Genomic DNA, 54,646 nt, shown 5'->3' with positions numbered 1-54,646 from the left:
CTGATGGTGGAGCACTTCGCGGACGGCGACCTGTTCGACCGCACGGTGGAGCCGGGCTGGGCGCCCATGTCCGCCTCGGGGCTGGCGCAGTGGGGCCCGCCGGTCACCCGCGACTTCCTCGGCACGAACCCCTCCCCCCGCCTACTGCGCACCGTCATGACCGCGCTGCGCGAAGACAACGAGATCGACCCGGCCCGGCTGCTGGGACTGATGAAGGCGATGAGAGCGTGAGCGTCAACGTACTGCGAACCGACGGCGCCTGGTGGGTCGAGCGCGATGGGCTCGCCCACCCCGTCGACACGGCCGCGGAGACCACCGCGGAGCTGCTGGCGGACCGGGCGGCGGTCATGAAGACCTCCGCGGCGGAGGGGGTGCCGGTCGAGGAGCTCGCGCTGCTGTCGCCGGTGACCACGCCCTGCCGGGTCGTGTGCCAGATGGTGAACTACCGCTCCCATGCCCGGGACTCCGGGTTCGATCCGGACGGCGTGCCGATCACGTTCTTCCGCAAGGCGTCCGGCTCGGTGTGCGGGCCGAACGACCCGATCGTGAAGCCGCGCCACGTGCGGCTGCTCGACTACGAGATCGAGCTCGGCCTGGTCATGGGCGCCCCGCTGCCGATCGGCGCGAACGTGAGCGACGCCGACCTGCCGGGATACGTGGCCGGGCTGGTGGTGGCCGACGACGTGTCGGCCAGGGACGTGCAGCTGTCGAAGACGCAGTTCTACGAGAGCAAGTCCTATCCGACGTTCACGCCGCTCGGGCCGCGGCTGGTGCTGCTGGAGCCGGCCGAGTTCGCCCGGCTGGCGGACCTGCGACTGCGACTGTCGGTCAACCAGGTGCTGCGCCAGGACCGTACCGTCGCCGACATGATCGCCGGGCCGGCGGCGGCGCTGACGGCGCTGGCCCGGTTCCAGGAGCTGCGGCCCGGCGACGTGCTGCTGACCGGCACGCCCGGCGGGACGGCGCTGAAGGCGCCGCCGAAGCCGGTGGAGCTGATCGGCTCGCTGCTGCCGCCCGCGCTGAAGTGGAAGATCTTCTTCGACCGGCAGGCGAAGGTGCCCGCCTACCTGCGGGACGGCGACGTCGTGACGGCGCGGATCGCGACCGGCGACGGCGCCATCGATCTCGGCTGCCAGCGCACGCCGGTGGTGTACGCGTGAACGCCGTCCCCGTCCTCATCGCGGGCGCGGGGCCGACCGGGGTGACGGCGGCCACGCTGCTGGCCAGGTACGGCGTACGCAGCCTGGTCGTGGACCCGCACCCGGACGTGTACCCGCTGCCCCGGGCGGTCCACCTGGACGACGAGGTGATGCGCATCCTGCAGGCGCTCGGCGTGGCCGAGGAGTTCGCCGCCATCAGCCGGCCCGCGCCGGGCATGCGGCTGATGGACGGGGACCTGCGGACGATCGCCGAGTTCCGCCGCGACCTGGCTCCCGGTCCGTCCGGCTGGCCGCAGGCGAACATGTTCGACCAGCCGGACCTCGAAGCGCTGCTCCGCGCCAACCTGGCCCGCCATCCCGAGGCCGAGCTGCGGCCGGGCGTCGAGGTCGTCGGCATCGACCAGGACGGGCGCGGACCTGTCCGGGTGCTGGTCCGTGACGTCGCCACGGGGCGGCGGGAGGAGATGCGGGCGCACGCGGTGCTCGGGTGCGACGGCGCCGGCGGGGTCACGCGCGGATTCGTGGGGGCGCGCATGCGGGATCTGCGCTTCGCGGAGCGGTGGCTGGTGCTGGACGTGCGGAGCGCCAAGCCGCTGGATGTGTGGGACGGCATCCACCAGGTGTGCGATCCGGTACGTCCGGCGACGTTCATGCGCATCGGGCCCGACCGCTACCGGTGGGAGTTCCGGGTGCGGGCCGGCGAGACGGAGGCCGGGCTGACGGGCCGTGACACGCTGATGCGGCTGATCTCTCCCTGGACTCGGGGGGTGCCCGCGGACGAGCTGCGCCTGCTGCGGTCGACCACCTACACCTTTCGCGCGCAGGTGGCCGATCGGTGGCGGTCCGGCCGGGTGTTCCTGCTCGGCGACGCGGCGCACCTGACACCGCCGTTCATCGGGCAGGGCATGGGGGCCGGGCTGCGGGACGCGGCCAACCTCGCGTGGAAGCTGGCGCTCGTGCTCTCGGAAGGGGGCGATGAGCGGCTGCTCGACACGTACCAGGCCGAGCGGGCTGCGCACGTCACGCACGTGATCAGGCTCGCGATCGCCGTCGGGCGGGCGATGGCGGGAGGGCGCGAGCGCGGTGCGGCCGTACGGCGGCTGCTGCTCGCCCAGGCTGCCCGGATTCCGGCGGTCCACCGCCGCACCGTGCACGGCACCTCGCCGGGGCTGCGCCGGGGAATGCTGGTGAGGCGCCGGTCGCCGTTGGGCGGCGGCCTGGCGGGAACCTTCGCCCCGCAGCCGTGGATCGAAGTCAACGGGCATCGCCGGCGGCTCGACGACGTGCTGGGCGATGGGTTCGCCGTCATCACCCTCGGACCGCTGGACGCCGAGCTGGCCGCCCTCGCCCGCCGCCTGCGCGCCACCGTCGTCCACGTCCGGCGCCCGCACAACGGCGCGCCACCCGGCAGCCGCGCCCCGCACCACGGCACCCCATCCGACGGGCGCGGCCTGTCGCTCGGCGAGGGAGCTGAGCGGCGCGATGGGGCGGTGGTCGTGGAGGACCGGGCGCTCGATGGGTGGCTGCGGGGCGCGGGGGCGGCGGCAGTGTTGCTCCGGCCCGACCGCATCGTGCTGGCCGCCGCGCCCTTCCCCAGCCGGCCAAGGCCGGTAGGTGCGGCGATCGTGCGGGACGCGGCCGCCTGGTTGCCCCTCCTGCCACCCACCCGCACGCCCCGCGTCCACGACGATCAGAAGGAGCCACATGAGTGACCTCGTGCTGATGCGCAAGGCCGGTCAGCACATCGCCGAGACCGCGGCCCCCGTGCTGGGATTCACGCTGGTGTACGCCACCACCAACCGCCTCCCCCTGGCCCTGACGGCCGGACTCGCCCTGGCCGCGGTGGCTGCGGTCTACCGGTTCAGCCAGGCCCGCAGTCTCCTGCCGGCGGCCGGCGGGTTCGCCCTGACCGCGGGGGCGGCGGCCATCACCGCCCTGTCCGGGGAGGCCGCCGACTTCTTCCTCCCCGTGCTGATTCTTCGCGCCACGGTCGTCCTGCTCACTCCGATCATGCTGCTGCTCCGCTGGCCGCCGGTCGGCCTGGCGGCCGGAGTGCTCCTGGGCCGGGGTCTCGCCTGGCGGCGCTGCCCGGCGAGGCTGCGGGCGTACACGGTCGCCAATCTCGTCTGGGTCGTGGCCGAAGGCGCCCTCGTGGCCAACCAGGTCCGGCTCTACCTCGCCGACCGGGCCATGGCCATGGGCGCGTTCAAGCTTCTGGTCGAGGTGCCGGTTCATGTGCTGCTGGCGGTCCTGATGTGGGTGATCTACCGCCGCCTGACCCGCCGCCCCTGTGACTGCCACCAAGTCCGCGAAAACCACCAAGGAGAACGACCATGACGACCACCGTGACGTTGACCGGCACCGGCGTGCCGATCCCCTCGCCCGGCCGCGCGGGCGCGGGCGTCCTGGTCCGGTACGGCCGGATCGCCCTGCAGTTCGACGCCGGCCGGGCCACCGTGCTGCGCCTGACCGAGGCCGGCACCGGCCTGCACGAGCTGAGCGCGCTGTTCGTCACCCACGTGCACAGCGACCACGTGATCGGGCTGCCCGACCTGGTCATGGGGCGGTGGATCCAGGACCACGTGTGGAGAACCGGCCCACTGGACATCCACCTGCCCGCGGGCGAGGCCGTGGGTTTCGCCGAGCGCATGCTGGACCCGTACAAATCCGACATCGCGCTGCGCATGGAGCATGTCCAGTCCGTACCGCCCGAGCTGCGCCTGCATCCGTTCGCCTGCTCCGCGCGGCCGCGCGAGGTGTGGTCGCGGGACGGCGTCACGGTGGAGGCGGTGGCCGTGCACCACGAGCCGGTGCCCGACGCGGTGGCCTACCGCGTGCGCACTCCCGACGGGACCGTGGTGATCTCCGGCGACACGCGCGTGTGCGAGGAGGTGGAGGAGCTCAGCCGGGGCGCGGACGTGCTGGTCCACGAGGCGTGCCGGACGACGGCGCTGCACGCGGCCGTGGCCGGGACGCCGTTCGAGAAGATCTTCTCCTACCATGCGGACACGGTGGCGCTGGGCGGGCTGGCCGAGCGGGCCGGCGTGGCGCATCTCGTGCTCACGCATCTGATCCCGGCCCCCGAAGACGAGGACGGTGAAGCGGAGTTCGCATCGGACGTGCGTTCGGGTGGCTATCGGGGGCGGATCACCGTGGGCCGGGATCTGATGACGGCGACGATGGGCTGAACCGGCGCCGGCCATATTCACGTTCTGTGATAGGGGGTGACGCACAGGAGCATGCCACACTGTATTTGCGATCACCCCCCGTCTTCAGGAGACTCCGTGAAGAGGCCTGCGAAGAAGTCTTCGCCACTCGTGCTGGACCCCGTCCTGATCATCGGCACCACCCTGTCGGTCCTGCTCGGCGTGATCTTCTACGTCCGTGAGGACACCGCCCAGGGACTGGCGCTGCTGGCCGGGCTCATCGGCGGCGTCATCACGTTACAGGTGCAGACCCTGCTCAGAGAGAAGCGCAGGGTCGATCACGAGACCACCGTGGGCCAGCTCGTCTCCACGATCGAGAAGATCCCATGGCTGACGGAGCTGATGGTGCCCATCCTCCGTGCGGCCAAGCACGTGGAGCGCGAATACCCCGGCACCCCAGCCGTCGACGCCTGCCGGGCGGCGTTCGACGAATGCCTGCGCACGCTCACCGACCTGGAGCGGGGGCACTTCCGCACGCCCTACGGCGACAACGCGGTCTTCCAGCGCCTGATCGACCAGACGAAGCGCACCATGTGCGCCACCAGCGTGCCCTCGGTGGATCTCGGCTGGTGGCGCGAGCCGGTCGGCAGGCAATACTGGGAGGCCCAGCTCAATGCGCTGAAGCGCGGCGTGAAGATCCGCAGGGTGTTCATCTACCGCGAGTGGACCGACGAGCTCGACGAACTGGCGCGTGAGCAGATCGCCGCCGGGGTCCAGGTGCGCCGGGTGCATGTCGACCGGCTCCCCCCGGCCATGCGGGTGATCAGCGCCGTGTGGGACGGCTCGTGCGGCCACGAGCTCAGCTACACCGCCGCGGGCGAGGCCGTCTACGACACCTTCACGGTCTCCCCTCCTGATCTCGAACGGCTGATGACGCAGTTCGAGATGATCGAGAGGAACGCCGTGGAGCTGGATCAGCCGCGGACGCCGGACTCCGTCTCCTGAGCCCTTCGGCGGTCAGCATGGCGAGCGAAACCCACAGCAGCCCGAACGCCGCCCACCTGGCCGCCGGCATGACCTCACGGAACACCAGGACCCCGATCACGAACTGCACGACGGGCTCGATGAACTGCAGCATGCCGACCACGCTGAGCGGGATCCTCGTGGTCGCGGCGCTGAACAGCAGCATCGGCAGCATCATGACGAACCCGGAGCCGATGCCGAGGAGCGTGTTGGCCACGGACACGTGGCCGAAGGTGGCCTGGCCGGACGTCTGGATCACGACCGTGTAGACCACGGCGAAGGGAAACAGCACCGCCGTCTCCACCATCAACCCTTCGGCGGCTCCGGCCCCGACCCGCTTCTTGATCAGACCGTACGCGCCGAAGGTGGCCGCCAGGCCGAGCGCGATCCAGGGCAGCCCGCCGTACGCGACCGTGAGAACGGCCACGGCGGCGGCGCCCAGCCCGATCGCGGCCCACTGCCAGGCCCGCAACCGCTCGCCCAGGAGCGCCACCCCGAGCGCGACGCTGAGCAGCGGGGTGATGAAGTAGCCGAGCGAGGCGTCGACCACGTGGCCGCTCATCGTCGCCCAGATGAACAACCCCCAGTTGGCGGACGTCAGGACGCCGGCGAGGGCGAGCAGTGCCAGGTCGCGCGGACGGCGTAAGATCGCCGCCACCTGCCGGCGGCGGCCGATGGCCAGCACCAGGAGCCCGACCGCGACCGGCGACCAGAGCACGCGCAGCGCCAGGATCTCGACCGCGCCCGTGGGCTCGACCAGTGGCCAGTAAAGTGCCGACAATCCCCACAGCACGTACGCCGCCACGCCGAGCAGGACACCTTGCCGCGCAACGGACATCCATCCACAGTACGTGCTCGCCCTTCCCGTGATCGACCCGGTGCTCGGCCGGCCGCCCGGTCCCGGCGGCGGCAACGCGGCCGGGCGAAGGCCGGAATGTATGCGTGGCGTACCTGCCTGGTATGTGAATTGTCCCGTCCGTTTCTAACGTCTCCGGTGATCCCCAAAACGCCCAAAGAGAGGCGGTTCGCGTGAAAATCGGAAAGTTGAGCGACTGGCTGCTGGCCAAGGTGGTCCCGGAGCACTCGGCGCAGGCCGCGTGCCCGTGCTGGTACGAGGGCACCACGTGCCTGGTCCGCAAGTGCTGCACCTATGGCGCCTCCTGCGGTACCGGCGAGTCGTGCGGTCCCTGGCACTGCAACTGTTGCTGACGGCCACGTAGATGACCATGTTCGCGTGGACGGCCGGTCTCCTCGCGGTCGCCGGACTCCTGCTGGTCCTGCTGGTCCTGCGACGCCGGCTCGCCGTCGTCGTGGTGTCCGGCCTCAGCATGGAACCGACCTTCCACGCGGGCGACCGGCTCCTGGTCAGGCGGACGCGGCTGGCCCGGATCTCCGTCGGGGACGTCGTCGTCTTCGAGACGCCCGACTGGCTGGGCACCGGCGAGCCGCTTCCCCCCGAGCGGCGCTGGATGGTCAAGCGGGTGGTGGCGCTGCCCGGCGACCCGGTCCCGGACTCGGTCCGGGGCGTGGTGCCGGAGCCGCGGGTGGCGCCGGACCGTCTTGTCGTCCTCGGTGACAACCCGTCGGCCAGCTTCGACTCCCGGCAGTGCGGCTTCGTCGACGCCGGCACCCTGCTGGGAGTGGCGCTCCGCCGCATGTCCTGACCTAGTTGGAGGAAAGCTCCGTGGAGTACGTCGCCCTCGGCTGCCGCAGCCTGGTGGCCCTGCTGTTCCTTGTGTCGGCGGCGAGCAAGCTGCGCAGCAAGGGCGCGTACGCCGGCTTCCTGGCCGCCACCCGCAGGCTCGCGCCGTCGTGGCCGCCCTTTCGCGTGGCGGCCGCGGCCGTGGTGGCCGCCGAGCTCGCGATCGTGGTGCTCGTCGCCGTGCCCGGCACCGTACGAGCGGGATTCGCGCTGGCGCTGGGCCTGCTGGCGGCGTTCACCTGGGCGATCCTGGCCGCGCTGCGGCGGGCCGAGCGTGCCCCCTGCGCGTGCTTCGGCGCCTCCGACCGCCCGCTCGGCCACGGCCACGTGGCACGCAACCTCATCCTCATGGCCGTGTCCGCCCTCGGACTCCTCATGTACGCGCCCGTGACCGGCGACGTGGCGGCCATGCTGACCGCCGTCGCCACCGGAGCGGTCGCCGCCATCGTCGTGGCCCTCGGCGACGACCTGATCGACCTGTTCAGCCCGACTGCCTGACCTGGAGGTCAGCCATGCCCTATGTCGTCACGCTCGTCATCCTGCTGAGCGTGCTCTGCCTGCTGAACCTGGCGCTGACCGTCGGCGTGATCCGGCGGCTGCGCAAGCATTCCGAGGCCCTCGCCAGCCGCTCCGACGACGGGCACGGGCGGCAGGCGATCCTGCCCGAGGGCGCGGTGGCGCCGCCGTACGACACCGTGGCCACCGACGGATCCACCGTCTCCAGTGACCTGGTCACGCAGCCGGTCCTGGTGGGCGTCTTCTCTCCTGGCTGCGACGCCTGCCACAAGGCCCTGCCGGACTTCCTCGCCGCGGCCGAGCGCTTCCCCGGAGGTCCGGAGCACATCCTCGCCGTGATCGTCGATGAGAAGGGAGAGTCGGGACCGCTGCGGGCGGAGCTGGAGCCGGTGGCAAGGGTGGTGGTCGAGGACATGGGCGGCCCGGTCACGTCGGCGCTGCAGGTGCAGGCGTTCCCGGTCTTCGCGCTGGTGGGCGGCGGCGGCCGGATCATGGCCAGCGGGCTGCGGCTGAACCAGGTCTTTTCGCTCACCCGGGTATAGCCGCCGTGACGTCGAAGCCCACCTTCTCGGGGACCACCCCGGCGAAGACCATCTCAACGAGCGCCACCACGTCGGCAGGCACATCGTCGACAGGCGCCACCTCGACGGCCACCACACCAGCGGACGGCGCACCGGCGGACACCGCCTCCGCAGGCGCCGCCGGGCCACCGCGGCAGGGCGGCGCCGGCCCGGCGGCTGAGGACGTACGGATGAAGGCGAGTCCGGCGGCTCTCGCCTGCGCGCTCGGGCTGGCCTGGCAGGCGGGCCGGTGGCACGTGCTCGCGTACGCGGTCCTGGCCCTGCTCGAAGCGGCCGTGCCCGTGGCCACCGCCTGGCTGACCAAGTCGGCGCTGGACGTGATCGCGCACCGGACGTCCGGCCCGTCCGCGCTGGTGGCGGTGGGCGCGGGGCTGGCTGTGGCGGGCCTGGCGGCCGTCACGTTCCCGCACGTCTCCAGCTACCTGCGCCAGGAGCTCCAGCGCCGCACCGGGCGCCTGGCCCAGGACCGGCTCTTCGCCGGCGTGGAGCGTCTGGCCGGCCTGGCCAAGTTCGAGGACCCCGCGTTCTTGGACCGGATGAGCCTGGCCCACACGTCAGGAGGCGCCACGCCGAGCGCGGTGGTCTCCGGGACGCTGGCGATCTGCCGCGGGTTCGTCACGGTGCTGGGGTTCCTCGGCTCGCTCCTGATCGTCAACCCGCTGCTGGCCGGCGCGGTCCTGGTGGCGGCGCTCCCCGCGCTGGCCGCCGAGCTGCGCCTGTCGCGCCAGCGCGCGTCCATGATGTGGCGGGTCGGGCCGATGGAACGGCGGGAGCTGTTCTACCGGCAGCTCCTGACCAGCGTGCGCGCCGCCAAGGAGCTGCGCCTGTTCGGAGCCGGCCGGTATTTCCGGACCAGGATGAACGCCGAGCGGGTCGCGGCCGACTCCGAACGTCGCCACCTCGACCGCCGCGAGCTGGGCGTCGAAGGCGGGCTCGGACTGCTGTCCGGCCTGATCGCCGGGGCCGGGCTGATCTGGGCGCTGTTCGCCGCCATGGACGGCCGGCTGACCGCGGGCGACATCGCCCTGCTCGCCACCTCGATCGTCGGCGTGCAGTCGGCGCTCGCCGCGCTGGTCAACGAGGTGACGATGGCGCACCAGCAACTGCTCAACTTCGCCCACTTCCTGACCGTGACCAGCGCCGAGCCGGACCTGCCCGTGCCCGCGCGGCCGGTGGCGCCGCCCGTGCTGCGGCACGGCATCGAGTTCCGCGACGTGTGGTTCCGCTACTCCCCCGAACATCCGTGGTCACTGCGCGGCGTCAGCCTCACGATCCCGTACGGCTCCGCGGTCGCCCTGGTGGGCAAGAACGGCGCGGGCAAGAGCACCATCGTCAAGCTGTTGTGCAGGTTCTACGACCCGGACCGCGGATCGATCCTGTGGGACGGCGTCGACCTCCGCGACCTCGACCCCGCGGAGCTGCGGACCCGCATCGGCGCGGTGTTCCAGGACTACATGGAGTACGACCTGACCGCCGCCGAGAACATCGCGATCGGCGACCTGGCGGGCCGCGACAGGCTGACCGCCGCCGCCGGCCGGATCGAGGCCGCGGCACGGAAGGCGGGCGTCCACGACGCGGTCAGCGCCCTGCCGCGCGGCTACGACACGCTGCTGACGAGGATGTTCTTCGGGCCCGACCCGGAGGCGGGGGTGGTGTTGTCGGGCGGGCAGTGGCAGCGGCTCGCGCTGGCCCGGGCGGTGCTGGGCGAGGAGCGCGATCTGCTGATCCTGGACGAGCCGAGCTCGGGGCTCGACGCCGAGGCCGAGCACGAGATCCACAACCGCCTGCGCGAGCATCGGGCGGGACGCACCAGCCTGCTGATCTCGCATCGGCTGGGGGCGGTGCGGGAGGCGGACGTACTGGTGGTGCTCGACGCCGGGCAGGTGGCCGAGCAGGGGACGCACGACGAGCTGATCATGCTGGGCGGGCTCTACCAGAGACTCTTCGCCCTCCAGGCTCAGGGCTACCAGCCCGCCGACACCTGATGATGATCACCGGCGGCCGGTGAAGCGGAGCCGGACGGGGCGGCGGTGGCAGCGGGGCCGGCGGCCGTGCCAGCCCATCGCGGGACCGCTCAGGCGCGGATCCCGGTTCAGCATGAGCTGGTGCAGCTCGGCCAGCTCCGGCCCGGGCTCGATGCCGAGCTCGCGGTCGAGCGCCCGGCGCGCCTCGGCGTACACCGTCAGTGCGCCCGCCACGTCCCCGGTCCGGTACAGCGCCACCATGAGGTGCCCCCACAGGCGCTCTCTGGTGGGCCGCAGCGCCAGCGTCTCGCGGAGGCCGCCGATGATCTCGCTGTGCCTGCCGAGCGCCAGCCGGGCCCGCGCGCACTCCTCGATCGCCAGGTAGCGCTGCTCTTCCAGCGCGTCGAGCTGGGCGGCCAACCCGACCGTCCTGGGCAGGTCCTCGGCCGCGGCGCCCCGCCACAGCGCGAGCGCCGCGGTCAGGTATCCCAGCGCCTCCTCGTACCGGTCGCCGCCCATCGCGCCGCGCCCCTGCTGTACGAGCTCGTTGAACTCGGTGACGTCCAGCTCGCCGGGTTCGACGGAGAGGAGGTAGCCGGGCGGGTGCGCCCGGAGGCGGCCGTCGAGGTCCTTGCGGAGCAGGTTCGTGTAGCTGCGTACGTTGGCCAGTGCCGACTTGGGCGGGTCGTCCTCCCACAGCGCGCTGAACAGTCGGTCGTGGGAGACCGCGCGGTTCGGCTCCAGCAGGAGGCGGGTGAGCAGGAGCCGCTGTTTCGTCGTCCCCAGCGGCACGACAGTGCCGTCTCGCCACAGCCGTACCGGTCCGAGGATGCCGAATCGAAGACCCATATTTCCCCCGAAACGTATTTGGGAGCGCTCCCACGAACTCCCACGACACGCTACGTACGTGTCGATCATGTGTCAATGGTCTCTCGACAGGAGCAAGGCCGACGTGTCCAAAGTGGCGGGCCCGCATGAAACTTTCAGCCGTTCCCCCAGGTCAGAGCACCAGGAAGCGCCTGACGGTTGACGGGCCCGAACCCCGCTGACCAGCATGTCGCGCGCGTCCTCCCCCCGAAGGGGCGCCCTCTGACCGGGCGCCCGTCCCGCGATCATTGACCGAGCACCGCGGGACGGGAGTTCGTCCGGCGTCGACTCCGCCGGGTGCCCGGACCTCAGCGGAGGTGGGGGACAATCGGGGTCGTGCAGGTTGAGTTCGGCATCCTGGGCCCGCTCGTGGTGCGATCGCCCGAGGAGGGTCCGATCGCCGTCGGCGGTCCCCGGCCGCGTGCCCTGCTCGCCCTGCTGCTGCTCGACGCCGGGCGGATGGTGAGCCTCGAACGTCTCATCGACGGCCAGTACGGCGACCGCCCTCCGGCAGGGGCCGCCAACGCCGTCCAGGCGCAGATCTCCCGGTTGAGGCGCAACCTGCCGGGCGGCCTGATCGAGTTCCACGGGGCGGGCTACCGGCTGGCGGTCGAACAGGAGAACGTGGACGCGCACCGGTTCGAGCGGCTCGCCCGCGAGGGCCGGCGGCTGCTCACGGACGGCCATTTCGCAGGCGCGGCCGCGGTGCTCAGAGAGGGGCTCGACCTGTGGCGCGGGCCGGCGTTCGCGGACGTGGCCGATGCGCCCTTCGCCGGGCCGCAGGCGCGCCGGCTGGAGGAGCTGCGACTGTCGGCCACGGAGGACCTCATGGCGGCCGAGCTGGCTCTTCCCGAGGCCAGCCCCGTGGCGGCGCTGCGGGAGCTGGTCGCCGCCCATCCGCTGCGCGAGCGGCCGCGGGGGCTGCTGATGCGGGCGCTGCACGCGGCCGGGCGGCAGGCCGAGGCCCTGGCGGTGTTCGACGAGACGCGGCGGCTGCTCGCCGACGAGCTCGGCGCCGACCCCTCGCCCGAGCTGACGGCCGTGCACCTGGCGATCCTGCGGGGCGAGCCGCGCCGCGAACGCGTCCGGCGTACCGGGCTGCCGACCCAGCTGACCAGCTTCGTGGGACGAGAGGACGAGCTGGCGCGAATCGCCGCCCTGCGCGCCGCCCGCCTGGTCACGATCGTCGGTCCCGGCGGCACGGGCAAGACCCGGCTCGCCATCGAGACGGCGGGCCGGCGCTCCGGCCCATCCCCGGCGGCCACCGGCCACGGCGACGTGTGCTTCGTGGACCTGTCACTGGTGGACGGATCGGCGCGGCCGACGCCCGCCGCGTCGGCACAGGCGACCCCCGCGGCGTCCAGACAGCGGGTGGCTGCAGTGTCCGGGCAGGTCGCGGTGGCGGCGCTCGGGGCACTGGGGCTCCGCGAGCCGTTGCTCCGGCCGCCCGGGTCCGCCGGGCTCCCCGACCCCACGGAACGCCTCCTGTCGGCGCTGGCCGAGCAGGATCTCCTCCTCGTCCTGGACAACTGCGAGCACGTGATCGCCGAGGCGGCCACCCTGGCCCGCCGCCTGCTCGCCGGCTGCCCCGGCCTGACCATCCTGGCCACCAGCAGGGAGCCGCTGGGCATCACCGGCGAGCACCTGATCCCGCTGGCTCCCCTGCCCACGCCGCCGCCCCACGCCGCGGACCCGTACCGCTATCCGGCGGTCAGGCTGTTCACCGACCGCGCGGCGGCCGTGCGGCAGGGTTTCCGGGTCGGCCCCGACGAGCTGGACGCCGTCCTGCGGATTTGCGCGGCGCTCGACGGCCTGCCGCTGGCCATCGAGCTGGCCGCGGCCCGGGTCCGGACGTTCGGCGTGACGGAGATCGCCGCCCGGCTGGCCGAACACGGCAGGTTCAGACTGCTCTCGCGCGGCGACCGTACCGCCGCCGCGCGCCACCAGACCCTGCACGCGGTCGTGGAGTGGAGCTGGAGTCTGCTCGACGCCGAGGAACAGGCACTGGCCAGGCGGTTCACGATCTTCTCCGGGGGTGCGAGCCTGGCGGCGGTCGACGGGATCTGCGGCGCGGACACCGCCGAGGCGCTCGCGGGGCTGGTGGACAAGTCGCTGGTCGAGACCGATGGCGAGCGTTACCAGATGCTCGAGACCATCCGGCTGTTCTGCGCGGAACAGCTGGCGGCGGCGGGCGAGGAGGAGCGGCTGCGGCAGGCCCATGCCGCCTGGTTCCTGGCGCTGGCGCAGCGTGCCGACGACCACCTCTACCAGGCCGAGCAACTCGCCTGGATGGCGCGGCTGTCGGCCGACAACGCCAACCTGCGGGCGGCGCTGCGCTGGAGCGTGGAGCATGCCAGGCCGATGGCGTTGCGGCTGGTGGCGGCGCTGGGGATGTACTGGTGGCTGAGCGGGCGGCGCGATCAGGCCACCGGGCCCGCCGTACGCCTCCTCGACGCGATCGGCCAGGATCCGCCCGCCGGGATGGCGGAGGAGTACGTGATGACCGTGCTGCACGCCGTACCGGACACGGGGTCGCCGCACTGGGAAAGGGCACGGGCGATCGTCGAGTCGCTGGAGCGGCCGATGCGCTACCGGTTCGGCGTGGCCCTGTGGGGAATGATCGCGGGCCCGCCCGCCGCGACCGGGCGGCGCCATCCGGCGCTGGGCTCCGATCCGTGGAGTCAGGCGCTCGGCAGGCTCGGCGAGACGCTGATGACGGTGATGAGCGGCCGGGTCGCGCAGGCCGAAGGGGAGCTGGAGGGGGTGCTGGCGGCCTTCGGCGAGGTGGGCGAGCGCTGGGGGACGGCGCAGTCGCTCGACTGGCTCGCGCTGATCGCGGGCTGGCGCGGCGAGTGGGCGCGCGCCATGGGGCTGTGGCGGGACGCGATCAAGCTGCTCGAAGACCTCGGCGCGCTGGAGGAGCTGGTGGACATGCTGGTACGGCGGGCCGACGCGCACTGCCGGGCCGGTGACCTCATGGCCGCGCGGGCCGACTGCGAGCGCGCGGCCGATCTCGCGCGCCGGCTCGGCAGGCCGGAGCTGGTGGCGCAGGTCCAGCTGTGGCTGGGGAACATCGCCAGGTTCGAGGGCGACCTGGCCGAGGCCGCCCGGCGGCTCGATGCCGCGCTGAGCACTTCCGGGGAGACCGGCGCGTTCACCGCCGCAGGCGCCAGGTCGCACGCGCTGACGGCGCTGGGCCGGCTGTCCGAGGCGGCCGGCGACGTCGCCGCGGCCGGACGCAGGCACCATGAGGCGCTGGCCGCCGCGCTCAGGTCGCCGATGACCACCGATCTCGCCGACGCCGCCGAGGGTTTGGCCGGTCACGCCCTTCTCACCGGTACGACCCGACCGGCCGCCGGCACGCCCGGCGCGGTGGAGCGGTCCGTGCGGGCGCCCGCCGCGGCGGAGCGGGCGGCGCTGCTGCTCGGCGTGGGCGTGGCGCTGCGTGGCATGGCGGTGGCCGGCGATCGGGACGTCGCCAGAATCGCCGCCGCGGCCACGGAGGTCCTGGGCCCGGAGGCGTTCGCCGCGGCATTCGCCAAGGGCGCGGCGATGAGCAGGGACGACGCCCTGGCAGCCCTCCGCTGACAGGGAACGCTCCGGCTGTCAGCCGATCGTCGCCCGGCTGTCAACGGCGGCGGCGATGCTCCTCTGCATGAAGAACACCACCGTCCTCATCTCCGGCGCCAGCATCGCCGGCCCGGCCCTCGCCCACTGGCTCATCCGCTACGGGTTCACCGTCACCGTCGTCGAGAAGGCCCCGGCTCTGCGTCCCGGCGGCCAGGCCGTGGACTTCAAGGGCGAGACCCATCGCACCGTCCTCACCCGCATGGGGATTCTGGAGGACGTGCAGAAGCTCCAGACCGGCGGCACGGACCAGCGGATCGTCGACGCCGACGGCCGCACGCTGGCGGTCATGCCCGGCGAGTTCACCGGCGGCGACCTCGAAATCGGGCGCGGCGACCTGTCCGGGCTCCTGTACGAGCGGACGGCCCCGGCCTGCGAGTACGTCTTCGGCGACTCGATCACCTCGCTCACCGAGACCGCGAGCGGCGTCCACGTCACCTTCGAACGCTCCGCGCCCCGCACGTTCGACCTCGTCGTGGGGGCGGACGGGATCCACTCGAACGTACGCCGCCTGGCCTTCGGCCCCGAGGCCGACTTCGTCAGGCACCTCGGCCACTACTACGCCCTGGTGGAGCTCGACGAGGACTTCGGCCCGGTGGCCACGATGTACAACGAGCCCGGCAGGTTGGTGGCCGTCGGCGGGCCGAAGGCGGGCGCGTTCTTCGTCTTCGCCTCCGACCGGCTCGACTACGACCGCTACGACGCCGGGCAGCAGAAGGACATCCTGGCGCGGGCGTACGCGGGCATGGGCTGGCAGGTCCCGGCCATCATGGAGAGGGTGCGCCGTGCCCACGACGTCTACCTGGACTCGATCAGCCAGGTCAGGATCGACCGCTACGCCAAGGGCCGCGTGGTGCTGCTCGGCGACTCGGCGTACGGCAACACGCTGGGCGGCTTCGGCACCGGGCTGGCCGTGGTGGGGGCGTACGTGCTGGCAGGCGAGCTGGCCGCGGCAGCCGGCGATCACCAGGTGGCCTTCGCCGAGTACGAGCGGCAGCTCCGCGGGTACGCCAAGATCGCCAAGAACGGCAACGCCGGCCCCTTCCTCGCGCCTGCGACCCCGGCCAGGATCCGGATGCGCAACTGGATCTTCAAGTACCGCTTCCTGCTCACTTTGATGATGAAGATGGCCGACAAGTTCGCGACCGACATCGATCTCAAGAACTACTGAACCTTTGTCACATCTGTCGCATCCAACCCGATCGTGAACAGATTCCAGCAGCTGACGGCCCTGTCCGCCGCCGCCGTCGCCGCCACCATGATCGCCGTCCCCGCCGCCCACTCCGCCGCGCGCCCCTCCTGCCCGACCCCGTCCAAGGCGGAGGCGAAGCGCTCATACGACTCCAAGACCGACGAGCCCCCCAGGGGCGCGACGGCCATCAAGGGCGTCCGCGTGAACCACATCCCGAAGGGCTTCACGTACGGCCAGGTCGGCGTCAACAAGCACGACGGCATCACCGAGTACGGCTACCTGTGGTCGGACAACCGCAGCGACGTGGACCGCAAGCGCAGGTCGTTGTGGGTGCGGGTGGTGTGCTGGCCGAAGGCGAGCAAGCTCGCGCAGCTCAAGAACGCCCCCTTCCAGCTCGGCACCTTCTCCGGCGACACGAAGACCGTGAAGATCGGCAGCCGTATGGTGCTCACCCAGGTGGGCGACGGCGCGCTGGGACCCGGCAGGTACGCCGGATGGGTCGAGCGCAAGGGCGTCGTCGTCACCGTGATGGCCTCCGAGCCCCTCGTCCCCGAGCTCGGCAAGATCATCAAGGGGATCAGGCTCTGAGGAGCCCCACACCGCCCTCGATGAGGACATGCGGCACGCCGTCGATGAGGGGAATGAGCTCCTCCTTCGGGCCGATGTGCCAGTCCTGAACAGGCACGAGGCCCGGACCGATCAGCTCGAACCCGTCGAACAGCCGCAGCACCTCCTCGTGCGTGCGGAACCTGGCCTGGGCCGACGTGCCCATTGTCGCCATCGTGAGCTGGGCGATCGCCTCCGGGGCGCTCTCCGCCATCGCGTGGGAGATCAGCAGGTGGCTGCCGGGCGCCATGCGCTCCCTGTAGGCGGCCACGAGGCCGGCCGGATCCTCCTCGTCCATCACGAAGTGCAGCACGCCGACCATCAGCACGCAGACCGGCTGGTCGAAGTCGATCAGGCCGGTGACGTGCGGATCGCCGAGGATGTCGGCGGGACGGCGCAGGTCGGCCTGGATGCCGGCGATGCCGGGTGAGTCGGCGAGCAGCACCTGGGCGTGCATCCGCACCACCGGGTCGTTGTCCACGTAGATCACCCGGCAGGCCGGATGCACCTCGCGGACGGTCTCGTGGATGCTGGGCGAGGTGGGGATGCCGGTGCCCAGGTCGATGAACTGCCGCACGCCCTGCTCGGCCACATGGCGGACGGCCTCCACCTGGAACCGGCGGTTGGCCCGGGCGACCAGGCGGGTGTCCGGGGCGACCGTGAGGAGCTTGTCCGCGACCACACGATCGACCGCCAGGTGGTCCTTGCCGCCGAGCAGGTAGTCGTAAACCCGGGCGGAGCTGGGAACAGACGGGTCAACGCCAGGCGGAACCCGTTCTAGCTCGGTCACGTGAGGGCGTCTCCTTCGGCGCATGCAACGTGACCGCCATCCTACTCGGCTCCCCGGAACCGGGAAGTCCGGCCCGGACCGGCGCACCGAAACAGAACATGTTCTCGTTTGATGCGCAGCGGCGGTCCGCCGGACCCGTACGCGCTGGACCTGCGGCCGGCCGCCCTTCGCGGGATCTCACTGACCGCCGACCCCGGAAGTGCGTGGGGGCGGACCGGAAATAGAGTCGAAGGACCGATGCGCTGGAGGCGTGCACCTGTGCATCCTGGTGGGGACGGGTCCGGAACCGGGGCCTGTTCCTGACCTGAGAGGAGTCACGAGGGTATGGACAATGCGGCAGGCCGCCCGACCGTGATCTTGGACAATGGCGTGGTCGGCAAGGTCATGCTGGCTCATCCATCCCGGCGCGACCTCGTGCTCGTGCTCGGCATGGACGGCACCCTGCTCAGCTGCCAACTCGACGACATCGCCTGCGTGGTCGGCGGAAAACCCCTCTGCCGCGACGGCTGACCCCCCGTGAGCGGGGGGATCAGCCTCGGGTGACGAGGCTGCCGAGCGACTCGGCCGCCGCGAAGTCGTTGGTGAGGTGGTTCTTGGTCACCGCGAACGCGATCCCGGTCGCGGTGTCGGCCCACGCCGCGCTGCCGCCCGCCCCAGGCACCCCGAACACCGTCGGGCTCTCCTCGGCCGTCGACGCGGGGCCGCCGATGCCGTATCCGAGTCCCCAGGTCGAGGGCATGCCGAACACCTCGTCGATGCCGCTGGAGGCCACGGCCGTCACCTCACGCAGCCGCTCGGCGGAGATCAGTCGCGTCCCGTCCACCTCGCCGAGCAACGCCGCGTACATCCGCGCGATGGCCCTGGCCGAGGTCTTGCCGCCTGCGGGGATGTCGGCGGACAGGTAGTCGGGCCGGCTGCCCAGCGCCGCGGTCGGCATCAGCGTCATCGGGCCCGCTTTGAACATCGGCAGGTCCGCCGGCATGTCCGCGAAGGCCGACATGTCCATCGGCACGTCCTCCAGCCTGGCCAGCCGGGCGTGCTCCTTTTCCGGCATCCCGAAATAGAGCTCGTCCGCCACGCCCAGCGGACCCGTCACTTCCTCCCGCAGGACCTGCGAGATGGGCTTGCCGGTGACGCGCCGGACGATCTCGCCGACGAGGAACCCGAACGTGTAGGCGTGGTATCCGACCTTGGTGCCCGGCTCCCACCACAGCTCGGCGTCCTCCAGCGCGGCGACCATCTTGCCCCAGTCGCACACGTCCTCCGGCGTGGTGTCCAGCGGCACGCCCGGCACACCCGCCGTGTGCGACAGCACGTGCCGTACGGTCACGCCCTGCTTGCCGTGCCGGGCGAACTCCGGCCACAACTCGGCCACCGGCGTGTCGTAACCGAACAGCCCCCGCTCGGCCAGCACATGCGCGACGGTCGCGGTGGCTCCCTTGCCGATCGAGAAGTTGTAGAAGGGCATGTCAGACGTGACCGGCCGCCCGGTCTCAGAGTCGGCCACGCCCGCAACTACGTCCACGACCTGGACGCCATCTCGGTAAACGGCCACCTGGAGCCCGCGCTCCTCGCCCGACTCGACAAGCCTGTCGGCCGCTTCCTGAATCTGCTTCTGAAGGTCGCCCACCGTGTCTCCCTTGTTGCGTCATTGTTGGAACTAGACGGTACAGTACTGTGATTGGTACGGAACTGTCTAGTACTCTTCCGGAAACGAGAGGAGTCGCCATGGCGGTGGAAGAGGACGGCCGGACGGCACGCAAGCGCAGGCAGATCCTGGAGGCCGCGCTGCCGGTGTTCCTGCGCAACGGCTACGTGGGCACGAGCATGGACGAGGTGGCGGCGCTGGCGTCGGTGTCGAAGCAGACCGTCTACAAGCACTTCACCGACAAGGAGCAGCTCTTCACCAGCATCATCCTGGACACAACCGGCCATGTGGACGGGCTCGCCAAGATGATCACGGCTGCGCTCGACGACAGCGGCGCCGACCTGGAGAAGGATCTGGGCAAGCTCGCCAGGCAGTTCCTCGGCGCGCTCATGCAGCCCGAGCTGCTGCGGCTTCGCAGGCTGGTGATCGCCGAGGCCGACCGCTTCCCCGACCTCGGCCGCACCTGGTACGAGCAGGGCTTCGAACGCGGGCTGACCACGCTCGCCACCGCCTTCGAGCGCCTGTCCGGCCGTGGCCTGCTCCGCCTGGACGACCCCCGGCTGGCCGCCGAGCACTTCGTGGGCCTGCTGCTGTGGATCCCGGTGAACAAGGCCATGTTCTGGGGCGGTGCCGACCACTACACGCAGGCCGACCTGGACCACCTCTCCGAGGCGGCGGTGGCGGTGTTCCTGCGGGCATATGGGACTAGGTCAGATAGCGCTTGAGCCCGTTCGCCAAGGAGGTGGCGATGCGCTCGCGGAAGGCGGGGTCGGACATCTTGGCCGCATCGCCGCTGTTGCGCATGTTGCCGCACTCGATGAACACGGCAGGCCGCTTCGACAGGTTGAGCCCGCCCAGGTCGGTGCGGGTCTCCAGCCCGTCCTTGCCTCTGTAGGTGGAGTACGGGAGGCCGGTGCCGGATCGGTACGCGTCGCGGATCGCGAGCCCGAGCCGCCGCGACGGCTTGACGACCTCGTCATTGTGCCCCGGGATCAGGCCCGGCATGATCACGTGAAACCCGTGCTCGCCCGGCGCGGCGCCGTCCCCATGGATGGACAGGACCGCGTCCGCCCTGGCTTCGTTCCCGATGGCGGCCCGCTCGGTGACGCAGGGGCCGACGCCCTTGTCGTTGGGGCGGGTGAGCACGACCTTGGCGCCCATGCCCTCCAGGATCGGCTTCAGCCTGCCGGCGACGTCCCAGGTGAAGGCGTGCTCCTGATATCCGCCGGCGGTCACGGTGCCGGTCGTGTTGCACGCCTTGCGGCCGGTGATGATGTCGACCTGACGGTTGATCTCTTTGGGGTGTGCGGCGTTCCCCCCGTTGTGCCCGGGATCGAGCACCACGATTTTGCCCGCCAGCGGGCGCCCGGCGGTCGATGGGGCAGGGGATGGAGAGGCGGGCAACGCCGCCTCGTGCGCGGTGGGCACGGTGCCGCCGCACGCGGTGGACAGCGCGGCCAGCGCGGGTAGTGCCACTTGATAGGCGCGCATGCTCCCGACCGTACCGGCCCCTGAACACCAACCCCAACATCTGGCCTGACCTGCGACTTCGTGTCGCACGCGAGCCGTTCGTGCCGGTGCCCGCCACCACGTGATCGGGAACGGCCGGATGAAAGTTTCACGGTCTTGGAGGAGCGATGGTGCGCAGCCGTTGACGGGGGTGCGGCGGGCAAGGAGGATCAGATCGCTCCATTGGGAGCGCTCCCAACCCCCCGAAGGACCTCCATGACCCGATGCCGGGCCGCCTTATTGGCCCTCCTCACCATGGTCGCCCTGTCCCCCGCCACGGCCGCGCACGCCGACGAGGGACCCGAGCAGATCGTCAACGGCACCTTCGACGCCGGCACCGCCCCGTGGTGGAGCACCGGCAACCTCACACTCGCCGTCGACGCAGGACGGCTGTGCGCCGAAATCCCCGGCGGCACCGCCAACCCGTGGGACGTGATCATCGGCCAGAACGACATCCCGCTGGTGGAAGGCGAGACGTACGCCTACAGGTTCTCCGCCTCCGCGGCCCCCGCCAAGGTCGGCAGGGCCCTGATCCAGCTCCCCGTGGACCCGTGGACGCAGTATCTGTCGGCCGCCCCCGAGCTGAGCGTCTCGGGCAACGACTACTCCTACACTTTCACTGCCCCCGTGTCGCTGCCGAACGCCCAGGTGGCGTTCCAACTGGGCGGCAGCGCCGAGCCCTGGAGGTTCTGCATGGACGACGTGTCGCTCAAGGGCGGCGCCGAACCCGAGGAGTACGAGCCGGACACGGGCCCGCGCGTCCGCGTGAACATGGTCGGCTACCTCCCCTCGGGCCCCAAGAAGGCCACCGTGGTCACCGACGCCACCACGGCACTGGACTGGGAGCTCAAGAACGCCGAGAAAGCGACCGTGGCCAAGGGCAAGACCACTCCCAAGGGCGTGGACGCCAGCTCCGGCCAGAACGTCCACACGCTTGACTTCAGCTCGTATCGCAGGCCGGGCAAGGACTACACGATCACGGCGGACGGCGAGACGAGCCGGCCGTTCGACATCGCCGCCGACCTCTACGACCAGTTGCCGGTCGACGCACTGAAGTTCTACTACACCCAGCGCAGCGGCATCGAGATCCTCGACAGCCTCAGGCCGGGATACGGCAGGCCCGCCGGCCACGTCGGCGTCGCGCCGAACCAGGGCGACGTGAGCGTGCCGTGCCAGCCCGGCGTCTGCGACTACTCGCTCGATGTCAAGGGCGGCTGGTACGACGCCGGCGACCACGGCAAGTACGTCGTCAACGGCGGCATCTCGGTCTACCAGCTCATGGCCGCGTACGAACGGGACAAGGCGGCCTTCAAGGACGGCCAGCTGGACATCCCGGAGAGCGGCAACGGCAGGCCCGACATCCTGGACGAGGCCCGCTGGGAGCAGGAGTTCCTGCTGAGCATGCAGGTGCCGGAGGGCAAGCCGTTCGCCGGGATGGCGCACCACAAGATCCACGACCAGAACTGGACCGGGCTGCCTCTGCTGCCGCACCTCGACCCGCAGCCGCGCGAGCTGCACCCGACCTCGACCGCCGCGACGCTCAACCTGGCCGCGACGGCGGCGCAGGCGGCCCGGCTGTTCGCGCCGTACGACGCCGAGTTCGCCGCCAGGAACCTCACGGCGGCCCGCAAGGCGTGGGCGGCCGCCAAGGCCAACCCGGCCAGGTACGCCGACCCCAACGACGGCAACGGCGGCGGCGCCTACAGCGACGGCGACGTGAGCGACGAGTTCTACTGGGCGGCGGCGGAGCTGTACATCACGACGGGCGAGAAGGAGTTCAAGGACTTCGTGCTGGCCTCGCCGCACCACACCGGTGACATCTGGCGCGATCGGGGCTTCGACTGGGGCAACACCGCCCAGCTCGGCCGCCTGGACCTGGCGACCGTGCCGAACGCGCTGCCGGACCGGGCGCGGGTGCGGCAGTCGGTGGTCGAAGGGGCCGAGAAGTATCTGGCGATCCAGCGAGCACATGCGTACGGTCTCCCGTACAACCCGCCGGACTTCGACTGGGGCTCCAACAACCTGGTGCTGAACAACATGGTCGTCATGGCCATCGCGTACGACCTGAACGGGCAGGAGAAATACCGCGCGGCCGTACGCGAGGGCATGGACTACATCCTGGGCCGCAACGCGCTCAACCAGTCGTACGTGACCGGCTACGGCGAGGTGGCCTCGAAGAACCAGCACAGCCGCTGGTACGCCCGCCAACTCGACCCCGCGCTGCCCAACCCGCCGCACGGCACCCTGTCCGGCGGCCCGAACTCCAGCATCCAGGACCCGCTCGCGCAGCGGCTGCTCCAGGGCTGCAAGCCGCAGTTCTGCTACATCGACCACATCGAGTCGTGGGCGACGAACGAGCTGACCATCAACTGGAACTCCCCGCTGGCCTGGGTCTCCGCCTTCCTGGCCGACAAGAGCGGCCGGTCGGACTGCCGGGTGCGCTACTCGGCGCACGGCTCGGGCACGTTCACCGGCAAAGTCGTGATCGAGAACACCGGCAAGCAGACCGTGGACGGCTGGACCCTGCGCTGGTCCTTCCTGGGCGGCCAGCGCATCAGGCAGGACTGGGGCGCGGAGCTGTCGCAGTCCGGCTCGGTGGTGACGGCCAGCAGCTCGGGCAAGATCAAGCCGGGCAGGTCCGTGACGTTCGGCTTCATCGGCGTCAACCCGTGGGGTCCCAATCCGGCGCCTGAGGTGTTCCACGTGAACGGCGACCGCTGCAAGTGATGTGGAACGCCCAGCGGGAGACCGCTGGGCGTTGCACACGCTCCGTTGAACGGAATAATGTCAGCCCATGCCGAGGGGAACGTCTGAAGTCAGCGAGCCGATGTTCTTCGTGCTCGCCGCCCTGCGCGCGGGACCGCTGCACGGACACGCGATCAGCAAATCGATCAAGGAGCTGTCGGGGGGCCGGGTCCAGCCGTCGGTCGGCACCCTCTACGGCATCCTGGAACGCCTGAACGAGCGCGGCGTGATCGCCGTGGACCGCGAGGAGACGGTCAACGGCCGCAACCGGCGCTACTTCAGGATCACCGACGAGGGTCAGGCGCTGGTGGAGGCCGAGGCCAGGCGCATGCAGGAGGCGGCCCTGCTCGTCCTGCGCCCGACCACCACATGACGGCGGTCGAACCGGCGCCACCCATGACCGCGCTCGAACGGCGCTACCGCAGGCTGCTGCTCGCCTATCCGAGAAAGTATCGAGCTGCGCACGGCGACGAGCTGCTCGACGTCCTGCTGGAGTCCGCCGGCCCCGGCAGGAGGATCCCGCCGCTCAGGGAGGCGTGGGGGCTGCTCACCGGCGGCGTGCGCAGCCGCATCGTCCACCAGGCGACGGGCAGCGCGTGGGCGGACGGCCTCCACCTGGCCGTCACGGCCGTGGCGGCGGCGAACCTGGCCGCGCTGCTGCCGTACGTCGGCACGCTGCCGCTGTGGACGCTGTTATCGGCGCTCGCGCTGCTGGCCGTGCTGCGCGGGTGGGTGCGCACGGCGTTCCCGCTCACCTTCGTCACGGGCGTGAAGGCGGTCGCGATCGCGGGCGGCTGGCAGTTGTTCGACCTGACCCTGGTGCCGGTCTACCCGAGCCTGCTCAGCGACCGGTCCCTGTTCGGGAACAGCAGCCCGTTCCTGGTGGCCGCAGGTTACGCGGTCGTGCTGATCGGCCTGCTCGCGCTCGCCTCCCGCCGGCAGCCGCCGCGGCCCAGGTCATGGTGGTGGTGGGCGGCGGTCGTGGCCGCCGCGTGGGCCGGTCCCGAGTGGATGACGGAGGAGACGACGTATTCGCTCAGCCTGAGCAGGATGGCCGTGGAGGTGGCGGCGTTCGGGCTGGCGACGGCGGGCGGGTACCTGACCCGAGACCACCGCTGGGCGTTGGCCGCGGGCGTCTACCTGCTGGTGGCCTCCGGCGAGCTGGTCCAGAACGTGGAGCAGCTGACCAGGCAGCATCTGGCCTACGAGGGCGTGCTGGTGCTGCTGGCCGTAGGCGCGGCCGTCGCGCCCTTCCGTCAGCGGCGGCACTGCCTGGATTGACCATGCTCCGTTAAACGGAGTATTGTCTCCGGCCATGCTCAAGAGATCCCGTCTGACTCTTGCCTTGTCGTTCTCCGCAGCCGTGCTCTGCGGCTGCGGGAGCGCCGCCGAGAGCGCCAAGCCCTCGCCGAGCGCAGCGGCCGTCAGCAAGAGGCAGCAGTACGAAGCGGCCAAGGCCGACTGCATGAAGCAGAAGGGCTTCAAGTACGTCGCCTACGTGCAGCCGAAGCCACCGGACAACGAGGAGTCGAGAAAGCGCGCGGGCGGCGACTACCAGGCGATGCGGAAATTTCGCGAAAAATACGGGTTCGGGATATTCGCCGTGCACGTCTACCCCAAGGAGATGGGCAACCCGACGGTCAAGCCCGACGACCCCGAGGCCGACCCCAATTGGAAGATCACGTCCGAGCTGTCCGAGGCGCAGATGCAGGCCTACAGGAAGGCGATGGACACCTGCTCGGCCACGGCGGCCGAGCAGGTGCTCGGCCTGAAGCTGAAGTCGCAGATGGACCTGTACACCCAGCACGGCCTGGCCGTCACCCGAGCGGTCAAGAACGTGGTCAACGGCGACCCCAAGCTGGTGGAGCTGGCCGCCGACATGGCCACGTGCCTGAAAGGCAAGGGCCACGCCGTCAGCGACACCACGCCTGACGCCATGTCCGATCGCGGCCAGAAGATGTTCCGCGACCAGGAGGACAAGCTGGGCCGCGAGCAACGCGACGACGTGCCCGACGTCGCTCCTCCGGTGAAGGAGGGCGAGCTCCCGATGACGTACGCGCCGACGCTCACTCCCGAGCAGGCCAAGCCGTACCTGGACAAGGAGATCAAGGCCGCGCTCGACGATTTGGACTGCGGCAAGGACTTCTACCCGGTCTTCATGCCGAAGCAGTCGGCGGCCATGCAGCAGGTCGACCAACAGTTCGGCATGTGACGACCCATGAAGTCCCCGCGCAAGCTCCTCGCCGGCATCCTCACCGGCGTCGTGATCATCGCCGGCGCCGGCTGGGTGCTGAGCACCCGGCTGCGCTCCCCCGCGGACGAGGCCGCCCGCCGCGCCGCTCCCGTGGCCTCGCTCATCACCGCCGCCGTCGAGCGTCGCAAGCTCGTCAGCACCGTCGTGGTCAGCGGCACGCTGGAGTACGGCTCGCCGCTGCCCATCAACCTCGCCGGGGCGGTCGGCGGCGCGGCCGAACTGCAGCGGGCCACCCGCGCCCCGCGCCAGGGCAGGCTCAAAGAAGGCGCCGTGCTGATGGAGGTCAACGGCCGCCCGGTGTTCGCGCTGCGCGGCACCGTGCCGATGCACCGCACGATCGCGCCCGGCACCAAGGGCGACGACGTGAAGCAGCTCCAGCGCGCGCTGCGCAGGCTCGGATACGGCGGCCCTCTCTCCGGCGTCTTCGATCAGGCCACGATCGCCGCGGTCACCAGGATGTACGCCAAGAAGGGGTACGAGGCCCAGCGGCCGACACTGGCCGACCGGCAGGCGTACGACACGCTGCGCAAGGCCGTGCAGACGGCGGAGGAGACGCTCGCGACCGAGAAGAAGATGCTCGATCAGGGACGTGACGTGCTACCGCTGAAACTCAAGGTCAGCAACGCCAAGGCGGACCTGAAATCGGCGCAGAGCACGCTGAAGGCGATCTTGGAGCGGCGGCTGACGCCCGAGGACGAGGCCGAGCTGGCGGCGGCCGACGCGGCCGTGCGCGCCGCGGAGGAGAAACTGCTGGAGGCCGAGCAGGCGCTCACCGCGGCCAGGAGCGCGCCCACCAGCAGCCCGACCGGCACTCCTGGAGCCACACCGCAGCCCACCACCGCCCCTTCCACTGACACACGCCTGCTGGAGATGAGGGTGGCCAACGCCCAGGCGGATCTCGCGGCGGCCCGCGAGGCCCACGCCCGGATCCTGAAGGAAGCCGAGCAGGCCCGCGAGACGAAGCTCGAGGAGCTGCGCAAGGCCGTGCGCACCGCGAAGGAGACGCTGGCCACGGCCCAGCAGGCGCTGCGCCAGGCCAGGCAGCTCTCCCCCACCCGGCTCAAGGTGTCCAACGCCCAGGAAGACGTGGCGGCGGCCAAGGGGATGCTGGCCGAGTTCGCCCGGACGTACGGCACCTCCGTCCCGCCCGGCGAGGTGGTGTTCCTGCCCAAGCTGCCCGCCCGGGTGCAGAAGAGCTCGGTGAAAGCGGGGCAGCAGATCGAGAACGAGGTTGCCACGGTGACCAGCTCGGCGTTCATGGTGACAGCAACCGTCGAGGCCGCGGAGTCGGAGCTGTTGCGGGTGGGCATGGAGGCGGCCATCGAGCTCGACACGGGCAAGACGCACCCGGCGACGCTCACCGCCGTCGGTGAGAAAGCCAAGGTGCCCGGTGCCGAGGCGCCCGAGAACGGGGCGCAGCCGATCCTGCTCGCGCCCGCCTCGGTGAAAGGACTCAAGGCGGGGACCGCGGTGACGGCGCGGGTCACGGTCGGGGCTACAGAGGAGCCCGTGCTGGTCGTGCCGGTGGCCGCCGTCATCACCTCGGCGGACGGCAAGGCGCGCGTCCGGGTCGAGTACGCCCCGGACAAGACCAGGGACGTCGAGGTGCGCACGGGCCTGACCGCCGACGGGAACGTCGAGGTCGCAGGCGCGCTCAAGGAAGGCGACCGCGTGGTGGTGAGCAGTGCCTGAGCCGGTGATCTCATTGACGGACGTCTGCCGGGAGTTCTCCTCCCAGCCCCCGGTCCGCGCGCTCGACGGCGTCACGCTCCGCGTGGGCAAGGGCGACTACCTGGCGATCGCCGGCCCGTCGGGATCCGGCAAGTCCACCCTCCTGAACGTGCTCGGCCTGCTGGATCGGCCCAGCTCGGGCAGCTACCGCCTGGACGGCACGGAGACCACCACCCTGCGCGACGGGGCCAGGACCAGGCTGCGCGGCGGCCGGATCGGCTTCGTCTTCCAATCCTTCCACCTGCTCTCCCACCGCAGCGTGCTGGAGAACGTGATGCTCGCCGAGATCTACCTGAAGCAGCCACGTACGGGCAGGCGGGAGCGGGCCCTGGCGGCGCTGGAGCGAGTCGGCCTCGGCCACCGGACGGGATTCCCGCCCGACCGGTTGTCCGGCGGCGAGCGTCAGCGTACGGCCATCGCCAGGGGTCTCGTGGGCGGGCCGTCCCTGCTGTTGTGCGACGAGCCCACCGGCAACCTCGACAGCCGCAACACCGAGGCCGTGCTCGACCTGTTCGACGAGCTGCGGGCGCAGGGGCTGACGATCGTCGTCATCACCCACGAGCACGAGGTCAGCGAGCGGGCGGAGCGACGGGTCCGGATCACCGACGGTGTGCTGGTGGAGGAGTGATGTACCTCCGAGACCTCGTCGGCGAATCGGTGGCCGGCCTGCTCGCCCGGCCCGTGCGCGCGGCGCTCACCACGCTCGGCACCGTGCTCGGCATCACCACGCTCGTCGTCACGCTCGGCGTGGCCGCCACGGCGGGCAACCAGATCGTCGGCCGCTTCGACGAGCTGGTGGCCACCGCCATCACCGTGGAGGTGCCCGAGTCCGGGAGCGCGCCCCTGGTGGAGTGGGACGCGGTCGATCGGCTGACCAGGCTGCGCGGTGTGGAGGCGGCCGCCGCCGTGGCCGACTCGAAGGACAGTACGAACCTGTCCGTGCGCTCCAACGACATCATTGACCCGGCCCGCGTCACCACGCAGTCCCTGACCGTGCTGGCCTCGACGACGGGGCTGCCGGAGGCGGCGCGCGGCCGGATGGTCCAGGGCAGGTTCTACGACGCCGGGCACATCCAGCGGCGTGACCGGGTGGCCGTGCTCGGCGACCAGGCGGCCAAGATGCTCGGCGTCACCAGTGTCGACCGGGCACCGGCGATCTTCATCGGGAAGCACGCGTACACCGTCATCGGCATCCTGGGCGAGCTGCGCCGGGAGCGCGACCTGAGCACCGCCGTGGTGGTGCCCCCCACCGTGGGCCGCCAGTTCGGGCTGCAAGACGTGACCCGGGTGCTGGTCAACACCAGCCTGGGCGCGGCCGGCCTGATCGCGGGCCAGGCCCCGACCGCGCTCAGCCCGGGGAACGGCGACATGCTCCAGGTGGTCGCCCCGCCCAGCCCGACCAGGGCACGCGACCAGGCGCAGGACGACGTCAACGCGCTGTTCCTGATCCTCGGCCTGGTCTCGCTCGTCGTCGGGGCGGTCGGCATCGCGAACGTCACGCTCGTCACCGTGATGGAGCGGGTCGCCGAGATCGGCCTGCGCCGCTCGCTGGGCGCGGCCAGGCGGCACATCGCCGCCCAGTTCCTGCTGGAGTCGACGCTGATCGGGCTGGTCGGCGGGGTGATCGGCGCGAGCCTGGGCGTGGTCACGGTCGTCGCCGTGTCCGCCGCCAAGCAGTGGACGCCGCTCCTCGACCTGCGGCTGGCCATCGCCGCGCCGGTCGCGGGCGCCGTGGTGGGGCTGCTGGCCGGGCTCTATCCGGCGTTGCGCGCGGCGCGGATGGAACCGGTGGACGCGCTCCGATGAGCCGTTCACGGGTTCCGTACGTCCAAGAGAGCATGAACCTCTGGCGAATCGTGCTGTTGCCGCTGCTCGCGCTGACCCTGGCCGTGTCCATGACCCCGGCGCAGGCGGAAGCGGCCCCGAGGAAGCGGATCCTGGTCGACCTGCGCGAGCAGGGCGGCTTCGCGGGGCTCGACAATCGCGTGATCGTCTACGCCAGCGGCTGCGTGCGGCTGAGCCGCCGTACCGGGCCGACCGTGGACAAGTGCCTGACGGCCAAGGAGAGGCGCACGCTGCGCGGCTACCTGAAGCACCTGAAGGTCGGGCGGTCGGAGACGGCGCCGCCCGGAGCGGACTTCATCAAGTATTCGCTGGCCTACAAGGGACGGCGGGCCACCCGCTACATGCTGCCGGGCACCTGGCAGCCCGTGGTGCGGGAGCTGGAGAAGATCCTCGACAAGTACTGGGCTCCCGACTGATACTGCTCGCGCGCGCTCATGCCGAGGAGGCCCCCGTGAACCTGCCCGTGACCGGAAGGACCGCCGAGGACATGCTGGCCGAGGTGGCCCGGCTCAAGGAGCATGACTTACCGGTGCGGGGCGGCCAGGTGACCGCCTACGTCTACGACACCGGGCGGGCCGAGGTCAATGACGCGGCGGCGCGGGCGTACTTCGAGATGCTGGAGGTCAACTGCCTCGACCCGACCGCGTTCCCGAGCGTGGTCGAGATGGAGCGGCAGGTCGTGGGCGCGGTCGCCGACCTGCTCGGGGGTGGCCACGGCATCTTCACCAGCGGCGGCACCGAGTCGATCATGCTGGCGGTGAAGGCGGCCAGGGACGCGGCCGGGCGGGCCCGCCCCAATCTGGTGGTCCCGGTCACCGCCCACCCCGCCTTCCACAAGGCGGCCCACTACCTCGGCGTCGAGGTGGTCAGCGTGCCCGTGGACCTGTCGACGTACAAGGTGCGGGCACGCGACGTCGAGGAGGCGATCGACGAGGACACCATCCTGGTCGTCGTCTCGGCGCCCTCCTACCCCCAAGGGGTCATCGACCCTGTGGAGGAGGTCGCGGCCCTGGCCGTGGCGGCGGGGGTGCCGTGCCACGTGGACGCGTGCGTGGGCGGGTGGCTGCTGCCGTGGCTGCGGGAGGCGGGCGCGCCGATCCCGCCGTTCGACCTGTCGGTGCCCGGGGTCACGTCGATCTCCTGCGACCTGCACAAGTTCGGGTACGCCCCCAAGGGCGCCTCGGTCGTGCTGTTCGCCGATCCCGCGATGCGGCGCAAGGCGTACTTCGCCTCGGCGGCCTGGCCCGGGTACACGATCATCAACGCGACCGTACAGAGCTCCCGGTCGGCCGGCCCGCTCGGCGGCGCCTGGGCCACCCTGCAGGCCCTCGGCAGGGACGGTTACCTGGAGCTCGGCCGCGCCACGCTGGCGGCGACGGCCCGGCTGCGCGAGGGCATCGAGGCGATCCCGGGGTTGCGGGTGCTCGGTGATCCTGCGTCGTCGCTGGTGGCGTTCGCCGGTGACGGAATCGACGTGTTCGTGCTGGCCGACGAGGCGCGGGGGCGGGGCTGGTTCCTGCAGCCGCAGTTGTCGTACGCGGGCATCCCGGCCAACCTGCACATCACGGTCACCGGGGTGACGCTGGCGGGGGTCGACTCCATGCTGAAGGTGATCGCCGAGTCGGCCGAGGCAGCCCGCGTGCGCGGCCCGGCCGTGCTGCCTGATGGGCTGGTGGAGCTGGTGGCGGGAATGGACCTGGAGGCGCTGGACGACGCCACCTTCGCCGACCTCGCCGCCTCCGTGGGGGTGGATCTGCGGCCGGGAGCGGGGCAGCCGGAGATGGCCGTGGTCAACACGGTGCTGGACGCGCTGCCGGCCGCCAGCAGGGAGGCGGTGCTGGTGCGGTTCCTGTCGGTGATCTACAGCTCATAAGGGGGTTCCCGCCGCGCCCGGCGCGGAACTGATCGCTCGCCGGGAAGCCCGGAGCAGCACCCTCAGCATCCGTCCCACCACGGCGCACCCGTGCGTATCCGCCACCGGATCCCCTCGATGAAGTCGGCGGCCGGGGCGTGATGACCCGTTCAGGCAGGCGACCATTCAAGACGCACTCGTCACCGCCGCCTGCGCCTACCGCTCACGACGCGCTCACGGTGAGCGCTCGGCCCTGGGCGACGCCTTCGATGGCCTCCACATAGGTGCGGGCGACGTCGGCCACCGGGGTGCCATCGGCGGGTTCCATGCCAAGGGCGAGGAGGGTTTCCCGGACCCAGCCGGGGCTGACGGTGTTCAGGCGAAGGCCACGCGGCATCTCGATCGCGGCGGCATGCACGAACGCCTCCAGGCCCGCGTTGACCAGGTAGCCGAGCGAACTGCCGGGGACCGGTTTCGCGAACCGCCCGCTCGTGAGCGTGATGGACCCGCCGTCTCGTACATGGAGGATTGCTCGCCGGACCAGGTTCACCTGCCCGATCAGCTTTCCTTCGAGACCGCTCCAGAAGTCCGCGTCCGACTGAACGGTGAGCGGGACCAGGCCACCGCTCACCGCGCAGCACACCACCGCATCAACTTGGCCGACCTCGGCGAAAAGGGCATCGATCGATGCGGCATCGTCCATGTCCACCCGCACCTGGCCACGGCGCGCCACCCGCACCACTTCGTGGCGCGCCTCCAACGCGTCGGCGACCGCGCCGCCGATAATTCCCGTCGCACCGATCACAATGATCTTCATAGCGTGTTCCATTCCGTTCTTTCCAATCGGATGGCTGTTGTGCCCGGAACCAGGCTGCAACCAGCTCTGAGCCCTACCCAGCCCCCTGCTGGGTGTACATCTGTGGTGGCTACACCTGGCAGGTACAGGCTCGACGGCCCTGGATCCGCGACACTCGTACGCATGGACGCACACGTGGAGCTGGGCGAGTTTTTGCGGTCGAGGCGGGCACGGCAACAGCCCGAGGACGCCGGACTCCCCATGTACGGCGGACGCCGCCGGGTGCCAGGCCTGCGCCGTGAGGAGTTGGCCCAGCTCGCAGGGGTGAGCGCCGGCTACTACACACGCCTCGAACAGGGCCAGAGCCCCAACGCCTCGGACGCCGTGCTCGACGCCGTGGCCCGAGTCCTGCGCCTGGACGAGGCCGAACGCACTCACCTGTACTCGCTGGCCCGGCCCAAGCCGAGGACCCGCCGCCGGACAGCCAGGCCCGAGCAAGTGCGGCCGAGTGTACGGATCATGATCGAATCGTTCGGGAACGTACCCGCCTTGGTCTTGGGGCGCTTCCTCGACATCCTCGTCTGGAATCCGATGGCGCACGCGCTGCTGGCCGGTCACCTCAACTTCGATGCGCCAAACCAGACCGCCGAACGTCCCAATGTCGCCCGCATGCTGTTCCTCGATCCCCACATGCGCGAGTTGTACGCCGACTGGACGCAAAAGGCGCGGTCTACCGTCGCCGACCTGCGGCTGATCGCCGGCCACCATCCCGATGACCCCCGTCTGACCGGTCTCGTCGGCGAACTCACCGTGGGCAGTCCGAAGTTCGCGAAACTGTGGAGCGCGCACACCGTCGGCGACTGCGGCACCAATACCCGCACCTACCACCATCCGCTGGTAGGCACCATGGAGCTCATGGTCGAGTTCATGACCCTCCCGGATGATGAGGGGCAACGCGTGGCCGTGTACAACGCCGACCCTGGCTCACCGTCCGAAGCCGCTCTGCGGCTACTCGCCGATCTGACCGCCACCGCGAGTGGCTAGGCCGACACCGCCAACACGCGTGCTCGCGTACCCGCTGAATGTGGTGGCCGTAGCACCCGCTTAAATCCCTCATATTGCCTGACCTGCTGGAATGTCAGATCGCCCCGGAGCGGCGAGCGTGGCGGCGGGTCGTGTTCTGCGGTGATCTGATATTTCGGTCAGGTCTCCGGAGGGGCGTTCCAAGGCCGTTGCTCGGCTGGTGGATAGGGCATGCTGCCCGGATTCGGTTGCGCAGGTCGCCGGGTCAGCAGCAGCAGCACGAATCCGCTGACGGCAGCGGCAATCAGCCCCACGACCAAAGGAAGTACCGTGATGAGGTATCCCAACCTCCATGTCAACGCGCTCGACAGCCCTTGATTGATGAACGGGCCAAGAATCAGGGCGAGGACACCAAGACCTGCCAGTATCGCGACCACCGCGCCCCAGCGGCGGCCCGCCCGCCGCGCGAATGCCACCGTCGCCCCCACTACGCCACCGGCACCGAGCCCGCTCAGCACCCGGCCGGTCAGATAGATTCCGGCGTCGGGGGCAAAAGCGTTCAGCAGCACACCGATGATCATGATGCCGATGGCCGCCATGCCCACTGTCGTCAGCAAACGTCCACCTAGGCCCACACCCAGCGCCCCACCTGCTGCCGCGCTGACCAGGTACGCAACGAGAGTCGTGAGCAGGGCGGTTTGGCTGGACATAGCGAGATCTGACTGCAGAGAAAGCCGCGCTGCGGGCCCGAAGGGCATCGTCAGCAGGTAAAGACCGGTAAGCGCAGCGATTCCTGGGCCGATCAACGCCCATGCCGGTCGCTCCCCGTCCTGCAGAGCGGCATTCCTTTGCGGTTGATGATCGTGCATGGGGATCAGTTTGCATCGGGCTTGACTCCTCGTCCATCCCGCCGCAAGGAGGAATGCCGAACGCCCACCAGCGAAGAGTGGGACGCCTTCCTCGGCCACGTCGAACGGGGCAAGCCTTCGAGGTCCTGGCCGACCACGGTGGCCGGCAACTGACGTCACCCAAAGCCTTGGCGCACTCCCTCATAAGAATTGCGGGCTTTGTCCGACCTTTGGCAATGTGTCCAACTCGGAGTTAGAGAGCGGAGCCGGAAGCGCTACTTGTTCAAGGCCGATACGTAACCCTATGGTCACGTAGAGCAGTCAAAGCCAGGGAGGCTCCGAGTGGGCAAGCACAAAGACCCCAACAGTCCGAAGGAAGGGCCACTCGACCCCAAGCAAGGAGGCCGGGGCGGCAGTAACAACGACGAGCACAAAACAGGTTCCGGCCAGCACTCCGGCGGCAAGGGCAAGGGGAAGTAGTGGACGCTGCGCGAATGGATCGCCTGATCGCCGAACTCGACCCCCACGGAGAGGTTCGAGACTTCGTCAAGCAGGCGATCCGCGCGGTGCCGCGCCATCTGTTCATACCCAGGGTCGGGCTCATCTCGCCGCGCGACAAAACCGGCAAGGCATTCCTGATCGACCGCAGCACAGACCCCAATACCTGGTTGGACACGGTCTACTCGGATACGAGCATCGTCACCCAGCTCGATGACGGCGCCACTGCGTTGAGCAAGCTGGATGGCGACTACACGTCCTCGGCCTCCGCGCCGAGCACAGTGGCGGACCTGCTGGACTTGCTGGACCCCGACCCCGGCCATCGGGTGCTGGAGATCGGCACGGGCACCGGCTGGACCGCCGCCCTGCTGGTGCAGCTCGTCGGCGGCCAGGGCGGTGTGACCTCGATCGAGGTTGACACGGAGATCGCCGAACAGGCCGCCAAGAACCTGAGCGACGCCGGGTTCCACCCCAATCTCATCGTGGGTGACGGCACGAAGGGCCGCCCCGAGCACGCGCCCTTTGATCGCGTCCATGTCACCTGCGGCATTCGCACCGTGCCGTACGCCTGGGTTGAGCAGTGCCGCCCAGGAGCGAAGATCGTCTTGCCGTACTGCCCCAATTTCGGGGCAAACCACTCGGTCAGGTTGATGGTGATGCCGGACGGGACGGCGGTCGGACGATTCCCGGGCTTCGCCTCCTATATGCCGATACGCTCGCAGCGCTACATCCCCGATCAACCGGCGCGCGGGCCGGAGGACAAGCACTGGGTCACGACGCGCATCGACCCACGCACGATCGCCTGCGCTCCGGCCGGAGCGGATCTGGCCATCTCCACGATCACCGGCCTGTCCTCGAACAGCATGAAGGACGCCGACGAGGACGGCGAGCTGTTCCGGATGTGGGTGTCCGATCCGGCAACCGCGTATTCGTGGGCCGTTGCGGAATGGCGGCCGGGCAAGGAGGAGTACAGCGTCTACCAGGTCGGCGACCGCCCCGTGTGGGATGAGGTCGTTGACGCATACTTCCGCTGGGTGAGCTGGGGCGAGCCAGGCCGCGAGAGATTCGGCATGACTGTTACGCAGGAAAGGCAGCAGATCTGGTTGGACAGTCCAGAGCACCTGCTGTCCTAGCCGGCGCGGGGGCCACACGCCCGAAGTGGGGCTTCTTCATGATGCGACCAGTCGAGCGCACGCGCCACAGTACAGACCGGTCCATGATCAATAGGTGGACAGTTGGCGAAGGGTGCAGCCAGTTACCCGTTTGAAGAGGTACTCGGCGCGTTCGTAGGAGAGCCGGCCGCGACCGGTCTCCGGGCACAGGTCGGCCGGTTCGGGCATGCGGGCGGGAGCCGGGCGCCGGTCGGCGAGGAACAGCGGGCCGCGGATCCGGCCCGCCACCAACTCGGGCAGCAGGGCGGCGGCGCCGTCCCCCCAGGAGATCCACACCGTGCCTTTCCTGGTGGTGACACTGCCACGCCGGGCCTCCAGGTCGAGATCTTCGACGTTGAGCGACAGGGCCGTCTTGGCGGCGGAGCCCGACTCGTGGAGCAGCCGCCAGAACGTCCTCTCGCGTAGCGACGGGTGCTGCCAGAGGGCTTCGAGGGGTGCGCCATCGACGGCGGGGCGCCGTTTGCGGCTTTCCGGCTTCCTGGGCAGTTCCACCGACAGGTCCGCGACGGACGCCCACGAGGAGAAGGAGCGCACGGCGGCGCGGTGCCGGTTCCACGTCTTGGGCGCGGCCGTGCCCCAGGCGACGGCGAAGACCCTGGCCACCTTCTCGGTGGTCACGTCGGCCAGCAGGGTGCCGGGACCGAGATCCAGGCACAGGCGGCGCAGGGTCTGCTGGTAGGAGCGGATGGTCTCGGGGTCGAGGTCGTCGCGGGCCAGGAATTCCCGGGCGGCCTGGCCCAGGGTGACGCCCGTCGCCTGGCTCGCGCCGGTGGCGGCGCGGTTGCGGAGGAACGCGCGTTCCGCCTCGTTGCGGGTCAGGGCGGCGGCGCGCTCGAACTCCGTCCTGGCCTCGTCGTGCCGTCCGAGCCTGGCCAGCAGGTCCCCGCGGACCACGGACAGCAGGTGGTAGTCCTTGAGCGCCGGCTCGGCGACCAGCGTGTCGACGAGGTCCAGGCCCGCCCGGGGCCCGTGGGCCATGCCCAGGGCCACGGCGCGGTTGAGTTGCACCACGGGCGAGGGCGCCAGCCGTACCAACGCCTCGTAGAGGGCCGCGATCTGCGCCCAGTTCGTTTCTTCCGCGGTCCTCGCCTGGGCGTGCGAGACGGCGATGGCGGCCTGCAGCACGTACGGGCCGAGCGGGCCGCCGGCCTCCCTGGCCCGCAACATCGCCGCGAACCCGCGGCGGATCAGGAGCTGGTCCCAGCGGCCCCGGTTCTGCTCGTGCAACTGGACGGGCTCGCCCGACGGGCCGGTACGCGCCGCCGATCGCGACTGCTGGATCTCCATCAGCGCGACCAGCCCGTGCACCTCGGCTTCCAGAGGCGCCAGCTCGGCCAGCAACCGGCCCAGGCGCAGCGCCTCAAGGCAGAGCGAGGGGCGCATCAGGTCGTCGCCCGACGTCGCCGAATATCCCTCGTTGAAGATCAGGTAGATGACCTCGAGCACGGAGGCGAGCCGGTCGGCGAGCTCCGGCCCGGGCGGCAACTCGAACGGCACCCGCTCTTGCGCCAGCGTGCGTTTGGCCTTCGCGATGCGCTGGGCGACGACCTGCTCGGAAACGAGGAACGCCCGCGCTATCTCCAGGGCGGTGAGCCCGCCGAGCAGGCGGAGCGTCAGCGCGGCCCGCTCCTGCGTGGGCAGCAGGGGATGGCAGGAGATGAACATCAGGCGCAGCACGTCGTCGTCCACGCCCTCGTCGAGGCCGGGTTGCTCCAGAGCGTGGGCGAGCTCTTCCTGCTTGCGCTGCAGGCGCTCGTTGCGGCGGATGTGGTCGATGGCGCGGCGTTTGGCGGTGGTCATGAGCCACGCGCCGGGATTGTCCGGGACGCCTTCGCTGGGCCACTGTTCCAGCGCGGCCACCAGCGCGTCCTGGGCGAGCTCCTCCGCCAGGCCGACGTCGCGGACCATCCGGGTGAGCCCCGCGACGATCCGCGCGGATTCGAGCTTCCATACCGCGTCGATCGCCGCGTGGGCGTCCTGGGCCATCGTCACCCGTAAATCTGCTGGATCCGGCCCTCACCATCACTGATGATCTTGAAGAAGCGGCGCGCGAGCTCCATCGCCTCCTCCCGGGACCTGACCTCGATCAGCGCGAACCCACCGGCCTGCTCCTTCGCCTCGGCGAAGGGTCCGTCGATCACGGTGATCTCGCCGCCGACGGCCTTGATCACGCTGCCGCCCAACTCCATCCCGCCCGTGGCCAGCAGCACGCCGGCCTTGCTCAGCTCCTCGATGAACTTGCCCATCTCGATATGGAGCGTCTCGTCCGCCGTCTTCTCGCCCACGCTGGTCATGAGGAATCGCATGTCGTGCTCCTTGTTCGTGGTCTCTGCCCAAACGTCGATCGACCCTATGTGACAGGGAATGCTGCTGCATTCCCTGTCACATCGCTCAGCCGACGCGTAGGCAGACCACGAACGAAAAGAGGCAGAAAATGACCGCCACCACCGTCGCCACCACCACCGGCACCTCCGTCTCCACCCGCACGCTGCTCACCGCCGCGGTCGCCACCACCCCCGTCTGGGCGCTGGTGTCTCTGGCCCAGGTGTTCACCCGCGACGGCTTCGACCTGACCCGCCACCCGCTGAGCGCGCTCGCCACCGGCTCGCTCGGCTGGATCCAGATCGCCAACTTCCTGGTCGTCGGCGCGCTGATGATCGCCGGTTCGTTCGGTCTCCGCCGGGTCCTGTCCGGCAAGCCCGGCGGGACCTGGGCACCCCGCCTGCTCATGGTCAACGGCATCGGAATGCTCGCGGCAGGCGTCTTCGTCATGGACCCGGCGGATGGCTTCCCCGTCGGCACGCCGGCGGGGATGCCGGCCGCGATGAGCTGGCACAGCATCCTGCACATGGCGTCCGGGTCGGTGTCGTTCATCGCCCTCGCCGCGGCCGGCTTCGTCCTGGGCCGCCACTTCAGCCGCGCCGGCGCCCGTGGCCTGGCCATCGCCTCCCGATTCGCCGGGGTTGCCGTGATCGTGGGCAACGGCTGGGCGATGACCGGCGGCCGCGCCGGCTCCTTGACGCTCGCGGTGGGCGTCACGACCGCGATGGCCTGGATCTCCCTGGTCGCCGCCCGCCTCCGCAAGTCCGCCTGAACCCCTCCTACGAGAACGAGGTAACACACCGATGAGCAAGCCCACCACCGTCGCCGAGTACGCCGCTGCCCTCGACCAGCCCCTCCGCGACATCGCCGAGAAGCTCCAGGCCATCATCGACGCCGCGCTCCCCCAGCCGGGAGCAGTCTGGCACGGTCACCCGGTCTGGGGCCTCGGCCAGGCCCCGGGCAAGACCCCGGTCGCCTACGTCAAGGCCTACTCCTCCTACGTGACCTTCGGCCTATGGCGCGGCCGGCAGATCTCCGACCCCAGCGGTCGCCTGGAGCCGGCCGCCCGGGAGATGGCCGCCGTCAAAATCCGCACTCTGGCCGAGATCGACGCCGAACTGTTCACCACCTGGCTGCGCGCTGCCCGTGACCTGGAAAGCTGACCCAGGCGTGCCAGAGCCCGTTCCGGAAACCTCCGGAACGGGCTCAGTGCTTTCGCGTGCCAGGCTGGGAGCTGTGACCTGCTTCTTTCCCGGAGAGGAAGGGGATGACGTCCCAGATGGCCGACCGTCGGCTCCGGCTCGGGGCACCGCTGTCCCTGTCCGGAAAGCATGCCCGCTTCGGCAGGCAGGCCAAGCTCGGCCTCGACATCTGGCGGTCCTCCAACGAGTCCGTGGAATTGACCGTTGAAGACGACCGCAGCGACCCGGAAGTGCTGGAGGACGTTCTTCGCCGGCTGTCGGCGCAGTGCGACCTCCTCCTCGGGCCGTACTCCACCCAGCTCATGCGCAGGGCGGGTCACGTGGCCGCCGCGCTGGACCGGCTGATCTGGAACCACGGCGGTTCGGGCGACGACGTCGAAACGGCCCATCCCGGCCATGTCGTCTCGACGCTGACGCCGGCGAGCCGATATGCGGAGTCCTTCATCCACCACCTCGCAGCAAACGACAATCGGAACAGGCTGTGGATTGCCGAGGGCAGGGGGAGCTTCGGGCGACAGGTGGCGGCGGGCGCCGAGACCTGCGCGAATGAACTCGGCATCGCGGTGAACCGGATCGGCCCCGGACACGCACTCCCCTCGTCCGGCTTGTGGAATCTGTTGTGTGCGGGATCCTTCGCCGAGGATGTCGAGCGGGTCAAGCAAGGCCGGACAGGGAAGCCACAGGTCATCTGCGCTGTGGCGGCGGGCGTGGGCGAGTTCGGTGAGGCGGTGGACGATCCTCGCGGGATCTATGGCGTCGGGCAGTGGTTCCCGGGGAGCGACGGCGAGGCGGCCGTGGGAATGTCCGAGCGCGATTTTGTCAACGCCTATCGGGATCGGACCGGGGCGATGCCCGACTACCCCGCCGTACAAGCCGCCGCCACCGCGATCATCGCGACCCACTGCGCCGCCCGAACCGGCAGCACCGGACGTGAGGAGCTGTGGATGGCCGCCACCGCTCTGGAGACGACGACCCTGTTCGGTGCTTTCAAGATCGACCCAGACAGCGGTGCCCAGGTCGGGCATCGGCCGGCGCTGGTGCGATGGGACAACGCCGGGCCCGTTGCCGTCGAGCCTGGTTAGGTGGCCGAGATGATGGCGATGCCCAGGCACATCTCGTCGCTGGTCCCCTCGCCCCACACCACATACCGCGGCGGCAGCTCGCGCAACTGCGGCAGCTTGGCGCGCAGGGTCGCGTCATGCGTGCACGTCACCCGTACGACATCGCCCTTCTTGACCTGGACGGGCGCAGGGAGCACGCGCAGGGACTGGTCGTCGAAGTTGTAGTTGGGCACCTCCAGGAGCGTGCGGGCCTTGGGAGTGCCGGGGTTGAGCTCTACCGTGATGGCGCGGCCGAGCAGGTGCATGTGTCCGGCCAGGGCGTGGACGGCGGCGACACCCTCGACCGGCAGGTCGCAGTGCTGCGTCGGTCCGGGCTTGACCGGGCCGCAGAACTTGGCGAGCTGGGCCGACTGTTCCTTGCTCTCGTCGCCGAACCTGTTGCCGACGTCCTTCACGGCGGCGGCCCGGTCGCACAGCGGGCCGGACTCCTGCGGCGTGCAGGGCAGCTCGACCGGGGCGGGGAACAGCGCGGTCTCCAAGGGCTCCAGCGCCTGATCGGTCAGTCGTAGCCGGATCCCCGAGCGGTCGGCGCCCGGCTTGCCCTCCACACCCAGCAGGTTGTAGTGCACCTGCATGACGAGGCGGCTGCCCGGCGGCAGGTCGTAGCCGTACTTGGGGTCGAGGAGCTTCTCGTTCGTGCCGGGGGCCCAGTGGGCCACCCATGAGGCATCGTCGACCCCCGCGTCGCCGAAGCAGGTCCAACCCTGGCCGGGGGTGCTGTCGTCGAGCTTGCGGGCCTGCTCTGCCTGTTCGGGATCAAGCCTGAAGAAGATCGCGTGGTGGACGAGGTCGAGGTTCTGGGGCTGGAACTGGGCGCCGGTCAGGGACACCCGGCTCGTCAGCTTGGGGTCGATGAGGAAACAGCGGTAGTCGTCCGTGCCGCCGTTGGGCGGACCCGGCGTGTACGGCTCCGCCATCGTCAGGTTGACGAACCGTTCGCCGGACCGCAACGGGGACGCCGCCGGCGTGGACGTGGCGGCGTGACCCGGATGGCCGGGCGAAGCGGTGTCGCCGGTAGGGGCGGCGGTGCTGCGTGCGCCGCAGGAGGCGAGCAGGACGACCGCGGCCAGTAAGGCGGCCGTCCGGGCAAGTCGATTCATGGCTTCAACACTCGCCCGGATGGAGACGGCGGACATCCTTCCCCAGGACGTTTCCGTTCGTTCGCTGGGATGACCCGCGTCTCCGACCCTGGTCGCGCTCCAGCACCTCTCAGTCTGACTGGCTCAGTCGCAGCTCGGCGAACGAGCGGATCTCCTCGTCCTCCGCGGTCGCCGCGTGCTCCAGGAGGCTCGGGTCCTCATCGGACAGGCGCGCGGCTGCCGCCGCTCCGAACAGCCGGGCCGTCGGGTCGGGCCCTTCGAGCCGGGCGAGGACGTCACGAGGGTCGAGCTCCTCGGTGTCCAGGCGGACCAGCCACTCGGCCAGTTCCTTGACCTGACCGGCCTCCAGGTTTGACGCCCCGGCTGCCAGCTGGTCTGTCGTGGCGGCGGCCAGGAACCCGAGGACCTTCCAGCGCACGCCGGCGTCGTAGTCCGTGCTCAGATTCATGACGCGCGCGATGGTGGGTCCATGCTGCGCGTCGCCGTTGACCAGCACGACTTCGATCGCGTAGAACCGCACCTGGCGGAACGGGTGGGCGAGGAGAGCGGGGACCTCGTCCATCATCGGGGCGGCGAGATCTTCCAGCTCCGACAGCAGCCAGGTTCCCGTTCTCACGGCCGCGTCATCGCCGCTGTGGAGGAGCCGGACGAGGTTCTCGACGGGGTATCCCCCGTACAACTCGCTCAGCAGGTCGTTGGCCGCCGGGCCGACGATGACGCCGTCGAGCGAATGCGCGCGGATGCGCTCTATCAAGTCGTCGCCTGCTTGCGTCTGCATCGGCTGTTACTTTCCCTTTAGGAAGCGCTTGATCATGCCTAGTGCCTGCGTCTCCTGCTCAACCCTCGCCACGTGTCCGGGATCGTTGTCGTTGTACCACTTCAGCTGCATCGTCCGTTCTTCGACGCTGGCCTCCAGTTTTTGCTCGAGCTCCTGCGCCTGCTCTTTCGTCATGCCCTCCGTGCTCTTGGGGACTTTTCCGTGGAATTTTATTCCGTCGTCGCGCCAGCCGCCGCGGCTCCCGCCCCCGCTGCTGCCGCCGCCCGACCTCTTCTTCCCGCGGGCCATCTGGGCCATGCCGTCCTGGGCCGAACGAGGGCCGGACGGCGGCCTCAGGCCTGCGGGACGCATCGGGAGGTTTCGGCCGCCCGCGCCGGCCAGCGCCGGGCGGGGCGCTCCCGGCCCTCTGAGGCGGCGCAGGTCGTCCTGGATGCGGCGCATCACGTCGCCCAAGCTGCGACGCAGGTAGGGGGCGATCACATTGTCGGTGCCCTTCCTGCCCTCGTGCAGGGTCGTGCCAACTATCTTGCGGCGCATCAGCATCCGCGCGATGGCCGCCGTCGTTCCTGCCGCCCCGCCGAAAGCCAGCAGCCTGGCCACCTCGACCGAAGCGAAGACCGCCTGAGTGCCCACCGCGACCTTCACCGCCGACACCACCGACGCGGCGGCTTCGAGTGCCACCGGCGCCGTCTGCAACGCGGCGTTGGCCTGGGCGACGTGGCCGCCCTGCACTCCTGTGGTCTCCCAATGGCGCTGCAGAGCGCTGGCGGACTGGCCGTGGTAGACCTGCTGCGTGGCGCGTACCGCCGAATCGGCCCCTGACGCGGCGGTGATCGTGCCCGCGTTGGCCGTGCGGACGGCGTCGCGCTCCAGCCTGGCGTCGTCCTCGTCGAAATTGGGGTAGGGGCCGAGCATCTGCATCATCCCGGCGGCCTCCGGGGGAAGCATCACGCCCATGTGCGGCCGAGGTTCTCGATGGACTCGACGTTCGCGGCCTCGGTGTCGCCGGTGTTCCTGGCCACGGCGTGCAGGCCCTCGCCGGTCTCGCCCATCACCGTGGAAAGCTCGGAGAGCACGGCCATCGACACCGCGCGGCATTCCGCGTACGTTCTGGTGAACATGGCGAACAGGCCGTCGTCACCCCAGGAGGACACGCCATCCCCGCGCGCGTGCAGCGACTCGAGCGCGGCACTGTAGTCATCCCCATGGGTCGTGATCCGCGAGGCCCCCTGCCCCACTGCCCCCAGGGCGATCTCAAGTCCCGTCATACCCAGCGACCATATCGGTACATATCACAGTCTGGTCAACATCTCCCGTTCATGAGATCTACATCTCAATGTCAAGATCGCGAGGTTGTGTCTAGACTGGGCGGCTGTCCGCTCTCTGACAACCGGAGGTCGACGTGTCGTCACCCGCGCCGGAAAACGACGCCGAATACCTGGCCCAGTACGCCGCCCAGGCTCGGCGGATCATCCGTGACCTGCAGGCGACGCGGGCCGCGATCCAGCAGTTGGAGGGCCGGGCGAAGAGTAGAGACGGCCTGCTCGAGGCGACCGCGGACGGCCAGGGCGGCCTGACCCGGCTGCGCATCGACCCGCGGGCGCTGCGGCTCGGCGAGGCGGCGCTGGGCCGTGAGGTGACCGCCGTGCTCCAGGAAGCACAGGAGGACGCGGCACGTAAGGCACAGGAGATGGTGGACCGGGCCGAGGTCGGCGCCGCGGCCCTGCCGCAGCCGCTCGACGAGACCTTCGTCCGCCAACGGGTCGAACAAGTGGCCCGCGATCTTCTCTAGGCCCGGGAGGCAAGCGATGTACCGGCACGACTTCGACCCGGCCGACATCAGGGAGCAGGACCTGGAGGAGGTCGCCCGCCAGCAGGAGCGGCTGCAGGACTGGCTGGACACCGCCCAGGAGGACCTCGACAAGATCGTCGGGATGGGCGAGCGGGCGTCAGGCCAGGTGAAGGCGAGCGTGGATCCGAACGGCCGGGTCCTGGACGTCACATACGGGCCACGGGCCCTGCGCCTGAGCAGCCACGAGCTGGCGGAAGAGACCCTCGCGGCGGTACGCGAGGCGTGCGCGGACGCCGAGCGCCAGACCAACGCCCTCATGCGCGAGGCCCTGCCGGGATACGACCCGGCGGAGGCGGCCGCGCACTTCGAGCAGGTGCTGAACGACTGGCGCTGACCTACAGGACGGGCAGGGTGGCCTCGACCTGGAAGCCGCCGTCCTCGGCCCGCCCTTCCTGCAGGGTGCCGCCGGCCAGCTCCACCCACTGCTGGATGTCGTCCAGGTTCATGCGGCCCGGCATGTCGCGGACGCTGACCCGGACCACGCCGGGCAGGTAGCGGACCTCCACCCGGACATCCGCGCCCGGCGCGTGCTCGCGGATCCCCACCAGGGCCCGCTGGACCACCCGGTACGCCGTCCGCCCCACCCCGCCGGAAACGGGCACCGGCGTGCCGGTCACCACCAGCTCCACGGGTACGCCGGCACAGGCGGAGTCGGTGACCAGCGGCCGCAGATCGGGCAGCGGGAGCCCGAGGTCGAAGCCCTCACCGGTGCCGCGCCGCAGCAGCGCCACCATGTGACGCAGCTCGTCCAGCGCCTCGCGGCCCGTCGCGCGCAGCTCCTCCGCCGCCGCCCTGGTGCGCTCGTCGGCCGACGCCGTGGCCAGCGCGCCCGCCTGCAGCACCATCCGGCTCACCCGGTGGGTGACGACGTCGTGGATCTCGCCCGCCAGCCGCTCACGCTCCACGCGCTCCGCCCGCTCGGCCAGGACGCGGCGCAGGCGTACCGTGATCTCCGCGTACAGCCCGTACAGCGTCGCCAGCGCGATCACCACCTCCGTGCGGACGACGACGGGCGCGGCCATAGGCCACAGCAGCAGCACAGCGACGGCGAGCGCCAGCACCGGCAGCCAGCGTGGCGTCCCGCGAGGCCGCCCGGCCGCGAACGCCATCGCCCCGTACACCGCGAACCCGCACGCCGGCGGCCATAGCGGCGCCTCGCTCAGCGGCGGAACGGCGGACGGGGCGAGCACGAACAGCACGGGCAACGCGATCGCCGTGCCCACGCTGATCCACGCCACGGTCAGCGGCGCGCGCCGCATCCACAGCACCGGCACCGCCGCCACCAGGAGAATCACCAGGATCGGGCCCTCGTAGCCGATCGCCAGAGTCAAGCCTGCCGCGACCAGGACCGCGACCACGTCGGCAGGTCGCGGACGGGCACCGTCCACCGGCTCATCGTACGATCACCCGTCCACCCTGCCCAGCCTCGCTCAGACCTTGGTGATGCGGACCGCGTCGGCGATGACGTACCCCGTCGTGGAGGTCCAGCGGCTCACCCCGACCACGTTGTACGTCCCGGCCGCGAGCTGGTACGTCCCCAGCGCCCGCCACGCTCCGCCACCCGACCGCTGATCCACGTTGACCGTCTGGTTCCCGCCGGAGGCCGCCACGATGTACGGCGTCGCGCTGTTGTAGCCGGAATTGGCCGGATACCACACCTCCACCCGATAGCTGCCCGCGCTCGGGATGGAAGCCTGGAACCAGGCGGGATCGCTGGCGGCGACGGGTTCGGCGAAGCGGTAGTCGGTGCCGTGCAGCTGTGTCGAGTAGGTCGAAGTGCCCCAGTTCGCCCCGGCGGCGAAGCCGGCGTCCGCGTTGTCGATCACCACGCTGAACGGGTCGCCGCCCGACGATCCGGCGACCTTGCCCGCGCTCGGGGCGCTCTCCTGGTGCGTCCTGTTGAGCGCGGTCACGTAGTAGGTCTGCGTCCCGCCGGCCGTCGTGTCGGTGAACGTGGCCTTCCTGGTGGTCCCGACCAGGTTGCGGGCGTCGGCGAAGAAGCACGGGTCGGCCGACGAGGGGGTGCCGTCGACGCGGTAGACCGCGTACGAGGTGCCGGAGCCCGTCCAGGAGAGCTGGACGCCGTTCGAGACCCGGGTGGCCGAGGTGATGGCCGGCGCGGCCGGGGCGGCGGCGGAGCCGCGGGCGGGCATCAGAGCAGGCTTGCTGTAGTGGGCGTTGACGAGCCTGGTGATGGCGCCGATCCGGTCGGCCTTGACGTCCTTGGCACTGAAGTAGACGTCGCCGACGATCTCGGGGTGCTTCCTGTTGTCGTGCAGGTGGTCGCTGAGCTCGTTCGGGTCCTGCCAGGCGGCCTCCTGCCCGGAGGCGCCCGCGCGGTAGGCGGCCTGGCCGACGACGAGCTGCACGCCGGTGCCCCGTACGACGTCGGACCACCAGGCGGTGAGCACCTCGTAGGCGGCCGTGGAGAAGCCGAGATGCCAGTAGATCTGCGGGGCGATGTAGTCGATCCAGCCCTGCTTCACCCACTGCCTGCTGTCGGCGTAGATGGCGTCGTACGACTGCAGCCCCGAGGTCCGCGAGCCGAGCGGGTCGGTGCCGGAGTTGCGCCAGATGCCGAACGGGCTGATGCCGAAGGACACATGCGGCTTGGCAGTGTGGATGCGCTGGCCGAGCTCGCGTACGAGCAGGTTGACGTTGTTGCGCCGCCAGTCGCCGATGTTGCCGAACGAGCCGCCGTACTGCGCGTACGTGGCCGAGTCCGGGATGCTCTGACCGCTGACCGGATAGGGGTAGAAGTAGTCGTCGAGGTGCACGCCGTCGAGGTCGTAGCGGGAGACGGCATCCATGATCGCGTCCTCGATGAAGTCGCGTACCTCCGGGATGCCCGGGTTGTAGTAGAGCTTGCCGCCGTAGGCGAAGCGCCAGCTCGGGTGCTGCCGCGCGGGATGCGTGGAGACGAGCTTGCTGGGATCGTCGTGGTTGGCGATCCGGTACGGGTTGAACCAGGCGTGCAGCTCCAGGTTGCGGGCGTGGGCCTCGTTGACCATGAACGCGAGCGGGTCGTACCCGGGGTTGCCGCCCTGCGTGCCGGTCAACCACTGCGACCAGGGCTCGTACGGCGAGGGCCAGAACGCGTCGGCCGTCGGCCTGACCTGCACGACCACGGCGTTCATGCGCTTCTGCACGGCCAGGTCCAGCCACGCGCGGAACTCGGCCTGCTGGGCCGACGCGCTGAGCCCGGTGCGGCTCGGCCAGTCGATGTTCGCGACGGAGGAGATCCACATGGCTCTGAACTGCCGTTTGGGGGTGGCCGGATCGGTGGCGCAGGCCACCGAGGCGGCTGAGGTCGGGGCCACGATGCTGACGAGTACGGCCGATAAGGCCGCCAGGACGGTACGCAGGAGCGCGGTCACGAAGGGAAGTTTCAGCGCATCGAGGTCAAAACGCAATAGTTTTCAACAAGTCCATCTGAGGGGACACAGTTGAGGAAATGAAGTCGAAGGCGAAAAGTTTCACCTAACACGGCAGTAATGTCAATTATCGACATTGTGTCAGATCATGTCATACCGTGGGCCGCGTTGAGCGGCCACCGCAGGCAGCGGGTTTCCCGCGCCCACGGTGCACCCGTTAACCCGAACGAGGAGCACCCATGACTCTCGCCCGCACGCGATTAGCAGCCCTCGCCACCTCGATCCTCGCCGTCCTCCTCATCGTCGCAGGCCAGCCCTCCCTCGCCGCGGCCAAGGAGGCCCCGCTGCCGGCCGCGTTCGCCAAGGCGGCCGCCGCGCACGACGTACCTCGCGACCTGCTCGTCGCGCTCGCCTACGCCGAGACCCACCTCGACGGCCACAACGGCGAACCCAGCGCCAGCGGCGGCTACGGCCTGATGCACCTGGTCAGCAACCCGACCAACCACTCGCTCGAGAAGGCCGCCGAGCTCACCGAGCTGCCGGCCGACAAGCTGCGCAAGGACGACGAGGCCAACATCCTCGGAGGCGCGGCCGTGCTGCGTGCCCACGCCGACGCGCTGGGTCTCGACGAGTCGGCCAGGAAGGACATCGGCCGCTGGTACCAGGCCGTGGCCAAGTACGGCAACGCCTCCTCCCCCGAGCTCGCCCGCCTCTACGCCGACGCCGTGTACGAGCAGCTCGGCCTCGGCATCGACACCCGCGGCGTGCAGGTCAAGCCGCAGGAGGTCACCGCCGACCGCGGCGAGTACGCCAAGGCACGCGACCTGAACGCCCAGGCCGAGGTCGCCAGCCCCGACTATCCGCCGGCCGCCTGGGTGCCGGCCAACTCCGGCAACTACCGCGTCGCCAACCGCGAGACCGACTACAACATCGACCGCGTGATCATCCACGTGACCCAGGGCTCGTACGCGGGCACCATCTCCTGGTTCCAGAACCCCAGCGCCAACGTCTCGTCGCACTACGTGGTCAAGTCCTCCAGCGGCGCCATCACCCAGATGGTGCGCGACAAGGACGTCGCCTGGCACGCGGGCAACTCGACCTACAACAACCGGTCCATCGGGATCGAGCACGAGGGCTTCGTCAATGACGCCTCGTGGTTCACCGACGCGATGTACCGGGCCTCCGCGGCCCTGACCAAGGCCCTCTGCGACAAGTACGGCATCCCCAAGACCAGGACCGGCATCATCGGGCACAACGAGGTGCCCGGCGCGACCCACACCGACCCGGGTTCGCACTGGAACTGGACCACGTACATGAACTACGTGACCGGTGGCGGCGGCACCCCGACGTGGACGACGACCGTCGACAACGCCACGGCCGGCCAGTTCACCGCCAGCGCCAACTGGGGCACGTCCGCCTACTCCAGCCAGCGCCACGGCACCGACTACCGCTTCGCCGACCCGGTCGCGGCCAGCGACGCGGCGTGGTACTCGGCCACGATCCCCAGCGCGGGCACGTACCGGGTCGAGGTCTGGTATCCGGCGGATCCCGGATACAACAGCTCGGCGCCGTACATCGTGGCGGCATCGGGCGGAAACCAGACGGTGTATGTCGACCAGCGCTCCGGCGGCGGAACGTGGCGCAGCATCGGCACGTTCTCGCTCAACGCCGGAACCTACAACGTGGTCGGCGTGAGCCGCTGGACCTCGGGCACAGGCCTCGTCATCGCCGACGCGGTCCGCATCAGCAAGATCTAAGAGATTCCCTGCGGCCCGCGCCCGCCCGCTCTGCCTGCGGCGCGGGCCGTACCCGCTCTGTAGCGGTCAGGCGGCCGCGCCGCCGTCGATCACGTGGTCCTGGCCGACGACGAAGCTCGACGCCGGCGACGACAGCCACAGCACCGCGGCGGCGATCTCCTCGGGGGCGGCCACCCGGCCGATCGGCAGCGCGGTCTTCATGCGCGCGTCCCGCTCATCGAGGGTCTCTCCCGGGCGTGTCGACATCGGGGAGTCGATCGGGCCCGGGCTGACGGCGTTGATCCGGACGCCGTCGGCGATGTGGTCGCGGGCGGCGGTCCTGGTCAGGAAGCTCACCGCGGCCTTCGACGCGGCGTACGCCCCCGCCCCGGCCAGCCGCCAGTGCGCGCCCAGATTGGAGGCCACGTTGACGACGGCGCCGCCGCCGTGCGCGCGCATGTGGGCGATCTCGTGCTTCATCGACAGGAACACGCCCTTGAGGTTCACCGCGAGGACGTCGTCCCAGACGTCCTCGTCGTAGTCGGCCACGGGCTCCAGCATGCCGAAGACGCCGGCCGAGTTGCAGGCGACGTCGAGGCCGCCGTACCGGGAGACGGCGGCAGCCACCATGGCGGCGACCTCCGCCGACCGGGTGACGTCCACGGCGAACGCGCTCGCCCGCCCGCCGTTCTCCTCGATCAGCTTCACGACCTCGCTCAGCCGGCTGGTGTCGCGCCCGGCGACCAGCACGGCCGCGCCCTCCTTCGCGTACGCCCGCGCCACCGCGCCGCCCACGACCCCGGTGGCTCCGGTGACGAGCGCGACCTTGCCTGCAAAATGACCTGTCATTGATTCCATACCAATCGTTCTTAAATTTGGACGGCCGTCATGGCCTGATCGACTGCGTCACGCAACCGGCGCGGGTCCGGGTCGGCCCGGCCGAGCACCCTGATGCCCTGCACCAGGACGAGCAGGAACCTGGCCAGCGCGTGCGGGTCCTTGGCCGCCGGGATCTCCCCTTGGGCGCGGGCCCTGACGAGCGTGGAGGCGAGCGCGGTCTCCAGCCCCGCCCAGCTCGTCGCCACCCTGCGCGACACGGCCGCGTCGCGGGAGCCGAACTCCACGGCCGTGTTCACCACCATGCAGCCCTTCCGCAACTCGTCTGCCAGGCATTCCGCCACGTACGAGTCGAGGAACGCGCGCAGTGCGGGCAGCGCGGGCCCCGGCTGGGACAGGGGCTCGACCACGTCGCGCCCCGCCAGGTAGAGCTCCAATGCCTTCAGGTAGAGCTCGCGCTTGCCGCCGAAGGTCCCGTAGATGCTCGCCCGCGCGATGCCGAGGTGCGCCACGAGGTCCGCCATCGACGTCCCCTCGTATCCGCGCTCCCAGAACAGCTCGAGCGCCTTCTCCAACGCGACCTCGGGATCGAATTCCTTGGTCCGTGCCACGGCGGGAACGCTAGCACTATCGAGAACGATCGGTCAAAAATGCCCGCACATGACCGAGCCGCTCGGTACCCCCAGCGGAATCAGGAGCGATCGACGTCCAGCAGCCCCAGGCTGTCCTGTTCGCCCCGGCGCCGGATGACGTCGTTGATCGCCTCCGTCACCTCCTGCTTGCTGTAGGCGCCCTCGGGCACCTCGTTGAGCTGTGCCATCAGGTCGGCGGGCACGCGTGCGTGTCGGGAGACCTGCGCGTACACCTGCCGCATCGCGACCCGGTCGTGTCCTTGGAACGCCTCGTCAATGGCCTGCTGCAAAGCGTCGAGCACGGTGTGATCAGTCATGTCAGTCCCCCCAGCAGCCCGTACCCAGCCAATCGCCCCATAAGCAGGTCTCTGACCTGCTCCATCACCAGCTCCACCGGCACGTCCGCCACCCAGGACAGGTCGTGCGGGCAGCGCTCGGCGCGTACGTCCACGCCGCTGGCGCCGCACACCGGGCAGGTCGTGGTCCAGGAGATCAGCGGCCGGTGCTCGGTCCTGGACAGCGGTCCGGCGTTGATGAGGTTGCCGCACCAGTAGACGGCGACCGTGGGGGTGCCCACGGCGGCGGCCAGGTGGCGCGGGCCGGTGTCGTTCGCGATCACCAGGTCGCAGCGCTCGTAGAGCGCGGCCAGCCCGCCGAGGCCGAGCGCGCCCACGAGGGGGAGCGCGGGGCGCCGCATCGCCCCGACGACCCCCATCACCAGGTCCTTCTCCTGCGCGGTGCCGGTCACCGCGATCGGCCGGTCGATCCGGTCGGCCACCTCGGCGAAGCGCTCCACCGGCCACCGGCGTCGCGGATCGTTCGCACCCGGATGCACGGCGACCAGCCCCGGTGGCGGCTCGCCGAGCACGCGGGCCAGCTCGGCGCGGTCGGCGCCGGTGACCGCCACCCGCGGCTCCAGCCCGTCCGCGATCCCGCCGATCAGCGCGGCGACCTGCAGGAAGCGGAGGGTCTCGTGGTGGTAGTCCGTGTACGGCACCCAGCGGTCCAGCGTCTCCGCGCCGGGAGCACGCAGCCCGGCGGTCACCCGGGCGCCCAGCCGACCGATGAACGGGTTGGAGTAGCGGCCGCCGCCGTGGATCTGCACCGCCAGATCGAACCCGCGCCCCCGCAGTTCCTCGCCCAGCTCGTCCGGCACCGGATGCCCGATCTCCGACGTCGAGACCCCCGTGATCGGCGGCAGCGCCACCACGTCGTCCACCGGCCCCGGCCGCCCGGTGAGGAAGGCGGCGTGCCAGGCGGTGCCGAGCAGGGTCAGCCGGGCGCCGGGGTAGGCCCGCTTGATCGCCTCCAGCGCCGGCACGGCCATCAGGTAGTCGCCGATCGCGTTGGCCCGCAGCACCGCGATCCGCTCCACACCGTCGACCAGCGCCGTCATAGCGGCCCGGCTACCCCAAGAGCGCCTGTCCATAACCCGGCAAAGGGGGTTTGAGCTGGGCTTTTACAGGTACTCGCTCTTCATGGGCAGCGCGAGCGAGAAGATCATCAGTGCGGTGGTCGTCGGCGACGTCATGCTGGACTCCTGGCTTCGCGGCTCGGCCAAGCGATTGGCCCAGGAGGCGCCGGTGCCCGTGATGAGCCTCGAAACGGTCGAGGACGCGCCGGGCGGCGCCGCCAACACCGCGGCCAACCTGGCGGCGCTCGGGGCCCGCGTCCGGCTCATCGGCGTCGTGGGCGACGACCCGTGCGGGGACGAGCTCGTGCGCTCGCTGCGCCTGCTCGGCGTGGAGCCGGACCTGCTGATCGTGCCGGGGCGGCGTACCGCGCACAAGCGGCGGCTGGTCGCGGCGGGCCAGCTCACGGCCCGCTACGACGAGGAGGACCTCGACGGCATCCCGGCCGGCGCCGAGCAGGAGCTGCTGCGCCGCCTGGCAGTGGCCGTGCCGGGGGCGGACGTGGTGGTGGCCTGCGACTACGGCGGCGGCGTGTTCACCCCGGCGGTGCGCCGGGCGCTGACCGGGGTGCCGCTGCTCGTGGTGGACGCGCACGCGGTGGCGCCGTGGCGGGAGTGCGCGCCGGCCGCCGTGCTGCCGAACTACGCCGAGGTCGTATGCCTGCTCGGCGCCGCTGAAGGCGTTGCGGAAGACACCACGGAAGGGGTCTCCGACCGGCCGGCGTACCTGGCGTCCCGTACCGACCGGCTGCTGGAGCTGACCGGCGCCGGGATCGTGGTGACCACCCTGGACGGCGAGGGCACGCTGCTGCACAGGAGCGGCCACCCGCCGTACCGGACCTATGCCCGGCCCGCGCCCCAGCACATGGCCACGGGCGCGGGCGACACCTACACCGCCGCCTTCGCGCTCTGGCTCGCGGGCGGCGCGTCGCCGGAGGAGGCGGCGGAGGCGGGCCAGGCCGCGGCCGGGGTCGTCGTCCGCCGCCCGGGCACGGCGATCTGCACCCGCCACGACCTGCTGCGTGCCCTGCGCCGCCGCGAGGGCGCGGTGCAGCCGGCCGAGCGCCTGGCCCAGCTGCTGGACGAGCACCGGCGCAGAGGGGAGCGGGTGGTCTTCACCAACGGCTGCTTCGACGTGCTCCACCGGGGGCACGTGAGCTATCTGGAGCAGGCGGGACAGCTCGGCGACGTGCTCGTGGTGGCGGTCAACAGCGACGCCAGCGTGGCCCGGCTGAAGGGTCCCGGGCGGCCCGTCAATCCGTGCGAGGATCGTATGTCCGTGCTCGCGGCGCTGAACGACGTGGACTACGTGATCGAGTTCGACGAGGACACGCCCGAGCGGCTGCTCCGGATGCTCCGCCCGGAGCTGTACGTCAAAGGCGGCGACTACACCGCCGAAATGCTGCCGGAGGCGCCGCTGGTGCGCTCGCTCGGCGGCGAGGTCCGCGTGCTCGGCTACCTCCCGGACCGCTCGACCACCGCCATCATCGGCCGCATGAGATCTCTGCCGGAGTAGCTCTGACTCAGAGCAGCGCCCGCTCCAGCCACGGGCGCAGGATCGGCAGGGCGTTCTTGGCCTGCATGGCGCCCATGTGGTCGAGCCCGTCCAGCACGGCCACGTCCCAGCCGAGAGCCTCGAGCTCGGCCCGATGCTTCACCAGCGGGGTCGCGATGCTGACGTGCGTCCCGCCCCATTGCTCGTCGTAGTCGATCTCGTCTTCCGACCCCGCGAAACACAGCCGGGGACAGGTCAGCCGGACGGACCGGTCGTCGAAGTCCTGCAACGCCTCGTACAGCGTGACGAACTGCCCGGTCTGGTCCACGGTCGTGGACACCTGGACCGACGACCAGTCGCCTGGTTCGACGGGCGCCGGCTCGGTCGCCGGCTTCGGCGCGGCGGACATCTCGTGCGCGGCCATGGTGACCCGCAGCATCTCGGCGTACGGCCCTCCGTACGCCGGGAACCCACCCATGACCAGCGCCGACAGCCGGTCGGTCCGGATGGCCAGCTGCAGCCCGCTCAGCGCCAGCCACGAATATCCGTAGTACGCGAACCGCTCGGCCCCCGCCGCGTCGGCCACGGCCAGCAGGTCGGCGGCGATGTTGGCGGGCGTGAGCGTGTCCGGTTTGGGGTGGGCCATGACGTGCCCCTGGTAGTCGAACACCACGACGCGGAAGGCGTCGCTGAGCCCGTCGATGAGCGAGCGGCCCACTGCCGGATCGGCACCCCACTTGCGCATCTCCTCGGCCTGCTCGCCCTCGATCGGCTTCGGATCGACGGGCAGCAGCACGGCCGGCCCGGAGCCGTGCACCTCGACGTCGATGGTGCTGCCGTCATGCAGTCTCGCCATGATGTCCCTCGAATTCCATACGGCGTAAAACATTGACCTGGCGAGAATAGCTTATGCCGTAAAGAATCTCAACGGATTGGGTACGGGAACGCACCGCATCTCCTCACCGCCCGCGTCCGTCCAGCGCAGCAGCAGATTGGCCTTGGCCGGAATGTGCGGAGCGGCCAGCAGCGCCCGCAGTTCCTCCGGATCGCCGTGGTCCTTGCCGGCGGCGGCGAACACGGCTCTGGCCAGCGCCCATGACTCGGCCCGCAGCCCGGGATGGCGGGCGGCGATCGCTCCGGCGATCTCGCAGAGGTTGTTGGTCAGCAGGCAGTAGACCAGCCGTTCCCAGCCGTAGGAGGCGGACACCACGCCCTCGCCCGCCAGACCGGGATGGCGCTCCCCGACGATCCTGACGCCCTCGTGGTCGCGGAAGACGGCCTGTGCGGGAGTGCCGTGACGGTCCACCGCGATGAGCACGTTCTGCAGGTGGCATTCGAGCACCACACCGTGCCGCAGGTACGCGTGCAGGACCGGGGGCACCACCTGGTCCAGGTAGCGCTGCCACCACAGGAGCGTCGCGTCCTCCCCGAGCCCGTCGAGCGGGTTGCCGGGGAAGCCCTCGCTGATCCCCGCCGCCAGCAACGCCGTCAGCCCGGGGCGCAGGTGCTCGCGCAGCCCGTCACGTACGATCACCGCCAGCGCCTCGCCCCCGTCCGCGCCCAGCTCGGCGCTGCGGTAGCCGCGGTCGCTCAGCACGACGGGCCGTGGGACGTGCCCTGGCAGGTCGTCGAAGGCCCCGGCCAGCAGGTCCGCGACCATGCCGAGGCGGCGCAGGTCGCGCAGCCACAGG

Annotated in this window: 55 protein-coding genes and 2 pseudogenes (2 of these 57 running past the window's edge); 34 read left to right on the top strand and 23 right to left on the bottom strand. The window is 70.6% G+C overall.

Annotated features, from left to right (window positions below; translation table 11 throughout):
• From ACTMTI_RS33910 to ACTMTI_RS33885, 6 genes are all read left to right on the top strand, one after another.
• Positions 1–231, top strand: partial view of a VOC family protein gene (locus tag ACTMTI_RS33910; protein WP_441124737.1) — the 3' portion only. It extends 885 nt beyond the left edge of the window; 231 of the gene's 1,116 nt are visible here — the last part of the coding sequence; its start codon lies off the left edge, out of view; the stop codon is at positions 229–231.
• Positions 228–1,160 carry a fumarylacetoacetate hydrolase family protein gene (locus ACTMTI_RS33905; RefSeq protein ID WP_441124736.1) on the top strand — a complete coding sequence of 311 codons (933 nt, stop codon included), beginning with the start codon at positions 228–230 and terminating at the stop codon, positions 1,158–1,160. Before ACTMTI_RS33910 ends, ACTMTI_RS33905 begins: the two co-directional genes overlap by 4 nt.
• On the top strand, positions 1,157–2,872 hold the full coding sequence (gene mhpA, locus ACTMTI_RS33900; RefSeq protein ID WP_441124735.1) for a bifunctional 3-(3-hydroxy-phenyl)propionate/3-hydroxycinnamic acid hydroxylase MhpA: 1,716 nt from the start codon (positions 1,157–1,159) through the stop codon (positions 2,870–2,872). The genes ACTMTI_RS33905 and mhpA overlap by 4 nt, the downstream gene beginning before the upstream one ends.
• Entirely contained in the window at positions 2,865–3,497 is a 633-nt protein-coding gene (locus tag ACTMTI_RS33895) for a DUF3159 domain-containing protein (RefSeq protein ID WP_441124734.1), read from the top strand. Before mhpA ends, ACTMTI_RS33895 begins: the two co-directional genes overlap by 8 nt.
• A complete protein-coding gene (locus ACTMTI_RS33890; protein WP_441124733.1) occupies positions 3,494–4,348 on the top strand; it encodes an MBL fold metallo-hydrolase in 855 nt (284 codons plus the stop codon). The genes ACTMTI_RS33895 and ACTMTI_RS33890 overlap by 4 nt, the downstream gene beginning before the upstream one ends.
• Positions 4,349–4,444: 96 nt before the next feature.
• Positions 4,445–5,311 (top strand): hypothetical protein, encoded by an 867-nt coding sequence (locus ACTMTI_RS33885; protein ID WP_441124732.1) that lies wholly within the window; start codon positions 4,445–4,447, stop codon positions 5,309–5,311.
• Here ACTMTI_RS33885 and rarD read toward each other — a convergent pair.
• A complete protein-coding gene (rarD, locus tag ACTMTI_RS33880; RefSeq protein ID WP_441124731.1) occupies positions 5,205–6,167 on the bottom strand; it encodes an EamA family transporter RarD in 963 nt (320 codons plus the stop codon). The two genes, ACTMTI_RS33885 and rarD, sit on opposite strands and share 107 nt — an antisense overlap.
• 206 nt (positions 6,168–6,373) lie before the next feature.
• On the opposite strand from rarD, the gene ACTMTI_RS33875 reads away from it, so the two are divergent.
• Genes ACTMTI_RS33875 through ACTMTI_RS33860 form a run of 4 tightly spaced genes read left to right on the top strand, consistent with a single transcriptional unit; the run spans position 6,374 to position 8,089 of the window.
• On the top strand, positions 6,374–6,538 hold the full coding sequence (locus ACTMTI_RS33875) for a hypothetical protein (RefSeq protein ID WP_441124730.1): 165 nt from the start codon (positions 6,374–6,376) through the stop codon (positions 6,536–6,538).
• An 11-nt stretch (positions 6,539–6,549) separates the two neighbouring features.
• Positions 6,550–6,993 (top strand): signal peptidase I, encoded by a 444-nt coding sequence (gene lepB / locus ACTMTI_RS33870; RefSeq protein WP_441124729.1) that lies wholly within the window; start codon positions 6,550–6,552, stop codon positions 6,991–6,993.
• Positions 6,994–7,013: 20 nt separating this feature from the next.
• Positions 7,014–7,529, top strand: coding sequence for a MauE/DoxX family redox-associated membrane protein (locus ACTMTI_RS33865; RefSeq protein ID WP_441124728.1), 516 nt, complete (start codon positions 7,014–7,016; stop codon positions 7,527–7,529).
• 14 nt (positions 7,530–7,543) lie between these two features.
• Entirely contained in the window at positions 7,544–8,089 is a 546-nt protein-coding gene (locus tag ACTMTI_RS33860; protein WP_441124727.1) for a TlpA family protein disulfide reductase, read from the top strand.
• On the opposite strand, the gene ACTMTI_RS33855 is transcribed toward ACTMTI_RS33860, so the two are convergent.
• Complete coding sequence (locus ACTMTI_RS33855) at positions 8,076–8,201, bottom strand: hypothetical protein (RefSeq protein ID WP_441124726.1); 126 nt, start codon at positions 8,199–8,201, stop codon at positions 8,076–8,078. The two genes, ACTMTI_RS33860 and ACTMTI_RS33855, sit on opposite strands and share 14 nt — an antisense overlap.
• A 97-nt stretch (positions 8,202–8,298) precedes the next feature.
• On the opposite strand from ACTMTI_RS33855, the gene ACTMTI_RS33850 reads away from it, so the two are divergent.
• Positions 8,299–10,113 carry an ABC transporter ATP-binding protein gene (locus ACTMTI_RS33850; protein WP_441124725.1) on the top strand — a complete coding sequence of 605 codons (1,815 nt, stop codon included), beginning with the start codon at positions 8,299–8,301 and terminating at the stop codon, positions 10,111–10,113.
• A gap of 6 nt (positions 10,114–10,119) precedes the next feature.
• Here the strand turns inward: ACTMTI_RS33850 and ACTMTI_RS33845 are convergent, their stop codons facing one another.
• Positions 10,120–10,941, bottom strand: a complete 822-nt coding sequence (locus ACTMTI_RS33845; RefSeq protein WP_441124724.1) for an AfsR/SARP family transcriptional regulator — start codon at positions 10,939–10,941, stop codon at positions 10,120–10,122.
• Positions 10,942–11,295: 354 nt separating this feature from the next.
• Between ACTMTI_RS33845 and ACTMTI_RS33840 the strand changes: the two genes are divergently transcribed.
• The 3 genes from ACTMTI_RS33840 (at position 11,296) to ACTMTI_RS33830 (ending at position 16,366) form a co-directional block, all read left to right on the top strand.
• Complete coding sequence (locus ACTMTI_RS33840; protein WP_441124723.1) at positions 11,296–14,547, top strand: BTAD domain-containing putative transcriptional regulator; 3,252 nt, start codon at positions 11,296–11,298, stop codon at positions 14,545–14,547.
• A gap of 67 nt (positions 14,548–14,614) precedes the next feature.
• Positions 14,615–15,757: an FAD-dependent monooxygenase gene (locus ACTMTI_RS33835; RefSeq protein WP_441124722.1), complete on the top strand. Its 1,143-nt coding sequence runs from the start codon at positions 14,615–14,617 to the stop codon at positions 15,755–15,757.
• 33 nt (positions 15,758–15,790) lie between these two features.
• Complete coding sequence (locus ACTMTI_RS33830; RefSeq protein WP_441124721.1) at positions 15,791–16,366, top strand: hypothetical protein; 576 nt, start codon at positions 15,791–15,793, stop codon at positions 16,364–16,366.
• Here ACTMTI_RS33830 and ACTMTI_RS33825 read toward each other — a convergent pair.
• Positions 16,356–17,174 carry an SAM-dependent methyltransferase gene (locus ACTMTI_RS33825; protein WP_441124720.1) on the bottom strand — a complete coding sequence of 273 codons (819 nt, stop codon included), beginning with the start codon at positions 17,172–17,174 and terminating at the stop codon, positions 16,356–16,358. The genes ACTMTI_RS33830 and ACTMTI_RS33825 overlap by 11 nt on opposite strands.
• A gap of 324 nt (positions 17,175–17,498) precedes the next feature.
• On the opposite strand from ACTMTI_RS33825, the gene ACTMTI_RS33820 reads away from it, so the two are divergent.
• Positions 17,499–17,684: a hypothetical protein gene (locus ACTMTI_RS33820; RefSeq protein WP_441124719.1), complete on the top strand. Its 186-nt coding sequence runs from the start codon at positions 17,499–17,501 to the stop codon at positions 17,682–17,684.
• A 19-nt stretch (positions 17,685–17,703) separates the two neighbouring features.
• Here the strand turns inward: ACTMTI_RS33820 and ACTMTI_RS33815 are convergent, their stop codons facing one another.
• Positions 17,704–18,804: a serine hydrolase domain-containing protein gene (locus ACTMTI_RS33815; RefSeq protein WP_441124718.1), complete on the bottom strand. Its 1,101-nt coding sequence runs from the start codon at positions 18,802–18,804 to the stop codon at positions 17,704–17,706.
• Between the two features lie 98 nt (positions 18,805–18,902).
• Between ACTMTI_RS33815 and ACTMTI_RS33810 the strand changes: the two genes are divergently transcribed.
• Positions 18,903–19,547 carry a TetR/AcrR family transcriptional regulator gene (locus ACTMTI_RS33810; RefSeq protein ID WP_441124717.1) on the top strand — a complete coding sequence of 215 codons (645 nt, stop codon included), beginning with the start codon at positions 18,903–18,905 and terminating at the stop codon, positions 19,545–19,547.
• Here the strand turns inward: ACTMTI_RS33810 and ACTMTI_RS33805 are convergent.
• Positions 19,528–20,313: an N-acetylmuramoyl-L-alanine amidase gene (locus ACTMTI_RS33805; protein ID WP_441124716.1), complete on the bottom strand. Its 786-nt coding sequence runs from the start codon at positions 20,311–20,313 to the stop codon at positions 19,528–19,530. The genes ACTMTI_RS33810 and ACTMTI_RS33805 overlap by 20 nt on opposite strands.
• A gap of 234 nt (positions 20,314–20,547) precedes the next feature.
• Between ACTMTI_RS33805 and ACTMTI_RS33800 the strand changes: the two genes are divergently transcribed.
• From ACTMTI_RS33800 to ACTMTI_RS33760, 9 genes are all read left to right on the top strand, one after another.
• Complete coding sequence (locus ACTMTI_RS33800) at positions 20,548–23,058, top strand: glycoside hydrolase family 9 protein (protein ID WP_441124715.1); 2,511 nt, start codon at positions 20,548–20,550, stop codon at positions 23,056–23,058.
• Positions 23,059–23,125: 67 nt separating this feature from the next.
• Positions 23,126–23,449: a PadR family transcriptional regulator gene (locus tag ACTMTI_RS33795; protein WP_441124714.1), complete on the top strand. Its 324-nt coding sequence runs from the start codon at positions 23,126–23,128 to the stop codon at positions 23,447–23,449.
• Between the two features lie 23 nt (positions 23,450–23,472).
• Positions 23,473–24,357, top strand: coding sequence for a hypothetical protein (locus ACTMTI_RS33790; protein WP_441124713.1), 885 nt, complete (start codon positions 23,473–23,475; stop codon positions 24,355–24,357).
• 34 nt (positions 24,358–24,391) lie between these two features.
• Positions 24,392–25,288: a hypothetical protein gene (locus tag ACTMTI_RS33785; protein ID WP_441124712.1), complete on the top strand. Its 897-nt coding sequence runs from the start codon at positions 24,392–24,394 to the stop codon at positions 25,286–25,288.
• 6 nt (positions 25,289–25,294) lie between these two features.
• Positions 25,295–27,022, top strand: a complete 1,728-nt coding sequence (locus tag ACTMTI_RS33780) for a peptidoglycan-binding protein (RefSeq protein ID WP_441124711.1) — start codon at positions 25,295–25,297, stop codon at positions 27,020–27,022.
• Positions 27,015–27,689, top strand: coding sequence for an ABC transporter ATP-binding protein (locus ACTMTI_RS33775; RefSeq protein WP_441124710.1), 675 nt, complete (start codon positions 27,015–27,017; stop codon positions 27,687–27,689). The genes ACTMTI_RS33780 and ACTMTI_RS33775 overlap by 8 nt, the downstream gene beginning before the upstream one ends.
• Positions 27,689–28,867, top strand: a complete 1,179-nt coding sequence (locus ACTMTI_RS33770) for an ABC transporter permease (RefSeq protein ID WP_441124709.1) — start codon at positions 27,689–27,691, stop codon at positions 28,865–28,867. Before ACTMTI_RS33775 ends, ACTMTI_RS33770 begins: the two co-directional genes overlap by 1 nt.
• Positions 28,868–28,899: 32 nt before the next feature.
• The gene (locus ACTMTI_RS33765; protein WP_441124708.1) at positions 28,900–29,322 is read left to right on the top strand and encodes a hypothetical protein; all 423 of its coding nucleotides are present in this window, start codon (positions 28,900–28,902) and stop codon (positions 29,320–29,322) included.
• A 35-nt stretch (positions 29,323–29,357) separates the two neighbouring features.
• Positions 29,358–30,779 (top strand): pyridoxal phosphate-dependent decarboxylase family protein, encoded by a 1,422-nt coding sequence (locus ACTMTI_RS33760; protein ID WP_441124707.1) that lies wholly within the window; start codon positions 29,358–29,360, stop codon positions 30,777–30,779.
• A gap of 202 nt (positions 30,780–30,981) precedes the next feature.
• Here ACTMTI_RS33760 and ACTMTI_RS33755 read toward each other — a convergent pair whose 3' ends face one another.
• Positions 30,982–31,575, bottom strand: coding sequence for a short chain dehydrogenase (locus tag ACTMTI_RS33755; protein ID WP_441124706.1), 594 nt, complete (start codon positions 31,573–31,575; stop codon positions 30,982–30,984).
• Between the two features lie 162 nt (positions 31,576–31,737).
• Here ACTMTI_RS33755 and ACTMTI_RS33750 point away from each other — a divergent pair, with 162 nt between their 5' ends.
• Positions 31,738–32,598 (top strand): helix-turn-helix transcriptional regulator, encoded by an 861-nt coding sequence (locus ACTMTI_RS33750; RefSeq protein ID WP_441124705.1) that lies wholly within the window; start codon positions 31,738–31,740, stop codon positions 32,596–32,598.
• A 158-nt stretch (positions 32,599–32,756) separates the two neighbouring features.
• Here ACTMTI_RS33750 and ACTMTI_RS33745 read toward each other — a convergent pair whose 3' ends face one another.
• Positions 32,757–33,446: a hypothetical protein gene (locus ACTMTI_RS33745; protein WP_441124704.1), complete on the bottom strand. Its 690-nt coding sequence runs from the start codon at positions 33,444–33,446 to the stop codon at positions 32,757–32,759.
• A gap of 473 nt (positions 33,447–33,919) precedes the next feature.
• On the opposite strand from ACTMTI_RS33745, the gene ACTMTI_RS33740 reads away from it, so the two are divergent.
• Positions 33,920–35,056: a methyltransferase domain-containing protein gene (locus ACTMTI_RS33740; RefSeq protein WP_441124703.1), complete on the top strand. Its 1,137-nt coding sequence runs from the start codon at positions 33,920–33,922 to the stop codon at positions 35,054–35,056.
• An 87-nt stretch (positions 35,057–35,143) separates the two neighbouring features.
• On the opposite strand, the pseudogene ACTMTI_RS33735 reads toward ACTMTI_RS33740, so the two are convergent.
• From ACTMTI_RS33735 to ACTMTI_RS33725, 3 genes and pseudogenes are all read right to left on the bottom strand, one after another.
• Positions 35,144–35,782: pseudogene (locus ACTMTI_RS33735) on the bottom strand (RNA polymerase subunit sigma); the annotation flags it as partial.
• A gap of 87 nt (positions 35,783–35,869) precedes the next feature.
• A pseudogene (locus tag ACTMTI_RS33730) lies at positions 35,870–37,081 on the bottom strand (RNA polymerase sigma factor); the annotation flags it as partial.
• A 2-nt stretch (positions 37,082–37,083) separates the two neighbouring features.
• Positions 37,084–37,401 (bottom strand): YciI family protein, encoded by a 318-nt coding sequence (locus ACTMTI_RS33725; RefSeq protein WP_441124702.1) that lies wholly within the window; start codon positions 37,399–37,401, stop codon positions 37,084–37,086.
• A gap of 128 nt (positions 37,402–37,529) precedes the next feature.
• On the opposite strand from ACTMTI_RS33725, the gene ACTMTI_RS33720 reads away from it, so the two are divergent.
• The 3 genes from ACTMTI_RS33720 (at position 37,530) to ACTMTI_RS33710 (ending at position 39,701) form a co-directional block, all read left to right on the top strand.
• Complete coding sequence (locus tag ACTMTI_RS33720) at positions 37,530–38,189, top strand: DUF998 domain-containing protein (protein WP_441124701.1); 660 nt, start codon at positions 37,530–37,532, stop codon at positions 38,187–38,189.
• Positions 38,190–38,220: 31 nt separating this feature from the next.
• Entirely contained in the window at positions 38,221–38,580 is a 360-nt protein-coding gene (locus ACTMTI_RS33715; RefSeq protein ID WP_441124700.1) for a DUF1801 domain-containing protein, read from the top strand.
• 104 nt (positions 38,581–38,684) lie between these two features.
• Entirely contained in the window at positions 38,685–39,701 is a 1,017-nt protein-coding gene (locus ACTMTI_RS33710; RefSeq protein WP_441124699.1) for an ABC transporter substrate-binding protein, read from the top strand.
• Here ACTMTI_RS33710 and ACTMTI_RS33705 read toward each other — a convergent pair.
• From ACTMTI_RS33705 to ACTMTI_RS33690, 4 genes are all read right to left on the bottom strand, one after another.
• Positions 39,698–40,840 (bottom strand): monooxygenase, encoded by a 1,143-nt coding sequence (locus ACTMTI_RS33705; RefSeq protein WP_441124698.1) that lies wholly within the window; start codon positions 40,838–40,840, stop codon positions 39,698–39,700. The two genes, ACTMTI_RS33710 and ACTMTI_RS33705, sit on opposite strands and share 4 nt — an antisense overlap.
• A 109-nt stretch (positions 40,841–40,949) precedes the next feature.
• Positions 40,950–41,618: a hypothetical protein gene (locus ACTMTI_RS33700; RefSeq protein WP_441124697.1), complete on the bottom strand. Its 669-nt coding sequence runs from the start codon at positions 41,616–41,618 to the stop codon at positions 40,950–40,952.
• A 6-nt stretch (positions 41,619–41,624) separates the two neighbouring features.
• Positions 41,625–42,575: a hypothetical protein gene (locus ACTMTI_RS33695; RefSeq protein WP_441124696.1), complete on the bottom strand. Its 951-nt coding sequence runs from the start codon at positions 42,573–42,575 to the stop codon at positions 41,625–41,627.
• Positions 42,566–42,886 (bottom strand): hypothetical protein, encoded by a 321-nt coding sequence (locus tag ACTMTI_RS33690; RefSeq protein ID WP_441124695.1) that lies wholly within the window; start codon positions 42,884–42,886, stop codon positions 42,566–42,568. Before ACTMTI_RS33690 ends, ACTMTI_RS33695 begins: the two co-directional genes overlap by 10 nt.
• 134 nt (positions 42,887–43,020) lie before the next feature.
• On the opposite strand from ACTMTI_RS33690, the gene ACTMTI_RS33685 reads away from it, so the two are divergent.
• Both ACTMTI_RS33685 and ACTMTI_RS33680 read left to right on the top strand, forming a co-directional pair.
• Complete coding sequence (locus tag ACTMTI_RS33685) at positions 43,021–43,410, top strand: YbaB/EbfC family nucleoid-associated protein (protein WP_441124694.1); 390 nt, start codon at positions 43,021–43,023, stop codon at positions 43,408–43,410.
• A gap of 16 nt (positions 43,411–43,426) precedes the next feature.
• Positions 43,427–43,804, top strand: coding sequence for a YbaB/EbfC family nucleoid-associated protein (locus tag ACTMTI_RS33680; protein WP_441124693.1), 378 nt, complete (start codon positions 43,427–43,429; stop codon positions 43,802–43,804).
• A 1-nt stretch (position 43,805) separates the two neighbouring features.
• Here ACTMTI_RS33680 and ACTMTI_RS33675 read toward each other — a convergent pair whose 3' ends face one another.
• Positions 43,806–44,858 carry a sensor histidine kinase gene (locus ACTMTI_RS33675; protein ID WP_441124692.1) on the bottom strand — a complete coding sequence of 351 codons (1,053 nt, stop codon included), beginning with the start codon at positions 44,856–44,858 and terminating at the stop codon, positions 43,806–43,808.
• Positions 44,859–44,900: 42 nt separating this feature from the next.
• Positions 44,901–46,847: a family 10 glycosylhydrolase gene (locus tag ACTMTI_RS33670; protein ID WP_441124691.1), complete on the bottom strand. Its 1,947-nt coding sequence runs from the start codon at positions 46,845–46,847 to the stop codon at positions 44,901–44,903.
• A gap of 236 nt (positions 46,848–47,083) precedes the next feature.
• Here ACTMTI_RS33670 and ACTMTI_RS33665 point away from each other — a divergent pair, with 236 nt between their 5' ends.
• Positions 47,084–48,601, top strand: coding sequence for a golvesin C-terminal-like domain-containing protein (locus ACTMTI_RS33665; RefSeq protein WP_441124690.1), 1,518 nt, complete (start codon positions 47,084–47,086; stop codon positions 48,599–48,601).
• A 66-nt stretch (positions 48,602–48,667) separates the two neighbouring features.
• Here ACTMTI_RS33665 and ACTMTI_RS33660 read toward each other — a convergent pair whose 3' ends face one another.
• From ACTMTI_RS33660 to ACTMTI_RS33645, 4 genes are all read right to left on the bottom strand, one after another.
• Complete coding sequence (locus ACTMTI_RS33660; RefSeq protein WP_441124689.1) at positions 48,668–49,429, bottom strand: SDR family NAD(P)-dependent oxidoreductase; 762 nt, start codon at positions 49,427–49,429, stop codon at positions 48,668–48,670.
• A 20-nt stretch (positions 49,430–49,449) separates the two neighbouring features.
• A complete protein-coding gene (locus tag ACTMTI_RS33655) occupies positions 49,450–50,028 on the bottom strand; it encodes a TetR/AcrR family transcriptional regulator (protein WP_441124688.1) in 579 nt (192 codons plus the stop codon).
• An 80-nt stretch (positions 50,029–50,108) separates the two neighbouring features.
• Entirely contained in the window at positions 50,109–50,366 is a 258-nt protein-coding gene (locus ACTMTI_RS33650; RefSeq protein ID WP_441124687.1) for a hypothetical protein, read from the bottom strand.
• Positions 50,363–51,445 carry a glycosyltransferase family 9 protein gene (locus ACTMTI_RS33645; RefSeq protein ID WP_441124686.1) on the bottom strand — a complete coding sequence of 361 codons (1,083 nt, stop codon included), beginning with the start codon at positions 51,443–51,445 and terminating at the stop codon, positions 50,363–50,365. The genes ACTMTI_RS33650 and ACTMTI_RS33645 overlap by 4 nt, the downstream gene beginning before the upstream one ends.
• 82 nt (positions 51,446–51,527) lie before the next feature.
• Here ACTMTI_RS33645 and rfaE2 point away from each other — a divergent pair, with 82 nt between their 5' ends.
• Positions 51,528–52,976, top strand: a complete 1,449-nt coding sequence (gene rfaE2, locus ACTMTI_RS33640) for a D-glycero-beta-D-manno-heptose 1-phosphate adenylyltransferase (protein ID WP_441124685.1) — start codon at positions 51,528–51,530, stop codon at positions 52,974–52,976.
• Positions 52,977–52,983: 7 nt separating this feature from the next.
• Here rfaE2 and ACTMTI_RS33635 read toward each other — a convergent pair whose 3' ends face one another.
• On the bottom strand, positions 52,984–53,811 hold the full coding sequence (locus ACTMTI_RS33635) for an alpha/beta fold hydrolase (RefSeq protein ID WP_441124684.1): 828 nt from the start codon (positions 53,809–53,811) through the stop codon (positions 52,984–52,986).
• Between the two features lie 51 nt (positions 53,812–53,862).
• Positions 53,863–54,646, bottom strand: partial view of an IucA/IucC family C-terminal-domain containing protein gene (locus tag ACTMTI_RS33630; protein ID WP_441124683.1) — the 3' portion only. The gene runs 782 nt beyond the window's last position; the window shows 784 of its 1,566 coding nt (coding positions 783–1,566); its start codon lies beyond the right edge, outside the window; the stop codon is at positions 53,863–53,865.

The organism is Nonomuraea sp. H19 (assembly GCF_052068215.1).
Taxonomy (GTDB): Bacteria; Actinomycetota; Actinomycetes; order Streptosporangiales; family Streptosporangiaceae; genus Nonomuraea.
This window is presented reverse-complemented; position numbering and strand designations above follow the sequence as displayed.

What these genes read in the sequence shown, in the direction of transcription:
- ACTMTI_RS33895 (WP_441124734.1), top strand. Translation starts at nt 2,865, where the DNA reads ATGAGTGACCTCGTGCTGATGCGCAAGGCCGGTCAGCACATCGCCGAG.
- ACTMTI_RS33890 (WP_441124733.1), top strand. Translation starts at nt 3,494, where the DNA reads ATGACGACCACCGTGACGTTGACCGGCACCGGCGTGCCGATCCCCTCG.
- rarD (WP_441124731.1), bottom strand. Translation starts at nt 6,167, where the DNA reads ATGTCCGTTGCGCGGCAAGGTGTCCTGCTCGGCGTGGCGGCGTACGTG.
- lepB (WP_441124729.1), top strand. Translation starts at nt 6,550, where the DNA reads ATGACCATGTTCGCGTGGACGGCCGGTCTCCTCGCGGTCGCCGGACTC.
- ACTMTI_RS33860 (WP_441124727.1), top strand. Translation starts at nt 7,544, where the DNA reads ATGCCCTATGTCGTCACGCTCGTCATCCTGCTGAGCGTGCTCTGCCTG.
- ACTMTI_RS33850 (WP_441124725.1), top strand. Translation starts at nt 8,299, where the DNA reads ATGAAGGCGAGTCCGGCGGCTCTCGCCTGCGCGCTCGGGCTGGCCTGG.
- ACTMTI_RS33845 (WP_441124724.1), bottom strand. Translation starts at nt 10,941, where the DNA reads ATGGGTCTTCGATTCGGCATCCTCGGACCGGTACGGCTGTGGCGAGAC.
- ACTMTI_RS33835 (WP_441124722.1), top strand. Translation starts at nt 14,615, where the DNA reads ATGAAGAACACCACCGTCCTCATCTCCGGCGCCAGCATCGCCGGCCCG.
- ACTMTI_RS33820 (WP_441124719.1), top strand. Translation starts at nt 17,499, where the DNA reads ATGGACAATGCGGCAGGCCGCCCGACCGTGATCTTGGACAATGGCGTG.
- ACTMTI_RS33810 (WP_441124717.1), top strand. Translation starts at nt 18,903, where the DNA reads ATGGCGGTGGAAGAGGACGGCCGGACGGCACGCAAGCGCAGGCAGATC.
- ACTMTI_RS33805 (WP_441124716.1), bottom strand. Translation starts at nt 20,313, where the DNA reads ATGCGCGCCTATCAAGTGGCACTACCCGCGCTGGCCGCGCTGTCCACC.
- ACTMTI_RS33800 (WP_441124715.1), top strand. Translation starts at nt 20,548, where the DNA reads ATGACCCGATGCCGGGCCGCCTTATTGGCCCTCCTCACCATGGTCGCC.
- ACTMTI_RS33795 (WP_441124714.1), top strand. Translation starts at nt 23,126, where the DNA reads ATGCCGAGGGGAACGTCTGAAGTCAGCGAGCCGATGTTCTTCGTGCTC.
- ACTMTI_RS33790 (WP_441124713.1), top strand. Translation starts at nt 23,473, where the DNA reads ATGACCGCGCTCGAACGGCGCTACCGCAGGCTGCTGCTCGCCTATCCG.
- ACTMTI_RS33785 (WP_441124712.1), top strand. Translation starts at nt 24,392, where the DNA reads ATGCTCAAGAGATCCCGTCTGACTCTTGCCTTGTCGTTCTCCGCAGCC.
- ACTMTI_RS33780 (WP_441124711.1), top strand. Translation starts at nt 25,295, where the DNA reads ATGAAGTCCCCGCGCAAGCTCCTCGCCGGCATCCTCACCGGCGTCGTG.
- ACTMTI_RS33770 (WP_441124709.1), top strand. Translation starts at nt 27,689, where the DNA reads ATGTACCTCCGAGACCTCGTCGGCGAATCGGTGGCCGGCCTGCTCGCC.
- ACTMTI_RS33765 (WP_441124708.1), top strand. Translation starts at nt 28,900, where the DNA reads ATGAACCTCTGGCGAATCGTGCTGTTGCCGCTGCTCGCGCTGACCCTG.
- ACTMTI_RS33755 (WP_441124706.1), bottom strand. Translation starts at nt 31,575, where the DNA reads ATGAAGATCATTGTGATCGGTGCGACGGGAATTATCGGCGGCGCGGTC.
- ACTMTI_RS33750 (WP_441124705.1), top strand. Translation starts at nt 31,738, where the DNA reads ATGGACGCACACGTGGAGCTGGGCGAGTTTTTGCGGTCGAGGCGGGCA.
- ACTMTI_RS33745 (WP_441124704.1), bottom strand. Translation starts at nt 33,446, where the DNA reads ATGCACGATCATCAACCGCAAAGGAATGCCGCTCTGCAGGACGGGGAG.
- ACTMTI_RS33740 (WP_441124703.1), top strand. Translation starts at nt 33,920, where the DNA reads ATGGATCGCCTGATCGCCGAACTCGACCCCCACGGAGAGGTTCGAGAC.
- ACTMTI_RS33725 (WP_441124702.1), bottom strand. Translation starts at nt 37,401, where the DNA reads ATGCGATTCCTCATGACCAGCGTGGGCGAGAAGACGGCGGACGAGACG.
- ACTMTI_RS33720 (WP_441124701.1), top strand. Translation starts at nt 37,530, where the DNA reads ATGACCGCCACCACCGTCGCCACCACCACCGGCACCTCCGTCTCCACC.
- ACTMTI_RS33715 (WP_441124700.1), top strand. Translation starts at nt 38,221, where the DNA reads ATGAGCAAGCCCACCACCGTCGCCGAGTACGCCGCTGCCCTCGACCAG.
- ACTMTI_RS33710 (WP_441124699.1), top strand. Translation starts at nt 38,685, where the DNA reads ATGACGTCCCAGATGGCCGACCGTCGGCTCCGGCTCGGGGCACCGCTG.
- ACTMTI_RS33705 (WP_441124698.1), bottom strand. Translation starts at nt 40,840, where the DNA reads ATGAATCGACTTGCCCGGACGGCCGCCTTACTGGCCGCGGTCGTCCTG.
- ACTMTI_RS33700 (WP_441124697.1), bottom strand. Translation starts at nt 41,618, where the DNA reads ATGCAGACGCAAGCAGGCGACGACTTGATAGAGCGCATCCGCGCGCAT.
- ACTMTI_RS33695 (WP_441124696.1), bottom strand. Translation starts at nt 42,575, where the DNA reads ATGGGCGTGATGCTTCCCCCGGAGGCCGCCGGGATGATGCAGATGCTC.
- ACTMTI_RS33690 (WP_441124695.1), bottom strand. Translation starts at nt 42,886, where the DNA reads ATGACGGGACTTGAGATCGCCCTGGGGGCAGTGGGGCAGGGGGCCTCG.
- ACTMTI_RS33680 (WP_441124693.1), top strand. Translation starts at nt 43,427, where the DNA reads ATGTACCGGCACGACTTCGACCCGGCCGACATCAGGGAGCAGGACCTG.
- ACTMTI_RS33665 (WP_441124690.1), top strand. Translation starts at nt 47,084, where the DNA reads ATGACTCTCGCCCGCACGCGATTAGCAGCCCTCGCCACCTCGATCCTC.
- ACTMTI_RS33660 (WP_441124689.1), bottom strand. Translation starts at nt 49,429, where the DNA reads ATGACAGGTCATTTTGCAGGCAAGGTCGCGCTCGTCACCGGAGCCACC.
- ACTMTI_RS33650 (WP_441124687.1), bottom strand. Translation starts at nt 50,366, where the DNA reads ATGACTGATCACACCGTGCTCGACGCTTTGCAGCAGGCCATTGACGAG.
- ACTMTI_RS33645 (WP_441124686.1), bottom strand. Translation starts at nt 51,445, where the DNA reads ATGACGGCGCTGGTCGACGGTGTGGAGCGGATCGCGGTGCTGCGGGCC.
- rfaE2 (WP_441124685.1), top strand. Translation starts at nt 51,528, where the DNA reads ATGGGCAGCGCGAGCGAGAAGATCATCAGTGCGGTGGTCGTCGGCGAC.
- ACTMTI_RS33635 (WP_441124684.1), bottom strand. Translation starts at nt 53,811, where the DNA reads ATGGCGAGACTGCATGACGGCAGCACCATCGACGTCGAGGTGCACGGC.